53 protein-coding genes (2 of these 53 only partly in view) are annotated in these 57,671 nt (G+C 71.1%); 14 read left to right on the top strand and 39 right to left on the bottom strand.

The window, feature by feature from the left end; genetic code table 11:
- On the top strand, positions 1-284 hold the 3' portion of the coding sequence (locus tag ABD743_RS08920; protein WP_344720593.1) for a YciI family protein. It extends 82 nt beyond the left edge of the window; 284 of the gene's 366 nt are visible here — the last part of the coding sequence; its start codon lies beyond the left edge, outside the window; its stop codon occupies positions 282-284.
- A gap of 53 nt (positions 285-337) precedes the next feature.
- On the opposite strand, the gene ABD743_RS08915 is transcribed toward ABD743_RS08920, so the two are convergent.
- The 6 genes from ABD743_RS08915 to ABD743_RS08890 all read right to left on the bottom strand — a co-directional run bounded on the left by ABD743_RS08915 (position 338) and on the right by ABD743_RS08890 (position 7,824).
- A complete protein-coding gene (locus ABD743_RS08915) occupies positions 338-1,840 on the bottom strand; it encodes an acyltransferase family protein (protein WP_344720591.1) in 1,503 nt (500 codons plus the stop codon).
- A gap of 158 nt (positions 1,841-1,998) precedes the next feature.
- Positions 1,999-2,631: a nitroreductase family protein gene (locus ABD743_RS08910; RefSeq protein ID WP_379659031.1), complete on the bottom strand. Its 633-nt coding sequence runs from the start codon at positions 2,629-2,631 to the stop codon at positions 1,999-2,001.
- A gap of 49 nt (positions 2,632-2,680) precedes the next feature.
- Positions 2,681-4,453 (bottom strand): arabinofuranosyltransferase AftB family protein, encoded by a 1,773-nt coding sequence (locus tag ABD743_RS08905; RefSeq protein WP_344720587.1) that lies wholly within the window; start codon positions 4,451-4,453, stop codon positions 2,681-2,683.
- Between the two features lie 254 nt (positions 4,454-4,707).
- Entirely contained in the window at positions 4,708-5,433 is a 726-nt protein-coding gene (locus tag ABD743_RS08900; RefSeq protein WP_344720585.1) for a class I SAM-dependent methyltransferase, read from the bottom strand.
- The gene (locus ABD743_RS08895) at positions 5,430-6,560 is read right to left on the bottom strand and encodes a glycosyltransferase family 4 protein (protein WP_344720583.1); all 1,131 of its coding nucleotides are present in this window, start codon (positions 6,558-6,560) and stop codon (positions 5,430-5,432) included. Before ABD743_RS08895 ends, ABD743_RS08900 begins: the two co-directional genes overlap by 4 nt.
- A gap of 37 nt (positions 6,561-6,597) precedes the next feature.
- Entirely contained in the window at positions 6,598-7,824 is a 1,227-nt protein-coding gene (locus ABD743_RS08890; RefSeq protein ID WP_344720581.1) for a lipopolysaccharide biosynthesis protein, read from the bottom strand.
- A 514-nt stretch (positions 7,825-8,338) separates the two neighbouring features.
- Between ABD743_RS08890 and ABD743_RS08885 the strand changes: the two genes are divergently transcribed.
- From ABD743_RS08885 to ABD743_RS08875, 3 genes are all read left to right on the top strand, one after another.
- Positions 8,339-11,548, top strand: coding sequence for an arabinosyltransferase domain-containing protein (locus tag ABD743_RS08885; RefSeq protein WP_344720579.1), 3,210 nt, complete (start codon positions 8,339-8,341; stop codon positions 11,546-11,548).
- A gap of 135 nt (positions 11,549-11,683) precedes the next feature.
- Complete coding sequence (locus tag ABD743_RS08880) at positions 11,684-14,698, top strand: arabinosyltransferase domain-containing protein (protein WP_344720577.1); 3,015 nt, start codon at positions 11,684-11,686, stop codon at positions 14,696-14,698.
- A gap of 83 nt (positions 14,699-14,781) precedes the next feature.
- Positions 14,782-16,707 (top strand): glycosyltransferase, encoded by a 1,926-nt coding sequence (locus tag ABD743_RS08875; RefSeq protein ID WP_344720575.1) that lies wholly within the window; start codon positions 14,782-14,784, stop codon positions 16,705-16,707.
- Between the two features lie 105 nt (positions 16,708-16,812).
- Here the strand turns inward: ABD743_RS08875 and ABD743_RS08870 are convergent, their stop codons facing one another.
- From ABD743_RS08870 to ABD743_RS08840, 7 genes are all read right to left on the bottom strand, one after another.
- Positions 16,813-18,807 (bottom strand): glycosyltransferase, encoded by a 1,995-nt coding sequence (locus ABD743_RS08870; protein WP_344720573.1) that lies wholly within the window; start codon positions 18,805-18,807, stop codon positions 16,813-16,815.
- Positions 18,808-18,832: 25 nt separating this feature from the next.
- Positions 18,833-20,056, bottom strand: coding sequence for a UDP-galactopyranose mutase (gene glf / locus ABD743_RS08865; protein ID WP_344720571.1), 1,224 nt, complete (start codon positions 20,054-20,056; stop codon positions 18,833-18,835).
- Positions 20,057-20,218: 162 nt separating this feature from the next.
- Positions 20,219-21,142 (bottom strand): decaprenyl-phosphate phosphoribosyltransferase, encoded by a 924-nt coding sequence (locus ABD743_RS08860; protein ID WP_241041508.1) that lies wholly within the window; start codon positions 21,140-21,142, stop codon positions 20,219-20,221.
- Positions 21,139-21,744 (bottom strand): phosphatase PAP2 family protein, encoded by a 606-nt coding sequence (locus ABD743_RS08855; protein WP_379659017.1) that lies wholly within the window; start codon positions 21,742-21,744, stop codon positions 21,139-21,141. Before ABD743_RS08855 ends, ABD743_RS08860 begins: the two co-directional genes overlap by 4 nt.
- A gap of 186 nt (positions 21,745-21,930) precedes the next feature.
- Entirely contained in the window at positions 21,931-22,740 is an 810-nt protein-coding gene (locus ABD743_RS08850) for an HAD family hydrolase (protein ID WP_344720569.1), read from the bottom strand.
- A gap of 108 nt (positions 22,741-22,848) precedes the next feature.
- Positions 22,849-23,868, bottom strand: a complete 1,020-nt coding sequence (locus tag ABD743_RS08845; protein WP_344720567.1) for a DNA polymerase III subunit beta family protein — start codon at positions 23,866-23,868, stop codon at positions 22,849-22,851.
- Between the two features lie 88 nt (positions 23,869-23,956).
- Positions 23,957-24,223, bottom strand: coding sequence for a type II toxin-antitoxin system Phd/YefM family antitoxin (locus tag ABD743_RS08840; protein ID WP_344720565.1), 267 nt, complete (start codon positions 24,221-24,223; stop codon positions 23,957-23,959).
- A 58-nt stretch (positions 24,224-24,281) separates the two neighbouring features.
- On the opposite strand from ABD743_RS08840, the gene ABD743_RS08835 reads away from it, so the two are divergent.
- Positions 24,282-24,929, top strand: coding sequence for an endonuclease (locus ABD743_RS08835; RefSeq protein ID WP_379659030.1), 648 nt, complete (start codon positions 24,282-24,284; stop codon positions 24,927-24,929).
- An 11-nt stretch (positions 24,930-24,940) separates the two neighbouring features.
- On the opposite strand, the gene ABD743_RS08830 is transcribed toward ABD743_RS08835, so the two are convergent.
- Genes ABD743_RS08830 through ABD743_RS08820 form a run of 3 tightly spaced genes read right to left on the bottom strand, consistent with a single transcriptional unit; the run spans position 24,941 to position 27,225 of the window.
- Positions 24,941-25,390, bottom strand: a complete 450-nt coding sequence (locus ABD743_RS08830) for a DUF350 domain-containing protein (protein WP_344720563.1) — start codon at positions 25,388-25,390, stop codon at positions 24,941-24,943.
- Positions 25,391-25,409: 19 nt separating this feature from the next.
- On the bottom strand, positions 25,410-26,576 hold the full coding sequence (locus ABD743_RS08825; protein WP_344720562.1) for a glutathionylspermidine synthase family protein: 1,167 nt from the start codon (positions 26,574-26,576) through the stop codon (positions 25,410-25,412).
- A gap of 16 nt (positions 26,577-26,592) precedes the next feature.
- Positions 26,593-27,225, bottom strand: a complete 633-nt coding sequence (locus tag ABD743_RS08820; RefSeq protein ID WP_344720560.1) for a hypothetical protein — start codon at positions 27,223-27,225, stop codon at positions 26,593-26,595.
- Between the two features lie 160 nt (positions 27,226-27,385).
- Here ABD743_RS08820 and ABD743_RS08815 point away from each other — a divergent pair, with 160 nt between their 5' ends.
- Both ABD743_RS08815 and ABD743_RS08810 read left to right on the top strand, forming a co-directional pair.
- Positions 27,386-28,882 (top strand): septum formation family protein, encoded by a 1,497-nt coding sequence (locus ABD743_RS08815; protein ID WP_344720558.1) that lies wholly within the window; start codon positions 27,386-27,388, stop codon positions 28,880-28,882.
- 13 nt (positions 28,883-28,895) lie between these two features.
- The gene (locus ABD743_RS08810; RefSeq protein ID WP_344720556.1) at positions 28,896-29,240 is read left to right on the top strand and encodes a metallopeptidase family protein; all 345 of its coding nucleotides are present in this window, start codon (positions 28,896-28,898) and stop codon (positions 29,238-29,240) included.
- A gap of 113 nt (positions 29,241-29,353) precedes the next feature.
- Here ABD743_RS08810 and ABD743_RS08805 read toward each other — a convergent pair whose 3' ends face one another.
- The 3 genes from ABD743_RS08805 to ABD743_RS08795 are packed head-to-tail and all read right to left on the bottom strand — an operon-like array spanning position 29,354 to position 31,878.
- The gene (locus tag ABD743_RS08805; RefSeq protein ID WP_344720554.1) at positions 29,354-30,001 is read right to left on the bottom strand and encodes a histidine phosphatase family protein; all 648 of its coding nucleotides are present in this window, start codon (positions 29,999-30,001) and stop codon (positions 29,354-29,356) included.
- On the bottom strand, positions 29,998-30,942 hold the full coding sequence (pheA, locus tag ABD743_RS08800) for a prephenate dehydratase (RefSeq protein WP_344720552.1): 945 nt from the start codon (positions 30,940-30,942) through the stop codon (positions 29,998-30,000). The genes ABD743_RS08805 and pheA overlap by 4 nt, the downstream gene beginning before the upstream one ends.
- 54 nt (positions 30,943-30,996) lie before the next feature.
- Positions 30,997-31,878 carry a hypothetical protein gene (locus tag ABD743_RS08795; RefSeq protein WP_379659015.1) on the bottom strand — a complete coding sequence of 294 codons (882 nt, stop codon included), beginning with the start codon at positions 31,876-31,878 and terminating at the stop codon, positions 30,997-30,999.
- 104 nt (positions 31,879-31,982) lie between these two features.
- Here ABD743_RS08795 and ABD743_RS08790 point away from each other — a divergent pair, with 104 nt between their 5' ends.
- Entirely contained in the window at positions 31,983-32,795 is an 813-nt protein-coding gene (locus ABD743_RS08790) for a DUF2470 domain-containing protein (RefSeq protein WP_344720548.1), read from the top strand.
- Here ABD743_RS08790 and ABD743_RS08785 read toward each other — a convergent pair.
- Together ABD743_RS08785 and ABD743_RS08780 are read right to left on the bottom strand one after the other, a co-directional pair.
- Positions 32,788-33,105 carry a DUF3817 domain-containing protein gene (locus tag ABD743_RS08785; protein ID WP_241041525.1) on the bottom strand — a complete coding sequence of 106 codons (318 nt, stop codon included), beginning with the start codon at positions 33,103-33,105 and terminating at the stop codon, positions 32,788-32,790. The genes ABD743_RS08790 and ABD743_RS08785 overlap by 8 nt on opposite strands.
- Positions 33,106-33,129: 24 nt before the next feature.
- Positions 33,130-33,600, bottom strand: a complete 471-nt coding sequence (locus ABD743_RS08780; protein WP_344720547.1) for a hypothetical protein — start codon at positions 33,598-33,600, stop codon at positions 33,130-33,132.
- Between the two features lie 36 nt (positions 33,601-33,636).
- Here ABD743_RS08780 and ABD743_RS08775 point away from each other — a divergent pair, with 36 nt between their 5' ends.
- Entirely contained in the window at positions 33,637-34,458 is an 822-nt protein-coding gene (locus ABD743_RS08775) for a CPBP family intramembrane glutamic endopeptidase (protein ID WP_379659014.1), read from the top strand.
- A 3-nt stretch (positions 34,459-34,461) separates the two neighbouring features.
- Here ABD743_RS08775 and ABD743_RS08770 read toward each other — a convergent pair whose 3' ends face one another.
- The gene (locus ABD743_RS08770; RefSeq protein WP_344720545.1) at positions 34,462-35,433 is read right to left on the bottom strand and encodes a DUF5926 family protein; all 972 of its coding nucleotides are present in this window, start codon (positions 35,431-35,433) and stop codon (positions 34,462-34,464) included.
- Positions 35,434-35,660: 227 nt separating this feature from the next.
- Here ABD743_RS08770 and ABD743_RS08765 point away from each other — a divergent pair, with 227 nt between their 5' ends.
- Entirely contained in the window at positions 35,661-36,752 is a 1,092-nt protein-coding gene (locus ABD743_RS08765; protein WP_344720544.1) for a cytochrome P450, read from the top strand.
- Here the strand turns inward: ABD743_RS08765 and ABD743_RS08760 are convergent.
- Positions 36,715-37,362 carry a DUF4328 domain-containing protein gene (locus tag ABD743_RS08760; RefSeq protein WP_344720542.1) on the bottom strand — a complete coding sequence of 216 codons (648 nt, stop codon included), beginning with the start codon at positions 37,360-37,362 and terminating at the stop codon, positions 36,715-36,717. The two genes, ABD743_RS08765 and ABD743_RS08760, sit on opposite strands and share 38 nt — an antisense overlap.
- 316 nt (positions 37,363-37,678) lie before the next feature.
- Entirely contained in the window at positions 37,679-38,008 is a 330-nt protein-coding gene (locus ABD743_RS08755) for a rhodanese-like domain-containing protein (protein WP_344720540.1), read from the bottom strand.
- Between the two features lie 96 nt (positions 38,009-38,104).
- Between ABD743_RS08755 and ABD743_RS08750 the strand changes: the two genes are divergently transcribed.
- Positions 38,105-38,473: a hypothetical protein gene (locus tag ABD743_RS08750; protein ID WP_344720538.1), complete on the top strand. Its 369-nt coding sequence runs from the start codon at positions 38,105-38,107 to the stop codon at positions 38,471-38,473.
- 65 nt (positions 38,474-38,538) lie between these two features.
- Here ABD743_RS08750 and ABD743_RS08745 read toward each other — a convergent pair whose 3' ends face one another.
- The 14 genes from ABD743_RS08745 to ABD743_RS08680 all read right to left on the bottom strand — a co-directional run bounded on the left by ABD743_RS08745 (position 38,539) and on the right by ABD743_RS08680 (position 52,895).
- The gene (locus ABD743_RS08745) at positions 38,539-40,179 is read right to left on the bottom strand and encodes a solute symporter family protein (RefSeq protein WP_344720536.1); all 1,641 of its coding nucleotides are present in this window, start codon (positions 40,177-40,179) and stop codon (positions 38,539-38,541) included.
- Positions 40,176-40,508 (bottom strand): DUF485 domain-containing protein, encoded by a 333-nt coding sequence (locus ABD743_RS08740; protein WP_344720535.1) that lies wholly within the window; start codon positions 40,506-40,508, stop codon positions 40,176-40,178. The genes ABD743_RS08745 and ABD743_RS08740 overlap by 4 nt, the downstream gene beginning before the upstream one ends.
- A 265-nt stretch (positions 40,509-40,773) precedes the next feature.
- The gene (locus ABD743_RS08735) at positions 40,774-42,525 is read right to left on the bottom strand and encodes a sodium/solute symporter (RefSeq protein ID WP_344720533.1); all 1,752 of its coding nucleotides are present in this window, start codon (positions 42,523-42,525) and stop codon (positions 40,774-40,776) included.
- 117 nt (positions 42,526-42,642) lie between these two features.
- Positions 42,643-42,780: a hypothetical protein gene (locus ABD743_RS08730; protein WP_344720531.1), complete on the bottom strand. Its 138-nt coding sequence runs from the start codon at positions 42,778-42,780 to the stop codon at positions 42,643-42,645.
- A gap of 276 nt (positions 42,781-43,056) precedes the next feature.
- Positions 43,057-43,539 carry a MarR family winged helix-turn-helix transcriptional regulator gene (locus ABD743_RS08725; protein ID WP_344720530.1) on the bottom strand — a complete coding sequence of 161 codons (483 nt, stop codon included), beginning with the start codon at positions 43,537-43,539 and terminating at the stop codon, positions 43,057-43,059.
- 66 nt (positions 43,540-43,605) lie between these two features.
- Positions 43,606-45,336: a sodium/solute symporter gene (locus ABD743_RS08720; protein WP_344720528.1), complete on the bottom strand. Its 1,731-nt coding sequence runs from the start codon at positions 45,334-45,336 to the stop codon at positions 43,606-43,608.
- A 9-nt stretch (positions 45,337-45,345) separates the two neighbouring features.
- Positions 45,346-46,554, bottom strand: coding sequence for a DUF485 domain-containing protein (locus ABD743_RS08715; RefSeq protein WP_344720527.1), 1,209 nt, complete (start codon positions 46,552-46,554; stop codon positions 45,346-45,348).
- Positions 46,551-47,423, bottom strand: coding sequence for a LytR/AlgR family response regulator transcription factor (locus tag ABD743_RS08710; RefSeq protein WP_344720525.1), 873 nt, complete (start codon positions 47,421-47,423; stop codon positions 46,551-46,553). Before ABD743_RS08710 ends, ABD743_RS08715 begins: the two co-directional genes overlap by 4 nt.
- Before the next feature lie 136 nt (positions 47,424-47,559).
- Positions 47,560-48,432 (bottom strand): S49 family peptidase, encoded by an 873-nt coding sequence (locus tag ABD743_RS08705; RefSeq protein ID WP_344720763.1) that lies wholly within the window; start codon positions 48,430-48,432, stop codon positions 47,560-47,562.
- Between the two features lie 77 nt (positions 48,433-48,509).
- Positions 48,510-49,715 carry a sensor histidine kinase gene (locus ABD743_RS08700; protein WP_241041539.1) on the bottom strand — a complete coding sequence of 402 codons (1,206 nt, stop codon included), beginning with the start codon at positions 49,713-49,715 and terminating at the stop codon, positions 48,510-48,512.
- A 12-nt stretch (positions 49,716-49,727) separates the two neighbouring features.
- Positions 49,728-50,603 (bottom strand): Fpg/Nei family DNA glycosylase, encoded by an 876-nt coding sequence (locus ABD743_RS08695; RefSeq protein WP_344720523.1) that lies wholly within the window; start codon positions 50,601-50,603, stop codon positions 49,728-49,730.
- An 18-nt stretch (positions 50,604-50,621) separates the two neighbouring features.
- Entirely contained in the window at positions 50,622-51,062 is a 441-nt protein-coding gene (locus ABD743_RS08690; RefSeq protein WP_344720521.1) for a hypothetical protein, read from the bottom strand.
- Between the two features lie 71 nt (positions 51,063-51,133).
- Positions 51,134-51,637, bottom strand: a complete 504-nt coding sequence (locus ABD743_RS08685; protein ID WP_344720519.1) for a cupin domain-containing protein — start codon at positions 51,635-51,637, stop codon at positions 51,134-51,136.
- A 31-nt stretch (positions 51,638-51,668) separates the two neighbouring features.
- The gene (locus ABD743_RS08680) at positions 51,669-52,895 is read right to left on the bottom strand and encodes a cytochrome P450 (protein WP_344720517.1); all 1,227 of its coding nucleotides are present in this window, start codon (positions 52,893-52,895) and stop codon (positions 51,669-51,671) included.
- Between the two features lie 247 nt (positions 52,896-53,142).
- Here ABD743_RS08680 and ABD743_RS08675 point away from each other — a divergent pair, with 247 nt between their 5' ends.
- From ABD743_RS08675 to ABD743_RS08665, 3 genes are read left to right on the top strand one after another with little or no spacing between them, the layout of a single operon-like run.
- Positions 53,143-53,604 carry a MarR family winged helix-turn-helix transcriptional regulator gene (locus ABD743_RS08675; RefSeq protein WP_344720514.1) on the top strand — a complete coding sequence of 154 codons (462 nt, stop codon included), beginning with the start codon at positions 53,143-53,145 and terminating at the stop codon, positions 53,602-53,604.
- Positions 53,604-56,432, top strand: coding sequence for an MFS transporter (locus tag ABD743_RS08670; RefSeq protein ID WP_344720512.1), 2,829 nt, complete (start codon positions 53,604-53,606; stop codon positions 56,430-56,432). Before ABD743_RS08675 ends, ABD743_RS08670 begins: the two co-directional genes overlap by 1 nt.
- Positions 56,429-57,229 carry a YceI family protein gene (locus ABD743_RS08665; RefSeq protein ID WP_344720510.1) on the top strand — a complete coding sequence of 267 codons (801 nt, stop codon included), beginning with the start codon at positions 56,429-56,431 and terminating at the stop codon, positions 57,227-57,229. Before ABD743_RS08670 ends, ABD743_RS08665 begins: the two co-directional genes overlap by 4 nt.
- A 7-nt stretch (positions 57,230-57,236) precedes the next feature.
- Here ABD743_RS08665 and ABD743_RS08660 read toward each other — a convergent pair whose 3' ends face one another.
- Positions 57,237-57,671, bottom strand: partial view of a methylated-DNA--[protein]-cysteine S-methyltransferase gene (locus tag ABD743_RS08660; RefSeq protein WP_344720508.1) — the 3' portion only. 93 nt of this gene lie beyond the right edge of the window; only the last 435 of its 528 coding nucleotides appear in the window; its start codon lies beyond the right edge, outside the window — the gene reads right to left on this strand; its stop codon occupies positions 57,237-57,239.

Raw genomic sequence — 57,671 nt, 5'->3', positions numbered from 1 at the left:
GCCACGGCGCGTTCATGGAGACGATCAAGGCGTCCGGCGAGTTGGTGGAGACGCACGCCCTCGCCGAGCCCGCCCAGAGCGTCGTGGTGCGCGGGCAAGGCGGCGTGCCGGTCGTGACCGACGGCCCGTTCCTGGAGACCAAGGAGTTCATGGGCGGCTTCTACGTGGTGGAGTGCGCGACCCGCGAGCGGGCGATCGAGCTCGCCGGCCTGATTCCGGACTCCGCGATCGACGGACTGGGCGTCGAGGTGCGGCCGATCGTGTTCTCGGCCGGTCCGCAGTAGCTGCGGCGGTACCGGCCTCCTGCCCGCGGCACATCGGGCAGGAGGCCGGCTGCTCAGCCCCCCGCGTTCAGGTATCCCCCGCGCACGTAGAGGGCACGCTCGTAGTCGTCGACGTTCGCCGGCGCCCGCCGCTGGGCGTTGATCAACGCGGCGGCCAGCACCCCGTTCCGGGTGCCCAGGGCGGGTCGGCGCGGAACGGCGAACTCGGCTGACTCGGCCGCCTTCTGGGTGGGGCGGATCTCGCTGTTCGTGCGGGCGGCGAGTGTGCGGCGCGCGGCCGCGATGCGGGCGGCGGTAGCCGTCTGGTGGCCCACGCTGGGCCAGCCGGCGGCGGACCCACCGACGGCACGATGGCGAGGGGCCTTCGACGCCGATGCCACCTCAGCAGGCACCAGCTTGCGCATCCGCCGCCGCGCGGGCTCCTCCACCGCGTGGTAGGCGAGCGCCGCCACTCCGACGGTCGAGACGAACACGAGCACCCCGACGACGTAGGCGAGGACGGTGTCCGGTCCGAGCAACGAGAACTTCCGCAGTGCCAGCCAGTAGATCTCGAACATCGGAATGTGCACGAGGTAGAGGCTGTAGGAGATGCGGCCGCCGTAGACGGCCCACGGGGCCGACAGCACCAACGCCGGGCCCCGGTCCGCCAGGGCCATCGCGGCGACCAGCAGCGGGAACAGCAAGATCACCGCGCCGCCCCGGCCGGGACCGATCAGCTCACCGAGCAGTAGCCCTCCCACGATCATCAGCGGCAGTACCACCGCGAAGGTCGACGCGCTGCGCCGCGCCTTCGACGACGTCCGGCGCGTCCGTCGGACTGCCAGGTACATCAGCGCCCCCGCGCTGAACCCGCAGAGGATGCGCACCACCCAGCTCCACGGGTAGTACGGGCTGCCGGTGGAGAGGTACGCCCACGCGATCGGGGCCATCAGGGCCACGGCTGCGACGCCGAGCACCACGGCGGGGAGGTTGCGCAGCCGGAAGAGCACGAGCACGCCGATCGGGAAGAGCAGGTAGGCCAGCCACTCGGCGCTGATGGACCAGGTGGAACCCACCCAGGACGCCCCGTCGAAGAACGCGTTGTCCCAGAGCTGAACCATGAACAGCTGCTGGATGTACTGCCCGACGCCGAGCTCGGGCTGCACGGCCTGGAACGCGATCTCGGAGTCCGAGCCGAAGACCATGCGGGCCATCAGCCACAAGCCGAACAGGTGGAACACCACCGCGTACACGGGCCAGATGCGGCAGGCCCGCGCCCAGACGAACCGCGCGGTGGCGCCGATGCGCAGTGCCGGCCCCAACTTGTCCATATACGTGTAGGTGATCACGAACCCGCTGAGGACGAAGAACAGGTCGACACCGAGGGCGCCCGCTGTGACCAACGGCCCGAGCGTCGCCGCGACCTCGGCCACCCCCGGCAGCGGGGTGAAATGGAAGTGGAACAGCACGACCCAGACCGCTGCGACGATCCGCAGCCCCGTCAGGCCCTTGAGCTCGCCGGTGAGAACACCGCGACTACCGGACGGGGTGGTGACCCGCTGACCTGCTCTCGTCACGCACGGAAAACGAGGCCTTTCCCTACCGCGGTTCGCCTACCAGCCAGAACGTACCGGGATGGCCAGGGCTGTCACTGCGTGCTGGCGTGTCGTAGGGCCGACCGGGTGGCCGTGCGGCCCCTCGTTCAGCACACAGTGCAACCAGTGACCACTGTCCGCTACCACCGGTCCATGTGCAGAACGGTATCGAGCGGCTCGCGTGTCGCCGCCTTGAACGTGTCACCGGTGTAGTAGGCGGTGGGCAGGAGGACGCCCTGCCGCACGTTCGCCGGGATCCCCAACAGCTCGGAGATCTCCTTCTCGTAGCGCAGATGCAAGGTGGTCCAGGCGCTGCCGAGCCCACGGGCGCGGGCGGCGAGCTGGAAGCTCCAGGCGGCAGGGAGCAGCGAACCCCACAGGCCTGCTTGGTTGCTCGCCGGCAACTCCTGTCCCGCCTCGATGCAAGCGATCACATGCACCGGAACATCGCCCATCCGCTCTGCGAGGTACTCCGCGGAGCTCGTCACGCGGGACTGCACAGCACGCCGTTCCTCGCTGTGGTCAGAAGTGTTGCCGCCGTAGGTCGGGGAGTTGCGGTAGCGGTCGAACTCCTGCCGGTAGTACTTGCCGATCTCGGCCCGGAGCCCGGGGTCGGTGACGACCATCCAGTGCCAGCTCTGCCGGTTGCCTCCGGTGGGAGCCTGGACGGCGACCTCTAGGCACTCCCGGATGATCTCGATCGGCACCGGTCGGTCCAGATCGAGGCGCTTACGAACGGAGCGCGTGGTGCTGAGGAGCTCGTCGGGAGACAGCGGCAGAGTCATGCCCTGATCATGCCTCGCGCCGCCCCGACTGGCAGCGTCATTCGGCGGTGCGGCACTCCGCAGCCGCGCGCGGGTCGCGCGGGTACCGGTAGGACGTGCGCTCCCATGCCCCGGTCAGGTTGTCCCAGAACCGCTGCGCGGTGAGCGGAGCCCGCACCGAGTCGAGCAGCTCCTGCGTGCGCGGACACGCGAGCGCGGCGCGGGCCGCGGCGACACCGCCGGGGTCGACGAACCCGGTGTCGCCGGTGACGCCGCTGTCGGCGAGGAACCACTCGGGCGGCAGGTCCTTGTCGTGGCCGATGCGCCCGTCCGGCACGCCGGTGGCGTGCGCGGCGAGCGGGTTGGTGAGTCCGACGCCGTCGAGCACCGTGGTGGACAGTGGCGCGAGCTCGCCCGTGACGCCGAGGTTCAGCCAGACGATCGTGTCGCGGGCGTGGTCCGCCGGCTTCGGGAACAACCACCAGCGGAGCCCGTCGTCACCCGGCCCGGCCACTGCCAGCGATGGCGCAGGCGCATCGCGAAGGGCTGCCACCCCCTCGGGTGCCACGGGGTGGCCGAGGAAGTCCTCGCTGGTCACGGGGTTGGGCTTGCCGACCAGGACCACGTAGTAGAGGCGTTCGTTGGCGATCCAGTTGGGACCGAGCGTGTCGTAGGCGGGCCGCATGCCCAGCACACAGGCGAGCGCCCACACCGCCATCCCGACCGCGGGGAGCACTGTCCACCGGGTGAACGGCACCGCCATGACCGGCAGCACCAGGCAGAACAGGGCGGGGAGCAGCATCCGGCCGTGCATGAAGTCGCCACCCACCCTGGTGACGTAAAGGGCGAGCAGCGCAGCGCCCAGCACGGGCACGGCCAGCACCAGGACGGTGGCGAGGCGCATCCAGCCCGAGGGCCGCGGGGCGGCACCCCGGCGCCCGTACAGAACCGCCACCACACCGACGAGCAGCACCAGCAGCGGGATCCACAGGCGATACGGCTCGATCAGGTCGAGCAGGTAGTACACGCCCTGCTGCCAGCGCGCCACGCTCGCTTCCTTGGCCAGCGCCGTGGACGGCACCAGCAGCCCGTAGAAGCCGGCCCGGAACACCTCGTAGACCAACGGCACCGCGACAGCCACCGCACCGAGCCCGACGAGGCGACGCCACCCTCGCCGGATCTCCAGCGCCACCAGCGCGACCGCCACGAGCAGCCCGAACAACGCGAGGTCGGGGCGCACGAGCGGCGCGAGCCCGAGCACGAGAGCGAGCGGCCACGCCCGGCCCGCGTTTCCGGTGCGTGCGGCGACGAGGCGTCCGACGAGCAACCACCACGTGAAACCGAGCCACCCGACGATCAGGCCGGTCTCCAGCCCTGACGTGCCGAAGTCCCAGAACGGCGGCAGGGAGACCACGACGAGTGCCCCGAACGGGATCATCAGCCGTCGGCCTGCGAAGAGCCTCCGCGATGCGTCGAGTCCGAAGCCGACGCCGGCGACCGACAGCAGCAGCCCGAGGACCACCGCCGCCCAGTTGAGCGACAGCCAGGGCAGCAGCCCCGGGATCGCCAGGAGCGCGGTCCACAGCGTGGAGGTGTTCGCCTCGACACGCTCGCCGACGTTGAAGACCGGGCCCTCGCCCGCGACCAGCTGACGCACGGTCCGCAGGACGATCAGACCGTCGTCGCTCATCCAGCGGCGGTGCCAGATCAGCGTGGCGAAGACCAGCAACGTCAGCCCGAACAGCGCGATCGTCCACGGGGATCGGGAGGAGGGAATCGGCGTGGGGCGCGGTTCGGCCGCCGCTGGGCCTGCCTGCAGGACCGCGCTCATCGCTCGCCCTCGCTGCGCTCGGCCGGCGCTTCGCGAAGGCGCTGTGACACTGATTCGCTCGCAAGCTCGCTCATCGCTCGCCCTCGCTGCGCTCGGCCGGCCCAGGACATGCCGTTACAGCGCGCGGGCGCTGTGTCACTGATTCGCTCGCAAGCTCGCTCACCCGGACTCCCCCCACGCGCCCAGATGCCCGACGCTCGCCGAAAGCGGACATCATCATGGTGCCGGGCACCACTGGGAGGGGAACGTCCGGGTCAGGATGAAGCGGGAGCCTTCAGGACGAATACGGACGATTCGCCGGAGCCCGGGCGGAGGAACAGGCGTCCGGCCAGGAACTGTGCGAGCGCCGGAACGGCGTGCAGCCCCGCGTCGACGAGCTTCGGGAGCTTGCCGTACGGCACGTTCCACAGCCCGTCGCTGCCCTCGCGAACCACGGTGAAGCCCGCGTCGGCGAGTACCGTGCGCCACTCGCCGTGGGGCTTGAGGTTGACGTGCGTGGGGTCGCGGTAACCGTTCCAGCCGTCACCGGCCAGCGCACGGCCCTTGCCGGCAGGGTCCGGCATGACGACCAGCGCCCGCCCGCCCGGCACCAGCACCCGCCGCCAGCATGCGAGCACCGCCGCGACCGTCTCGTCGTCGAGGTGCTCCAGCACATGAACGGCCGTGAGGCCGCGGAAGGCGCCGCCCGGGATCGCGTCGAGCGTGGTGTGCACGTCGCAGCCCGGCGCGGTCTCCCTGGCCATGCGGGCCGAGTAGGGCGAGATCTCGAAGCCGGACGCCGGTCCGTGCGCGGCGAGCCTGCGCAGCAGGTGACCGGTGCCGCAGCCGAAGTCGAGGTAGGGGCCCTGGCCGACGTAGCGCCGGACCATCCGGACGTACCAACGCAGCGCAGGCCGGTCGCCTGCCTGGCCGTTGTTGTCGTAGTAGTCCGCGTCGTAGTGGTCGGGTGAGCCGGCGACTGGCTCGAACTCCGTGCTCATCGGGTGCTCCTGAGGTGGTGTGCCGCCTTGTCGATCAGGACCTCGTAGCCGTCGAGCACTGCGGAGACCGAGAACGCGCGGTGTGCCTGTGCCGCCCCTGACGCCCGGTCGGGCGGGTTGGCCTGGAAGGCACGCAGCGCGCGGGTGATCGCCGCGGCGTCTCCGGGCGGGACGACGGTACCGAAACCGGTCTGCGCCACCGGCTGCCGGACGCCGGGGATGTCGCTGGAGAGCACGGGGACACCGGCCAGCATCGCGACGGCCTGCACGATGCCGAACGCCTCGAAGGCGTTGACCGACGGCAGCGTGAAGACGTCCAGCGACGCGTAGAAGTCACCGATCCGCTGCTCGGGGACGAACCCCATCAGCCGGATCCGGTGGTCGTCGCCGATCGCCTCCCGCACCTGGTCGACGACGCTGCCACCCGCGACGTGGGTGAAGTCGCCACCGATCAGCAGGCGGGCGTCGGGATCGGGTAGCGCGCGGAAACCGCGGACCAGGTACTCGAGGCCCTTCTCCCGCACGATCCGGCCCAGGAAGCCGACGTGCAGCCCGTCGGTCTCGCGGTAGCTCGGCTCGCCCGTGGGCGGCGGTGAGCACGGTGGCGGGACGACGACCATCGACGGCTCGATCGACGGCCACATGCGGCTGTTCCGGGCGTAGTCCTCGCTGGTGACGGTCACGACGGCCGACCGGGACATCGCGAGCCGGTTCGACGCGTCGACGACGAGCCGCTGCGCGGTGTTGACGAGACCAGGCGGCAACGTCACGTCGCAGTGGTAGGTCGACACGATCGGGGTGCGCATCCCGGCGGCGATCGCCCCGGCCTCCAGCATGGGCAGCTGGAGCGAGCCCACCGCGGCTCTCCCCATCGCGGCACGGGCCAGGCGCACGAACTGCGGGCTGATCACTCCGCGGCCGAGCCGGGCGAGCACCGGGGCACGCAGCACGCGCACCCCGTTGATCTCCTCCTCGCGCGGCAGCGACGTGTCGTAGCGGCTGGTGACCACGGTGACCCGCTTGCCGCGGGCGGCGAGGCCCTCGGCGATGTCCCGCGCCATGTTCGTGAGGCCCGAGACGTACGGGGCGTAGTAGGTCAGCGCGATGACGAGGTCGTCGCGGCGCATGCCGACACGGCGACCTGGACGGTCTCGATGCTGCTCCTCAGGCGACACTCTGCAGCTCCCGTTCCCGTCGGCCGCTCAGCACCAGCGCGGTGGCCACGAGCCACCCCACGAGGGAACCGAGCAGGAAGGCCAGTTCGGCACGCAACAGCAGGTCCGGCACCAGTGCGAGCACCACCCCGGCGACGAGCAGCCCGGACAGCCAGCTCCACGCCACCAGCTTGTGTCGCACGGACGCGACGAGCACCTGCGTGACGAGAACCAGCCCGATGTAGGTCGCGACCCCCACGGCGAGCAGGGCGATGTGTGATCCGGGCAGGACGTACGAGGCACCGAAGATCAGCTGGACGAGCCACGGCCCGAGCAGGTACCCGAGCCCGAAAGCGGCTGCGGCCAGCACGAGCAACCCCAGCGAGAGCCGCCGGACCAGGCGGTGGAGCGCGGCGCGGTCGCCCGAGTGCAGGATCGAGGTGAACATCGGCAGCAACGCGGTCTGCAGCGGCACCACGAGGAACAACGGGATCCGGGCGAGCGTGAACGCCGCCAGGAACTGGCCGGCGCGCGTGACGTCAACCTGATTCTGTGCGAGCACCGGAACGAGCACCGGCGGCCCGTTGAGCAGCAGCTGCGCGCAGAGCGATCCCATCAGCAGCGGCGCGACCGCGGCCCAGATCGTCCGGGGGGTGAGCCAGCCGGCGGCAGGGTCGGGTTCGGTGGCGGCACGGGTACGGCGGCGCAGCAGGGAGAGCAGCTGCGGGGCGTGCGCCAGCCCGATGGCCACCACCAGCGTCCATGCGAAGGCAGGGCTGCCCGGGGTGGCGATCAGCGACGCGACGAGCGCGGCCAGGCCGACCCGCAGGGCGGAGTCGAGGAGCATGATCGCCGCGTGCCGGCCCATCCGGTCCATCCCGATGAGCGCGCCGCGCACCACGAACTGACCGGCCGACACCAGGCACAGCACGCCCATCGCCACAACGGTGACGGCCTGGCCGCCGAATGCCCTCGACAACACCGGCCAGCCGAGCGCGACCACCGCGAGCATGGCGACCGCCATGGTCGCTGCCGTGAGCAGGACGGCGCGGAGCACACCGAGCGGCCTGCCGGGCGTCTGCAGCAGGCGGGCGGTCTCCTGCTCGATGGACAGGAACATCCCGAACCCGGCCACCTGCGCGAGCGACCAGAAGGCGCCGAAGTACGCGTACTCGGCCGCTGTGAGACTGCGCGCGACGATCGCGAGATAGACGTTGAGGAGCAGGCCGGACGCCACGATCCCGAGGACGACGAGCCCGACAGACCGAAAACGGGTGCCGGGTGCGCTGGCCAGGACCGGAACCTTCCGCTCGAAGTCGTCAGGGGGCCCGATTATGCAACGTTCAGTGTCGTGTTGCGGGTTCAGGCTCGGGTCACCGGCAGCGGTCGAGGCGTCGGTTGGGCCGGTCAGGGGTGGCTGCGCCGGTGAGGCGGGCCGCTCACGTCCCCCTGGCCCGATCCGGTGACCGGAGGGGGCACCATCCGGGCGACGACGCGTGAACCGGGCACGCACCGCGTCCGGCAGGAGATCAACCACGCCGGAACTGTAGAGGCGTCAATCATCCAACCGGGCGGGGCCCGGTCGGTCCGTACAGATCGTCAGAACAGCAGCCATGGCCGTTCACCACCCGTTCGGGCGCCGTCCAATGCCCTGGATGCGCCACCTTCGTGTGCATCTTGTTGCCAGAACGTGGCTTCCCCGCAATCAGCCCCGTTCGTGTTCATGGGGGCGTCCCTGACAGCATGCGGCTGTGACTGACGTGTCCGGCGCCGTCCGGCAGGACGACACGGCGCCGGCCGGAGAGGCGGCCGACCACGCCGGCCCCTCCGGTCCCCCGCAGCCCGCCCCCCGCAGGGGACGGGGCACCGCCGTTCTCGCCGGCCTCGCCGCGCTCGTGGCCGTCGTGTGCGCGGCACTATTGCCGTTCGCTCCGGTCTCCGTCTCCGAGCCCATGGTGAGCTGGCCCATCGACCCGACGCACCCCGAGTCGACGCTGCTCTCGCTCACGGCGTACCGGCCGCTGACCCTCGACGTGCGGTTCAGCTGCGACGCCGTGCGCGCCGCTGAGGCAGGCGGCGGGGTCGTGCTGTCGACCGCTGCGCCGGAGTCACCGGTGGCCGGCACCACCGGGATGATCGTGACCGTTCGCGATGGCCGCGTGCGGGTGGGCGCGTTCGACCGGCTCCTGCTGGACGACCCGCTGCCTGCAGGCCCGTGCGAGTACCGGCTCGCCGGTGACAGCCGGGGGCTCCCCGCCTTCGTCCGGGACGACCCCGACCCCGCCGACCCGGACGCCCCGGACCTCTCGTCCTTCGCCCACAGGGACAACGCCGAGCTCACCATCAGCCGCGACGGCACCGAGCTCGTACGCACCCCCGCTGAGGAACTGCCCGACGTCGACGTGCTCGCCACCGACGCGACAGTCCTGCCCTCCGGCGGGCTCACCGTCTCGATGCGGGCGGACGACGAGTTCACCAGCAGCCCCACCGCCGTCAAGAGCGCGCTGATCTGGACACTGATCGCGGCCCTGCTCGTCACCGCCGTGCTGCTGCTGCGACTGGACCGGATGACTCCGCGGGTCCCGCGCGTGTGGCGGCTGGGATGGCCGCGGATCGTGGACTTCCTGGTGCCCGCGGTGATCGTCTTCTGGATGTTCGTGGCCCCGGCCACCGACGACGACGGCTACTACGCGGCGATGGCCCGCAACTCGGTGCTGTCCGGCGACGTCGGCAACTACTTCCAGCTCTACGACCAGAACTTCACCCCGTTCACCTGGTTCTACCAGTCGCTGGGCTGGTGGCAGCAGTTCGCGGGCAACGCGCCGGTGATGCAGCGCATCCCGGCCGCGGTGTTCGGGATCCTCACGTGGTTCGCGCTGCGGCGGTTCGTCATAGCCGCGATGAACGACTGGGCACCGCACCGGCGCGGGGTGCGGATGATCGCCCACGCGGTGCTCGCGGTGACGTTCCTGTCGTGGTGGGTGCCGCAGGACATGGGCGTGCGCCCTGAGACGGTCGTGGCGCTGTGCGGCGCGGCCACGATGCTCGCCGTGCTCGCCGCGAGCCGCAGGCGCCGGCTCTGGTTCGCCTGGCTCGCCTTCGCATTGGCCGGGCTCGGCTTCGCGACCCACCCCACCGGGTTCACCCTCCTCGCCCCGCTGATCGCGGGGCTGCCGCTGCTCTGGCCGGTCGTCCGGGTGGCGGGCGACCGCATCGGCACGGCCCTGCGTGTCCTGGCCGTGGCCGCGGGCGGCATGGTCGCCCCGTTGCTGGCCTTTGCCGACGGTGGGCTGCGGGACTTCATCCGCGGGCAGACGATCTTCCTGTCGCTGCAGGGACAGGAGAACTGGACCACCGAGATCCAGCGCTACACCTTCCTCTTCTCGCAGATCGCGATGGGCAACTACGCCAAGCGGGCCGCCGTGCTGGTGTGCATCGTCGCGCTCGCCTGGTTCGCGGTGCTCGCCGTCGCGGCCCGCGCCCGCCGGGTCACAGTGCCGACACCACTGTGGCTGTCCGCCTCCACCACCGCGCTCGCATTCGCCGCGCTGTGGCTCACCCCGTCGAAGTGGACCCACCACTTCGGTGCGCTCGCCGGCGTCGGTTCGGTGTTCCTGGCGCTGTTCCTGGTGATGGCGGTGCCGCTCACACGGCGGGTGTTGCAGGGTGCGAGGCTGTCGATCGGGGTGATGGTCGCGGCGGCCGCCACGTTCGTCGTCACGATCACGCTGGCCTGGCACGGCCCGAACCAGTGGGCGTACGCCTGGCTCGAGGGTGCCCACCGGCCGGAGCTGCCGCCCGCCGTGAAGAACATCTCGTTCGACCGTCCTCTGCTCTGGGCATCGGTCATGATCGTCGCGGCGCTGATCGGCGGGCTGGCCGCGCGCCTGCTCGGCAGAGGCGACGTCCGGCTCGGGGTGCTGCGCGCGGTACCTGCCGTCGTGCTGATCTCCCTGTTCGGCACCACCGTCTACACCGTCGGCACGTTCGGCGAGGCCGCCGTGATGGGCGTCCCCCGGGAGTCCATCTGGGCGCAGGGCCTCGCCGACCCCGCAGGCGAGCACTGCGGGGCGGCAGGCGCCGTGCGTGTGCTCGACCCCTCGACGGCGTCGACGCTGCCGGTCGCGGCCGGACTGCCGGCACCCCCACCCCCCAACGGCTTCGAGTCCGGCGGCGGCTTCTACATCGGGGACCCGCCACAAGGGCCCGCCGGCGCGGAGATCTGGGGCAGTCTCCTCTTCCGCAACGGCCACGGCGCCGAGCGCAACTTCGGAGACATGACCACCTCCTGGTACTCGCTCCCCTCCGGGCTCGAGGGCGGTGCCGCGACCACCGTGCTGGCGGCAGGGAGGCTCGAGGAGGGCAACAGCCTCACCGCGGTGTACGGCCGCAGCTCCGGAGCAGAGGTCACACGGGTCGGCGAGCAGGAGCTCACCGACACCGCGACCGAGTCCTCGTGGCGCACGTTCGTCTTGGCGCCGCCGCCGGAGGCCGACGTGGTGCGGCTCGAGGCGGTCGACGCGACCGGGATGGTCAACGGCTTCGTGGCCTTCAGCGCCCCGGCTGTCCAGCAGCCGACGGTGCTGTCGGACTACCTGCCGGCCGACGCACCGGTGGCCCTGGCGTGGCCGCTCGCGTTCGCGTATCCGTGCCAGCGCCAGCCCGCGATGGTCGACGGCATCACCGAGGCGCCCGAGTACGCCGTGCTGTGGGGCGACGGGGGCGCGCTCTCGGGCTTCGCGGACGGCACCTGGGTGCCGTCCCGCGGCGGCGCGTTCGCGCAGGTGCCACGCACCCAGGGCGTGCAACAGCTGGCCGTGGTGGGTGGGGCCGACCCGCACATCCAGGTCTACGCGTTCAGCACGCCGCTTGCCCGTTCCGCCTACACCGTGACGGAAACGACACGCACCGTTTCGGGCGCGTCCACGGCCACCGGGACCGGCCCTGCCCCGCAAGGGTGACCCGGCATCCCCCTGCCCGGGACGGTGACCGGCTGCCCATAGGCTGCCCGAGTGCTCACGCCCGCACGGTCGGTGACACCGCCCGAGCCGGACAGTCCTCGGAAACCGCAGCCCGGCGGTCGTGGCAGTCATGACGTGACCCCACCCTTGCGCACATCGCGCGGGCCGCGCCGCGCCGTGTTCATCCTGGGACTGATCACCGTGCTGGCCGCTGTGGCGTTCCCGTTCGCGCCGGTGCACCAACCCGACGTCCGCTACAGCTGGACGGCATCGGACGGGCCTGCCGCGATCCCGCTCATGCCGTACCAGCCGGTCGACCTCACCGCCACGGCGAGCTGCGCCGTGGCGCGCGTCGACGGTGGCCCCGGCGGCCCCCGGGTGAGCCGGGAGCTGCTCTCCACCGTGCCTCCGCGACCCGACTCCACGGCCGAGCCGCTGTACGGCCTGCGTCTCACCGCGTCCGGCGACGAGGTGCGGGTCATGAGCGCGGGCGTGGATCTCGGTGCGGTGCCGCTCCCACCGGGCGCGTGCACCCTCACCGTCCACTCCGACCCGGAGCGCACCGAGGTGCTGGTCGACGGCACCCCGGCGCTCACCCGCACCGGCGACGTGCGACCCGACGTGGCCGGCGCATTCAGCGACGTGCAGTCCGGCGTCACGCTGTCGCTGCGCACCGACACCCGCTTCCAGACCACCATCACCGCGATCAAGGCCGCGCTGGCCGTGGTGTGCGTGCTCGCACTGATCGGCATGCTCGTGGCGCTGCGCCGCGCCGACCGTGCGGTCACCCCGCCGGTGCGGTTGCTCCCCCGACGCTGGTGGCGACCGCGCCCGGTCGACGCCGTGGTCGTCGCGGTGTTCGGGGTGTGGTGGCTCGTGGGCGCGATCACCGTGGACGACGGCTACATCGCGGGCATCGTCCGCAGCATCGGGAGCAACGGGTTCATCGGCAACGTCTACCGCTGGCTGAACGCGCCGGAGGCCCCGTTCAGCTGGTTCTACGACGTCTATTACGGCTGGTCGCTCATCTCGCCCTCCACGTTGTGGATGCGGCTGCCGTCGGTCCTGCTCGGGCTGCTGTGCTGGTGGCTCCTCTCCCGGCTCGTGCTCCCTCGCCTGGGCCGCTTCGCCGCCGGCCGAGCCGCGCCGTGGCTCGCCGCGCTGGCCCTCGCCACCTGGTGGGTGCCGCTCAACCTCGGGCTGCGCCCGGAGCCCTGGGTCGCCGTCGGCTCGCTCGGAGCGTTCCTGGCCGTCGAACGTGCGGTGGCCTGCCGCAGGATCACGCCGCTCGTCGTCGGCCTCCTGCTCGCCGGCGTCACCACCGCGGTGACGCCCGCAGGGCTGATGGCGTTCACGCCGTTCCTCGCCGGCGCTCTGCCCGTGCTGCGGCTGCTGCGCGCCCGCCGCGACCTGCACGTCCTGCCTGTGCTCACCGCGATCGTGGCGGCTCCGGCCGCCGCGGTGCTGCTGATGGTGACCGACCAGAGCCTCGCCGGAATGCTCGAGGCCACGAGGGTCCGCACGCTGATCGGCGGCGGGATGCCGTGGTACCAGGAGTACGAGCGCTACTCCAACCTGCTGGCACCTGGCTCGTTCGAGGGCTCGATCGGGCGGCGCGCCGCGGTGCTCCTCACGCTGCTCGCAGCCGCGGGTGTGCTGTTGGCGCTGCGGGGAACGCGCACCGGCATCGCCGCCGGCCCGGCGCGGCGACTGGTACTCGGCTTCCTGCTCTCCCTGACCACGCTGACCGCCAGCCCGACGAAGTGGACCCAGCACTTCGGCGACCTGGCCGGCTACGGGGCCGCCGTGCTGGTGCTCGGGATGGTGGCGTGGTCGGCGGCAGCGCCGCGGCAAGCGAACGTGGAGCGCCCATCCGCTGCGCAGGCGTGGGTGCCGCGAGGACTGCTGGTGCAACGCCCGGTCGGCCTGCGTGAGCAGCCACACCGGATGCTCCCCGCGCTCGGTGCGGTGACGGTGGTCGGGGCGTTGGTGCTGGCCGGCTACAACATCTGGCCGTACGCGAGCAACTGGTTCACGCCGAGCTTCTCCACCACGCCCCCACAGATCGCGAACATCCCGGTGGCCACCATCGCCCTCATCGCAGGCGGAGTGGGTGTGGGCGTGCTGATCGTGCGGTCGGCGTGGCTGCGCGCCGGCGGGGCCGCCGCTGTCGCCGTGCCCCGCTGGGTGCCCGGTCCCACGCCGCTGGTCGCGGTCCTCCTCGTGGCCGTGCTGGCGCTGCAGGTGCTGAGCTTCGTCCGGGTGGCCGTGGCGCACCGCGACAGTTACACGCTCGCCTCCGACAGCCTCGCCACGCTGCGCGGCGAACCCTGCGGGCTGCAGCGGCTGCTGTCCGTCGAGACCGACCCCGTGGACGGGCTGCTGCCGATCGCCACCGGCTCACCGACCGGCCGCACCCTGCCCGTCGACGTCGGGGGGAGCACGATGCCGGGCGTCGCTGTCGCCGGCCGGATGACCACGGCCTGGTTCCGGCTCGATCCGCAACAGCGTTCCGGCGCCCTCCCCGTCGTCGTCACGACCTCGGGCGAGACCCAGCCGGGCGACGTGCTCACCGTCGAGTTCGGGGTGGGCGACCGGGTAATCGAGGGTCGCCCCGTCACCGCCGACAGCCTCGGCCCGACCGACCACCGCCAGATGGCGCCGCCCGCGGCCGACACGGTGCGACTCGCTGTGAACGCACCCAACGCGGGCCCGCGATCTCCTGCCGTCGCGTCGCTCCCGCGGGTGCCCCGGCTCACCCCGATGACCGACGTCCTGCCGCCGGGCACCAGCGCGATCCTCGACTGGCCGATCGCGTTCCTCTTCCCCTGCCTCACCCCCGAACCGTTGCCACTGGGCACTGCCGGGCTCGCGCAGTGGCGCGTCGGGCCGCCCGCGTCCGATCCGTCCGCCGGAATCACCTATTCGGCTGGTTTCGGCGGTCCTTTCGCGGCACCCCGGCTCAACGTCACCGAGCAGCGGATGCCCACCTACCTGCAAGGCGATCCCACCCGCGACGCCGCGCAGCTCTACCGGTGGAATATCGAGGAACCGCTGGCCAGGCCTGCTCCCGTCATCACCGACCGCACGGTGGCGGGATGGGAGCGCGACGGCCACGCTCGGGTGCCCGGACTCGATCCTGTGGGCTGACCCCCGTCGGGTCCGGCCCTCCGCTTGCTCCACAATGAGCCCACCAGCTACGCCCCCGACCGAGGACGAGGACGGCCGACTCCATGCTTCGGATACCGGAAATCACGGACACGGCGGTGCCACCGCGCCCCGACGCCGAGCACGCGGAACCGGAGTCGACGGCCAACGGTCTACGGTCACGCCTCGTCGCCCAGCGCGGACTGTTCTTCGGTCCCTCGGCCCGGGTCCCGGAGGACCTGTACTCGGTCGTCGAGAAGGGCGCCGCCCGTCGCGAGCGCACCCGCGTCACGCTCGAACCGAACACCCGGGTCAGCACCAACACCTACTTCGGCCGGCTCCACGCCACCTACTGGCAGCGGTGGACGGACGTCCGCGAGATCGAGGTCCAGGCCGTCGTCAGCGGCACGGGCCGGGTGCGCCTGATGGCCTCCGACACCAACAAGGTGTGGCGCATCGTCGAGGCCCAGGAGGTCCTGGACGCCGACGAGCACACGATCCGGCTGACGGGGCCCGTCGACCGGTTCATCGACGGCGGCGGCATGTGGCTGGAGCTCACCACCGAGACCGGTCAGCTGACGGTGTCGGACGTCCGGTGGACCGTTCCCGACACCCGTCCCGGTCTCCGCACCGACGTCGTGATCTGCACGTACAACCGGGTGGAGGACTGCCTCAACACGCTCACGGCCATGGCCTCCGACCCGCAGGCCCTGAGCTGCGTGGGCGCCGTGCAGGTCGTCGACCAGGGCAGTGACCCACTGGAGTCCCGCCCTCGGTTCGCCGAGATCGCCGAGGCGCTCGGCGAGCGGCTGCGCTACGTGCGCCAGCCCAACCTCGGCGGTGCGGGCGGGTTCACCCGCGGGCTGTTCGACGCCACGAAGGGCGACCCGGAGGACCACTCGGACGTCCTGCTCATGGACGACGACGTGCTGCTCGACCCCGAGATCATCGTCCGGCTCACCGCGTTCGCCGCCAACACCCGCCACCCCACGATCGTGGGCGGGCAGATGCTCAACCTCCTGCACCCCGCCCACCTGCACATCTCCGCCGAGTACGCCGATCCGGAGCTGCTGCAGGTCGGCATGCCCGTCCCCGGCGCGCTCCGCGAGGCGTACCTGCTGGGGATCGACGAGCGGCAGCTGCCGATCAACCAGGAGCGCCGCGTCGACACCGAGTACAACGGCTGGTGGTCGTGCCTGATCCCGGCCGAGATCGTGCGGACGATCGGCTACCCGCTCCCGTTGTTCTTCCAGTGGGACGACATCGAGTACGGCTACCGTGCTCGCTCCCACGGCTTCCCGACCGTCGCCCTGCCCGGAGCGGGTGTGTGGCACGCCGACTTCGGGTGGAAGGACTGGGACGAGTGGCACCGGTACTTCAACATGCGCAACGGCCTCATCACCGCGGCGCTGCACACCGACTTCTCGATACGGCGCATCACCAGGCGCCTCGGGCAGCTGCTGTCGCAGTACGTCATCAGCATGCAGTACGGGCTCTCGGCCACATTGCTGCAGGCCGTTGAGGACTTCCTCGACGGCCCCGAGATCCTGCGCGACGGGTCCGCAGCCGCGGCCGCAGAGATCCGGCGGATCCGGGCCCGGTACGAGGAGACCGCCATGCGCCCGGTCTCGGAGGTGCCTGACGACTTCCGCGAGCTGCAGGTCATACGCGCCGCCAACCCGCCCGGCAGCGAGCGCCTCACGTGGATCAAGCGCGCCGCGTACCTGCTCACCGACCGGTCGGTGCACCGCACCGGGTTCGTCCCTGCGGGCGACGCGCACTGGTGGCACGTCTCCACCTTCGAGCGCGCAGTGGTCACGGACATGTCCGAGCAGGGCATCCGGGTGCGCACCCGCGACAAGGAGCTGGCCCTGCAGCTCACGAAGCGTGCTGCACGCACCTTCCGCCGCTTCGTGAAGGAAGGCCCCACGGCCGCGCGACGCTACCGCGCGGAGATGGTCAACCTCACCAGCAGGGCGAACTGGGCACGGCTCTACGGCCTCGACGACTAGGAGCGCGCTGAACGACTCGGCCCTACTGGCGGAGTCGTTCAGCACCCTCCAGCGCCTGACCACCGTGGTCCGGACAGCCACCGGCTGTCCGGACCACGGTTGCGGTCAGCGGTCGAAGACCTCGCGCTTCCACGCATCGCGGCTGGTGAGCTCCGGCAACGCCGCCCGGTAGCGCCGGCGAAGCTCCGGCCACGCCTTGGCGATCTCGCGGTGCTGTGCCACCGCGTGCTTGATCATCGAGCGGAACAGCTCCGGGTTGCGGCGCCGGAACGTCACCCCGCGTCCGTCGGGCGTGGAGACGGTGGCCGAGTCGAGCTGGGACAACACGAACCACTGCGCCTGCCGGGACGGGATGTTGCGCTGGGGCACCATCTGGTGCTCCGGGTTCGGAGCCCGCAGGTTGTGCAGGACGCTCCGCGCAAGGCCCTTGGCGATCGGGATCTTGCGTGTGGGCGGTGGTGGGAACACCTGCGCCGCAAGCGCGTCGAGCTCCGACAGCGGCACCTGGGTGGCCGAGTCGAGCGGCCTGCCGTCGTCGTACCTGGCGCGCTCGGCACGCACCTCGCCCAGCACCGTCGACAGCGTCGGGAACAGCGCCTCCGGCCCGGCCAGGAAGTCGCGCAGGGCCATCGCCTGGAGCGCGACCGCCGAGTACTCCATCAGCAACAGGTGGCGCAGCGTGCGCTTGAGCGTGTCGCGCAGCAGCGCCTTGGGGCTGTCGGGCCCGTGCAGCGCGGCGGCGACCAAGCGGTTGCGGTAGTGGAAGTAGGCCTGCCAGTCGCTCGTGTCGTCCTTCTCGAGGAACGACATGTGCCAGATCGCGATACCCGGCACAGTGGCCGTGCGATAGCCGCGGCCGCGGGCCCGCAGGCCGTACTCGGCGTCGTCCCACTTGATGAACAGTGGGAGCGGCATCCCGAGGTCCTCGGCCACCACACGCGGGATCAGGCACATCCACCAGGCGTTGTAGTCGACGTCCGTGCGCCGGTGCAGCCACGGCGTCTGGCGGAGCGGGTACTCCGCCAGGTCGTGGTGCGGCTCGGTGCCGGGCGCGTTGCGCCAGAGGAAGGCGTTGCGGTCGACGACCTCGCCCATGGTGGACAGCTGCGAACGAGCCTGCAGCGACAGCATCTGCCCGCCGACGAGCATCGGCTCGCGGGAGAAGCGCGAGAACGCGATGGCCCGCAGCACCGAGTCGGGTTCGAGCAGGATGTCGTCGTCCATGAAGAGGATCTGCTCGCAGTCGGTGTCGAGCGCCTCGTACATCGCGCGCGCGTAACCGCCGGACCCACCGAGGTTGGGTTGGTCGATGATCCGCAGCTTCTCGCCGAGCACCGCCGCGGCAGCTTCGAAGCCGGGCTCGTCGCGCACCTTCTGCGTTCCCTGGTCGGCCAGGATCACCGCGGTGACGGCCTCGAGCACCAGGGGGTCCTCACCGATCGCGGTGAGGGTGGCGACGCAGTCGGCGGGCCTGTTGAACGTCGGCATGCCGATCGTGACCGCGGCCCGGCCGGCGGCCTTCTCCGCCGCGTACCACCCGCCCGAGTGCAGCGTGAGGTCGTCGGTGTCGGTTGTGAGGTCGAACCAGTACCACCCACCGTCCTCGAACGGACGCAGGTCCAGGTCGAGGTCCAACTCCTGGCGCCTCGGCCCGGTGATGACGATGCCGCGCACGAAGATCTGCGAGCCGTCGGCCTTCGTCCGGTAGACGTCGACCCGGCCACTGCCCTCGACCTCGAGGCGCAGGTGCACCTCGGTGAGCCGGCTCCAGCGCCGCCAGTAGCCGGCGGCGAAGGCGTTGAAGTAGGCCCCGAACGACACCTCGCTCTGCTCCGGCACCGTCAACGAGGTGCGCGAGACGACCCGTAGCCGCCGCGCGCTCACCGCCGATCCGGTGAGGTCCACCTTCCGGGCAGGCGGCGCTCCGACCGGCCCGGGCAGGGTGGTCAGGCGGATCCCGGTGCGCTCGTCCATGTAGAGCGAACGGACGCTCATCGGGTCACCGGAGCGCGGCATGATCACCCGCTGCAGCAGGCTGCTGGCGCTCGCCTCCCCGCTGGGCGTGGCGATCTCCTCGGCGGTCACGATCGTCTGGGTCATCGGTTCGGGCCCTGCATGCTCGTCGTCAGTCCTCAGTGCTCTCGGTGCCGGCAAGAGCCCGGCCGTCGGTGAAGTAAGGAGCGATGCGGTTGTCGAACATGGTGAGCGCCGACCCGATCGCCATGTGCATGTCGAGGTACTTGTACGTACCGAGCCGCCCACCGAACAGCACGTTCGCGTTGGCGGTCTCCTTACGGGCCAGGTCGCGGTAGCGCTGCAGCTTGAGCCGGTTGTCCGGCGTGTTGATCGGGTAGTACGGCTCGTCACCGGACTCGGCGGACCGGGAGTACTCCCGCACGATCACCGTCTTGTCCGTGGGGTAGTCCCGCTCCGGGTGGAAATGGCGGAACTCGTGGATCCGAGTGAACGGAACGTCCTCGTCGTTGTAGTTCATGACCGAGGTGCCTTGGAAATCGCCGGTGTCGTGGAGGACCTCCTGCTCGAAGTCCAGCGTGCGCCAGCCGAGCTCGCCCTCGGAGTAGTCGAAGTAACGGTCCAACGCTCCTGTGTAGACCACCGGGATGCCGGCCGGGAGCTGATCACGAACATCGAAGAAGTCGACGTCGAGGCGCACCTCGATGTTCGGGTGGTCGGCCATCTTCTCCAGCCATGCCGTGTATCCGTCGACCGGCAGGCCCTCGTAGGTGTCGTTGAAGTACCGGTTGTTGAACGTGTAGCGCACCGGTAGCCGAGTAATGATGGAGGGATCGAGCTGCGTGGGATCCGTCTGCCATTGCTTCGCCGTGTAGCCCTTGACGAAAGCCTCGTAGAGCGGCCGCCCGACCAGCGAGATTGCCTTCTCCTCGAGGTTCGTCACGTTCTTCGGGTCGATCTCACCGGCCTGCTCGGCGATGAGCGCGCGGGCCTCGTCCGGGGTGTGCGACTTGCCGAAGAACTGGTTGATCAGTGCCAGGTTCATCGGGAACGCGTAAACCTGATCACCCACACGTGCGAACACGCGGTGCTGGTAGCCGGTGAAGTCGGTGAAGCGGTTGACGTAATCCCAGACGCGCTCGTTCGACGTGTGGAACAGATGTGCACCGTAGCGGTGGATCTCAATGCCCGTCTCCGGCTCGGGTTCGGAGTAGGCGTTTCCACCGATGTGCGAACGCCGCTCGAGCATCAGGACGCGCTTGTCCAGCTCAGAGGCGACCCGCTCGGCCACGGTCAGGCCGAAAAAGCCCGATCCGACGATGACGAGGTCGTATCCCGCGTAACTCACGACTGCCGAGGGTAGCGGCGACCACATAAGCGACGGGCGCCACCCTGCCCGCTGTGGGCCTGCCGCAGACACGCTGCTCCCGGCCTCGCGCTCATGCGGACCCACGCCGGCCCGCCCCCTGACGGCCGAGCCGACTCGCCGTAACCACGTATGACGTCGGTCACTCACGACGAGTGCCTGGAAGGCGCCTCAGGCGTACACCGCGAGGACGAGGGTGCCCACCCAGAGCAGCGCCAGCACCTGCAGGACACGGTCGGCGAGCGCGATCTCCTCCGGCTCGCCGCCGTTGCCCGAGTCGACGTCCACCGAGTACCGCAGCACGGCGATCACGAACGGCACGATCGAGATCACCGACCAGACCGTGTTGTGCTGCTCCTCGCGGATCTCGAAGGCCCACAGGGAGTACGTCGTGATCAGCACGGTGGCCGACAGTGCCCAGACGAAGCGCAGGTACGACGAGGAGTAGCTCTCCAGCGACTTACGGATCTTGGCGCCGGTGCGCTCGGCCAGCATCATCTCCGCGTAGCGCTTGCCGGCCACCATGAACAGCGACCCGAACCCCGCCACCAGCAGGAACCACTGCGAGAGCGCGATGCCGGTGGCCGCACCGCCCGCGATCGCCCTGAGCAGGAAGCCCGACGCGACGATGCAGATGTCGAGCACCGGCTGGTGCTTGAGGTAATAGCAGTACGCCAGCTGCACCGCGATATAGACGGCGAGCACGATCACCAGCTGCACGCTGGCCAGGAAGCTCAACGCCAGCGCGCCCAGCAGCAGCACGACGGCCACCGACTGCGCGAGCCGGGGAGCCACGATCCCCGCGGCGATCGGCCGGTTGCGCTTGGTCGGGTGCGCCCGGTCGGCGGCCACATCGTTGGCATCGTTGACGAGGTAGATGCCCGATGCGGCGATCGAGAAGGCCACGAACGCGATCGCCAGGTGGATCGCGATGCCCGTGGTGAACAGGTCGCCGCCGACGAACGGCGCCGCGAGCACCAGGACGTTCTTCACCCACTGCCGCGGCCGCATCGTCTTGAGCACGCCGCGGGTGACGCTCACCGGCGTGCGCGGCGGCACGGCCTGCTGCTCGGTCGGCGCGTCGGTGCTCGTCATCGGTTTCCCTTCCGGGGACGCTGTGCGGTGAAACGGTTCGCCAGACGCCGGACGCCGACCGCCACCGCGGCGCCTAGCACGGACCCCGCCACGACGTCGGTGGGGTAATGCACGCCGAGCACCATCCGGGACAGTGCCATCGGTGGCACCAGCGCTGCCACGAGCGGCTTGCGTAGCAGTGCCCCGAACACCACGGCCGCCGCCGTGGTGGACGTGGCATGCGCCGACGGGAAGCTCAGCCTGCTTGGCGTGCCGACGAGCACCCTCACCCGAGGGTGCTGCGGGCGAGGCCTGCGCACCACCCGCTTCACCCCGACGGACGCGCCGTGCGCGAGCGCGACGGCGGCTGTGGCGGTGACCCAGTCGCGACGCCGACGGCGGTCGAGCATCGCGCCCACGGCGCCGAACAGGAGCCATCCAGCGGCGTGCTCGCCGAACAGCGACATGCCGCGCGCGACCCGCACGACCGGCGGAGTGGCGATGCTGTCCTGCACGGCCTCCAGCAGGCGCACCTCGAATGCGGTGGGTGGGACGTCGACAGTGCCCCCGGGGATGACGGCCGGGGGGCGCGTCGGGCCGGGGCGGTCGAGGAGCTCGGCCACGGGCGGGGGCCTCCAGTGCGGCGTGGCGGGGCCTGGCCCGCGCCGGGTCAGTGCGGTGTGACGGCGGCGCGGGGGTGGGCCGCCGATGCACAGGTGCGATGCGCTATCCGAGGCTGATGCTACGCCCGGTCACCTGGAGTAGCCGGGTGCGGTGTCCTCGGAATGTCCTCGCTGCCGTCCCTGTGCTCAGAACCAGCGCTCGAGCACCAGCGCCAGCCCGTCGTCGCGGTTGCTCGCGGTGATCTCGTCCGCCTCCTCCAGCAGTGCTGGATGGGCGTTTCCCATGGCCACGCCGTGGCCGGCCCAGCGCAGCATCTCCAGGTCGTTCGGCATGTCCCCGAACGCGATGACGTCAGCCGCATCCACTGCGTGACGCTGCGCCACCTCAGCGAGCCCGGTGGCCTTTGTGACGTTCGGTGACGAAATCTCGACCAGCCCTCGCGGATGCGAGAAGGTGAGATCAGCCGAATCGCCCACCACCGGGGCGAGCGCGGCCACCATGGCGTCGCTGGAGAGCCCCGGGCAGCGGACGAGCATCTTCACTGCCGGCTTCGAGATCACCTCCGACCGCGTGACCACCGCGGCGTCGGACTCCGGCCAGGCGTGGCGGTACTCGGGCTCGGCGACGAACGCCGAGGACTCGTCGAACCCGGTGGCCCCGACCCGCTCGACGGCCAGCCCGGACCCCGGCAGGGCCGCCGTGACCACCTCTGCGAGGTGCGCGAGCGCGTCCGGGCCGAGGGTGCGCGACCAGACCACACGGTCCTCGGCGGCGTCGTAGAGCACGCCGCCGTTGGCACATACCGCGAGACACGCGACCCCGAGCTCCGCCACGACCGGTGGGACCCAGCGCGGCGGCCGCCCGGTGACGAGTACGAAGCCGACCCCGTCCGCCACCAGCTTCCTGATCACGGCGGCAGAGCGCGGCGAGACCCGGTCATCGGGATCCAGCAGCGTGCCGTCGACATCGGTCGCGACCAGTCGGGGAGCCTGCACGACGTCCAGGGTACGGACACTGCGCCCACCCATCGCACAATTGGCTACGGGAGCGCGGAAGGCGCAGATGGAGTGCAGTAGGTCAGACCGGCCCGAGCTCCGCCGCGGTCAGGACCGCACAGGCATCAGCAGCGACACCGACCGGGGCGAGCGGACCACCAGCGGGCTGATCGGACCGTCCAGCAAAAGCAGGAGCTGGCCCTCGCCGCCCGCGTCGAGCGCCTCGAGCAGGAACTCGCGGTTCACGGCGACGCCCTCCCCTTCGGCGCCGACGGCGATCCCGTCCGGGCCGGGGCTGAGCACCGCGACCTCGTACTCCACGCCGTCCGCGTCGCGGCGCAGCGTCCGTGTCGGAGCGGCGGCGAGGGCGGCACGCAGAGAGGCGTCGACCGGCACGGCCCGGTCGTGCTCCGGGACGAGGCGGCGGTAGTCGGGGAACGCGTCGGGGATCAGGTGACCGGTCAGCTCCTCGGCACCGGCCCGCACATCGATCGTCGCGCCGTCCACGGTGATCACGACCGTCCCTGTCTGCGGGAACCGGTCGGAGAACGGAGCCGGAACGACGGCACCCACCGCAGGCCCGTCGAGCGCGATGACGGGCACGGAGGCGATGGCCAGCCGGTACCGGTCGGTCGCCACGAGGGTCACGGCGTCGGCGGCGACGTCCAGCAGCACACCACCCAGCACGGGAAGCTCGGGATCCGAGCCGACGGCGAACCGGACGGCGTGCAGCGCGGCCGCCAGCTCGGGGCCTGCGACGGTGACGGTGGTCGGGGGCATGGGTCGCTCCTCCTGCTCGATCAGTGACCGGACCGAGGAGAGCGCACGGCGGGCGTCGACGAGCCCTTGCTCCAGCTGGTGCAGGTGTGCAGCCAGCAGTTCGTCGACACCGGCTGGGTCGTGCCGGCGGGCCAGCAGCTCGCGGATCCCGGCGATCGGCATCCCCACCCGACGCAGCACGGCGACGAGCCGGGCGACGACCACCTGCTCGGATGCGTAGGAGCGGTAGCCGGTCCGCGGATCGACGTGGGCCGGCACCAGCACCCCGGCCCCGTCGTAGAACCGCAGGGCACTGACGCTGAGGCCGCTCTCCCGGGCCATCTGCCCGATCCCGCGCAAGCTCTCCACGATCAGTGACCCTCGTGTCTCGACATGGTCGAGAGTCAACCGCGCGCACTCTCCGCCGCGATGAACTCGCCGGTGCCCGGTAGCCGTCTCACCTGATCGGCCCGAGGTCGTCCGTCGTCTCCCCGGCGAGCCGCGCGAGATCGGCGCGTAATCCCGGATCGGCCTGGACACGGTGCAGCCTGGCCACCAGATCGTCACTCCTGATCCAGGATCGCCGGGCGCGCCGGAGCGGCACCTGCTCCGCCACGGCCCTGCCGTCGACCGTGATCGTCAGCCGCTCTCCGGCCTCGACCCGGCGCAGCAGGCCTGCCGTGTCGTTCCGCAGCTCGCGGGAGGCCACCACGTCGCCAGGCATGCGACGAGTGTTGCACTCGCGTAGCCGCATGTAGCCGCATGTCAAGGGGTATGCCCGGATCGTGAACGACGCCCGTGCCACCGTCCGCGCGCTGCTCGATCGCGCGGGCACCACCTACGCCGAGGAGGCCGGGATCCGGCTGCACGACACCCCGGCTCCGCTCTACCGGCTCCTGGTCCTCTCGGTGCTGCTCTCCACCCGGATCCGGGCGGACATCGCCATCAAGGCCGCCCGCGAGCTCGCCGACGCCGGGATGGGAACGCCGGAGAAGATGCTCGCCGCATCCTGGAAGCAACGGGTGGACACACTCGGGGGCGCGGGCTACAAGCGCTACGACGAGAGCACCGCCACGGCCCTCGGAAAGGGCGCGGAGCAGGTGCGGTCGGAGTACCGCGGCGACCTGCGCCGGCTGCGTGACGCAGCTGAGGGCGATCCCGCGCGCGTCCGCACGGCCCTCACGGCGTTCCCCAGGCTCGGACCGGTCGGCGCCGACATCTTCTGCCGCGAGGCGCAGGACGTCTGGCCGTCACTGCGGCCTGCCCTCGACGGAAAGGTGCTCGACGGGGCGCGCAGGCTCGGCCTGCCCACCGACCCGGATGAGCTCTCCCGGCTCGCACCGGGCGCGGAGCTCGCGCCGCTCGCCGCGGCGCTGGTGCGGGTGGCGCTCCACCGGGAGCTCGCCGAGGAGATCGCCCCGGCGACCTGACCACCGCCGGGTCAGAGGATCGCTACCGCCACCACCAGGCCCAGCGCCAGGTGCGCGGCACCCACCACGTACGCCTGGGGGCTGATGCGGTCGGCCGCCAGCACCCCACCGATGTCGATGCCCGTGATCCACTCCAGCAGCCGCACCCCGCCGACCTGGGCGATGATGCCCACCAGCCCGAAGATCAGCGATGCGAGCAGGCCCTCGACCAGCAGGCCGGAGGACGTGTAGATCGCGACCACCACGATGAACGCCATGCTCACCATGCCGGCGGAGGTGATGATCACCGCGTTCGGCTTGCCGTCGCGCACGAGGCGGTTGAGCTTGCCCGGCGTGGAGATGTCCACACCCCAGAAACCGATGAGCATGAGCAGCACGCCGATCACGGCATATAGCAGGATCGCGCCGATCCCCCGTCCGATCACCGAGAAGAACCCCGGATCGATCTGGGCCAGCGTCACGAGAACCTCCAGGGGAGCGTCAGGATTCGGGGATGCGGTGCGGGACGAACGCGGCCCCGTCGTCGGTCACCAGACCGACGGTCTCGCGGATGCCGAGCCCGGCCGCGGAATCGCCGACGATCCAGGCACCCAGCGCGGGCCGGAAACCGTCGAACTCGGGGAGCGGGTCGAAGAGCTGGTAGACGTACCCCTCCTCGCCGTACACGCCACCCGTCTGGTGTTCCATGCCCGGCGCGACGATCGAGATGTTGGCCCCCTCACGGCCGAGGCGGGGCTTGCGGACGTACTCGGTGAGAAGGCCCGGCTGGTCGAGGTATGCCGGCAACAGGTTGGGGTGCCCGGGGTACATCTCCCACAGCACGGCGAGTAGCGCCTTGTTCGACAACAACGTCTTCCACAGCGGCTCGACCCAGAGGGTCTCGGGGAGGCTGCGCAGCACGTGCTTGCCGAACTGGTCGGAGAGCACCCACTCCCAGGGGTAGAGCTTGAACACCGCCCCCATCGGCGATTCCTCGAGGTCGACGAAGCGGTCGAGCGCGACATCCCAGCCGATGTCCTCGATCGCGAGACCGACCGTGTTCAGACCCGCCTCCGCGGCCGTCTCCTGCAGGTAGCCGACCGTGACATGGTCCTCGCCCGTCGCGTCGCCGCTCGACCAGGTGAAGTACACCTCGTCGGCCGGCAGGCGGCTCTTGATCATGCCCCAGCGCTCCACGAGCTTCTCGTGCAGCGAGTTCCACTGGTCGTCGCCCTCGTGGGTGTCCTTCAGCCAGTTCCACTGCAGGATCGACGCCTCGAGCAGCGTGGTGGGCGTGTCGGCGTTGTACTCCAGCAGCTTGGCCGGGCCGCCGCCGTCGTAGCGCAGATCGAACCGGCCGTAGACGTGCGGGTCGCTGCGCTTCCACGACGCCGCGACGCCCTCCCACGCCCACTCGGGCAGCGCGAAGTCGCGGAACCGCTCCGTGGTGACGACGTGGTCGACGGCCTCGAGGCACATCGAGTGCATGACCTCGACGTCGGCCTCGAGGGAGAGGATCTCGTCCATCGAGAAGACGTAGTGCACCGACTCGTCCCAGTACGCCCGGGGTGCGCCGTCCTCACCGCGGCCGGGCGTGCCGTACACCATCCCCTGGTCGCGGACCGTGGTCTCCCAGTCGGGCCGCGGCTTCCCCCTGCGCCGTTCCATGTGCGTCCGTTTCCGCCTAGGAGCCGCTCGAGCCGCGGTTCGAGACACCGAAGCCGCCGCGTGACACCGAACCGCTCCCCGTGCCGGCAACGGTCTTCCCGGACGGCGTGGAGATCCGGGTGCCGGACTTCGGCACCGTCGCGGTGCCGCCGCTCACCGGTTGGCCGATGTTGCCGCTACCGCCGTAGTTGTAGCGGTACTGGCGACCGCCGCCGCCGATGAAGATCGGATACGGGATGATCCCGCCCCCGGCGTGGTAGTTGGTGCCGGAGCTCGCCGGCGTCGCGCAGTTGGCGTCGTCGACGACGACGTTCGTCTCCTCGTCGACGCAACGGGCCTGTACGTCCTCGTCCGGCTGTGCGACCTGATAGCCGATGGCGATCAGCGCGACGATCCCGACCGTGGCTCCCGCCCCGATGAGGATGCGTTTGCGCTTCTTGCGCGAGCGCTCCGCCTCCTCGGCCTTCTTGCGCTCGGCCTCCTCCTCGCGGCGCGCGGCCTGCTCGCGCGCGCGGCGCTCGGCCAGCGTGGGTTCGCGGGGAGTGGTCGACTCGTCCTGGAAGCGCATGCGCCCCGTGGGTCGCTCGGGTGACTCTTCCGAGCGGTCGTCGGGCTCATCGCCGCCGGGACTGTTGTCATTCGTCGACATGCGATCCCCCTCGGCTGCATTCGTCCGCCGTTCACAGTCTCCCCTGCGCGCGCACCGTACCGGGACCGCGCTCACCGGCAAACGTTGACGTTCGCAGCACGCCGACGACCGATGGTCGCGCAGTGCCTTACGAGCTCTTGGTGTCACCAGAGGTAACGGCATGATGACGCCCGACATGGACCGACTCCTCGCCGCTCCCCACCGGCCCACGAACCATGGCGCCGGCGCCGTGCGTCCCGCGCCTCCCCGCACCAACGGCGGGCCGCGCGTCGCACCTTCGTGGAATCCGGGCCGACCCGCTGTCCCCGCCCCGGGCGCAGGCGTTCCCCCGCGCGCTGTCCCCGCCCCGGGCATCGGCGCTCCCCCGCGCGCCGCGCGCCACGTCTTCCCCCCGCCGCCGCCCCCCGTGCCCGCCGACCGGCGGCCGCCCCCCACACCGGCCGATCGGCCGCCACCGCCCCCGACGAACGCCTCCCGGCCCTCGAAGCAGCTGCCGGCGCGCCGGATCGTGATGGGCGTCCTCATCGGCGCGCTCACCATGTTCGGAGTGGCCACGCTGGACACCTTCGCCGGCGCCACGGTGCCCGTCCTCGGCACGCTCGCGGCGTTGCCGGGCGTCGCGGGCGAGCGAGACGTCGTGGAGGTGCCGGCGCCGCCTGCCACCCCGGGCACCTGCCTGATGTGGACCCGCTCCGACGCCGCCGACACCAAGGTCGTCGACTGCGCCCAGCCGCACCTCTTCGAGCAGGCGGGCTCGGTCACTCTCGTCGACCAGGCCACGCTGCCCGACGATCGGCAATGGCGCCAGCTCGTCAACGAGCGGTGCACCCAGCTCGTGCTCGACTACATGGGCGGGAAGTTCGATCCCGACGGCCGTTACCGGGTGGGCGCTCTCAAGCCGTCTCCCGCGAAGTGGACCGAGGGCGACCGCGAGCTGCGTTGCGGGTTGCAGAGCTCCTCGCGCTCCGGTGCGCTCTATCCCCTGGCCGGCCGGGCAGCCACGTCGGACCAGTCCGCGGTGCACGACCCCGGCACCTGCCTGGCCATCGACGGCCGCACGATCGGTGACCCTGTCGACTGCGCCGGGCCGCACGCGGTGGAGACGGTCGGCATCGTCGACCTCTCCCAGAAGTTCCCCGAGGCGTTCCCCGCCGTGGGCGACCAGGACGCGTTCCTGCAGCCGGAGTGCGGGCGGATCGCCAACGAGTACGCCGGCAACGCCGACGTCATCGCGGCCAAGAAGCTCACCGTGTACTGGGACAACCTCACCGAGGACTCCTGGAAGGCGGGCACCCGCAAGGTCAACTGCAACCTGGCCGCCCTGCTGCCCGACCGCAGCGGTTTCGCACCCGTCACCGGTCCGGTCCGGGGCGAGGTGGTGGTCGGCGAGAACCCCGCCCCGCCGGCATCCCAGGCCCCTGGTCCCGGAGTTCCGGCGCCGAGCACCACGGCGCCCGCCGAGCCGCCCATCGACGGGCCGCCCAATGAGCAGCCGCCACCCAGTGGCGAGCCCAACGACGAGCAGCCGCCCGTCAGCCAGCCGCAGGTGCCATCCGAGCAGCCCGACGTGGATACGCCGGCCCCGCCGGACCCACCGAGGATCGATACGCCGACCCCGCCGCCGGTGCCGACCACTCGGCCCGGCACGGGGGCGTGAGGCCCGCACCCGGATGGAGATGACGCGCCGGCGGTTCGAGGAAGCGGTCGCCGACGCGCTGGACTCCATTCCGCCGCAGCTGACCGCCGCGATGGACAACGTCGTGGTGCTGGTGGAGGACCGCAACCCCGAGGAGCCCGATCTGCTGGGGCTCTACGAGGGTGTGGCGCTCACCGAGCGCACCTCGTCGTACGGCGGGGTGCTGCCGGACCGGATCACGATCTACCGCGACGCGATCCTCGACGTGTGCGACGACGTCGACGAGGTGGTGCACGAGGTGGCGGTCACCGTGGTGCACGAGGTCGCCCACCACTTCGGGATCGACGAGGAGACGCTGCGCGAACTCGGCTGGGGCTGACCTGCCCGGCCTGCGCGAAGAGCGAGCTTGCGAGCGATTCAGTGTCACAGCGCCCTCGCACGGTGACGTCTCCCGATGGGCCGACCGAGCGCAGCGAGGGCGAGCGAAGAGCGTCAGCGGGGGGCGCCGCCCGCGGTGACGTCGCCGGGCACGGGCGGGGCGCTGTCCCAGTGGTCCAGCGCCCAGCCCCCGGGCATCGCGGGGTCGGGGACCAGCACCACGAGGCCGGTGTTCGGGACGTACAACGTCTCCGCCGTGTCGCCGAGCAGCGCCGCGGCCGCCAGCCGGATCGCCGCACCATGGCTCACGAGCACGACGTCGCCGTGGGCGCCGTCGGTGATCCGCTCGACGACCGGCAGGTACCGGGCCCGCAGATCGTGGGCCGACTCGCCGCCAGGCAGGCGCGCGTCCAGGTCGCCCTTCCACCACGCGCCGTAGACGACGTCGAACTGCTCGCGGGCCTCCTGGTCCGACCGGCCCTCCAGGTCGCCGATGAATATTTCGTGCACACCGTCGTGGATCACGACGTCGAGACCGTGCGCGGCGGCAACCGGGGCGGCCGTCTGCTGGGCACGCGTGGCGCGCGAGGCGTGCACGGCGGTGACCGGATGCGTCGCGAGGCGCTCCCCCACCGCTCGGGCCTGGCTCAGGCCGAGATCGTTGAGCGGCGCACCCGGAGGCACGGAGTCGAGCTCGCGGCGGACGTTGGCGTCGGTCTGCCCGTGCCGGACGAGCACGAGGCGTAGGGGGCCGGGGTTCACCCGAAGCTCCCGGCGCGTAGCCCGGCGAGCCAGCTCTCGGCGGCGGCGAAGGCCGCGGGGTCCGCCTCCCCCACGGGTCCGGGTGGGGAGGTGGTGGCCGGTGTGGAGTTGCCGTTGGCCGCCCTCGGGTAGGAGCCGAGGAAGCGGACCTGGTCGCACCGGCGATGCAGCGCGGCGAGCGCCTCGCCCATGGCCGGCTCGGCGACGTGTCCGGAACAGTCGAGGTGAAACCAGTACTCGGCGTGCCGGTGCTTGATCGGCCGCGACTCGATCCTGGTCAGGTCGATGCCCCGGACGGCCAGCTCGGTGAGCAGGCCGAGCAGCGCACCGGGCCGGTTCTGGGTGGTGGCGGCCAGCGTGGTGCGGTCGCGACCGGTGGGGGCGGGCGGTGGGCCAGGGGGCGCGACCAGCGCGAACCTGGTGACGGCACCGGGATTGTCGGCGATGTCGTCGGCGAGTACCTCGAGCCCGTGCTGCTCCGCTGCGATCGGGGCGGCTACGGCCGCATCGAACTCTCCGCGAGCCACCTGAGCTGCAGCCTCGGCGGTGGAGGTGGACAGGAGCACCTCGGCGTCGGGCAGGTTCGCGGCGATCCACCCGCGTGTCTGAGCGATGCCATGAGTGTGGGAGGCCACGGTGCGGATGTCGCCTGCCTTCGTGCCCGAACGCGCCATCAGCGCGAACCGGACCTCGACCAGCGCCTCCCTGACGATCACGAGCGGCGGGTCGGCGACCAGGCCGTCCAGCACTGCGGGCACAGCGCCTTCGACGGTGTTCTCGATCGGGACGCAGCCGGCGTCGACGGAGCCGTCGCGGACGGCCGCGAGCACGGCCGGACTTCCGGCACAGGGCACCAGCTCGGCGCCGACGGACTCAGGAAGTGACCGCAATGCCTGCTCGGTGAAGGTGGCGTGCGGTCCGAGGAATGCGAGTCGGGGCACGAGAGACCACCCTACTGTCACCACGTGGGTGGGATCACGCCCACCTGGTGCCGATCAGGCCAACAGGCCGAGTCCGGCAAGCTGCACTCCCGGCACCGGTTCCGGGTCGGCCCCACAGCGCCACAACAGGCCACGCACCGCCGAGACGGACTCCTCGGACAAACCCCCGACCTCACCCGCCAGCGCGTCACCGTCGGTGCTCTCCAGCGCCGCACGGACGTCGCCACCGGTCAGCGCCCTGGCGACGGCGGCGACGAGGTTGAGCAGTCCGTGCTCAGCGGGGGTGGTCTCACTGCGGACGACGTGCCGCACCCCGAGAGCGGTGAACCCGCGCCCGGTCTCGACCACGACGCGCACGAACTCCTCGATATCGGACACGGACGGGATGTCGGAGGCGCGCGGTCCGCCGCAGCGCAGCTTCGGCGCGCAGCCGTGGGTGGCCACCCGGCGCACGGCGGTCAGCCACGCCCCGGTGCCCACCGGCTCGGCGACCGATGGCCGGCGCGGCTCGACGACCGCGACGACGTCCTCGGGCACGAACTCGGCCACCCGCTCCAGCCAGATCGCGTCGACGTCGGGCGGCGCGGCCGTCTCGACGGTGCGCGGGGTGAGCAGACTCGACCGGGAGAAGACCGTGGACAGGGCCTTCGGAACCGCGCCGAGCCCGGTGTCCACCACCAGCGACAGCTCGACGGGCCGGGAGGGGGCCGATCGCGCCAGCTCGGCGACGAGCGCAGACAGTCGGGAAACCGGGCAGACCAGCTGCCCGACGAGCCCTCCGTAGCGACCATCCCTGGCACTCAGATACCGCGACACCACCTCGTCGACACCGGGAGCAACCGACCGTGGCTGCAGCAGACTGGTGTCGTCGACGAGCTGGGCGAAGAGCGGTGGGATGGCCCATGGGGTAACACCAGCCGCCGTCGTCACGGGCACAGACGCTAACGGGTCGCCTCTCACGGCTTCACAACGGCTGCCGGTTCGCGCCTGCTGGACATCCACAACTCGCGGACGCTAGCTTAGGCTCACCTAACTCGGAGGTGACTTCGTTGGTATCCACCCGGCTGCGACGCCCACCGGCCCCCACTGATGCCGAGCGCGCTCGCAGCGTGGTCGCCCGCGGTGGTGTGGCCTTCCTGGTCGGCACCGGTGCACCGGAGACGGCACCCCTCGTGCACCACGTGCGCGCCGACGGATCCGCGGTTCTGCTGCTGCGCGACGACGACCCGGTGCTCGACCGGATCCGGGAGGCGCCCAGCGGGGAGAGCCCGGCGATGCTCGAACTCGCCGACCATGCGCCGGTCGACCTCCGGGAACCGGTACGCGCACTGCTCTGGATCACCGGACGGCTCCGGCTGCTGGATCCCTACTCCGCCCGCCGGATCGCGCTGCAGGTCGCCGACACCCGCCCGCATCCCGACCTCTTGCTCCTCGGCCACGGCGCAACACTGGTGCGGCTCGATCCCGGCTCCGCCGTCCTGTCCGACGCCGAGGGCAGCGCCGCGCTCGCGCCCGTCGAGCTGGCCGGGGCCCGTCCCGACCCGTTCTGTCGCTACGAGCGGCACTGGCTCGTCCACCTCGAGGAAGCGCACCCCGAGGTGCTCGCGATGCTCGCCCGCCACCTGCCGCCCTGGCTGCGCGACCTGCGCAGCTCGCGGCTGCGCCCGCTCGGGGTGGATCGCTGTGGCCTGCGGCTGCGGGTGGAGACCTCCGAGGACAACAGCCGCAGAGCCGACCACGACGTCCGGCTGGCGTGGCGGGAAGAGGCCAAGACGGTGGACGACCTGCGCGTGCAGATGGGGTTGCTGATCAGCTGCCCGTTGCACGGCGACACGGACGCCGGCTCTAGCTGACCGGCGAGCGACCCACCCGCACACGCTGGGTGACCCGGTGCTCCGCAACGAACGAGGCGAACGGGATGGTGCCGGCGACGAGGATCAGAAGCGCGTCGAGCGGCTTCCACCGGCACCGCTCCGCGAGCAGCAGCGTGAGGACGATGTAGGCCATGTAGAAGAAGCCGTGCATCATGCCGACCACCGCGACGAGCTGCGGCTGACCGAAGAAGTACTTGAGCGGCATCGCGATGAGCACGAGCACGAGCAGTCCGACGCCCGTGACCCACGCGGCCACCCGGTAGTTCCGTAGAGCGGTCTCGATCGACACGAACGTCCTTCGGCAGTCGGGGGGTCAGTCGCCCGCGTCGCGGGCGGCCAGCTGGGCCAGCATCTGGTTGTACTCGACCAACGCGCGGTCGTCCCGCTCGTCGTCCTCCGTGACCACGGGCGGAGGCACCGACGCGGGTCGTGGCGTGAACGGCGAAGGGCCGTCGGCGACGACGGGCCGGGGCTCGGAGCTGCGGAGAGCGGCGGCATCGTCGAGCACGACGGCGCGCTGCTCCTCGGGAGTCGCGGGGGCGGTGGGGGCTTCGTCGGCCTCCTGCAGCCTCGTGGCCTCCATCTTGAGCATCCGCCACCACATGGCCCCGAAGAAGAGGGCGAACACCGGCCACTGCAGCCCGTAGCCGACGTTGAGCGCCGAGCCCATCGCCGAACCGGCGCGATGCCACTGCCAGGCCGACAGGAACCCGCACGTGATCATGGCGCCCAGGGTGAGCACGTGCCACAGCATCCAGCGGGGGGAGAGGGCCAGCTGTCGCACGCAGGTCAGCTTACTCGCCGGGTACCGTCCGCCATCGTGTCCAGCCTCAGCTCGACGGCAGCCGGGCGGTGGTTCTCGCCGCCGTCGCCGGTGACCGCTCCGATCACCGACCCGCGGCTGCGCCGCCTCGTCGGCACCGAGGTGCTCGTCGTCCTCACGGTGACGCTCGGGCTGTCCGCACTACGCAGTGCATTGAGCCTGATCGACGCGGTGCTGCAGCCGGTGCCACTCAACCAGCAAGAGGTGGCGCTGAACGCGCCGCAGGCCCAGGCCGGGCTCGTCGACCTCGCGCTGCAGCTCACGCGCGTGCTGCAGCTCGTGGGCTGGGGAGCGCTGGGGGCCTACCTGCTGATCCGGGCCGGTGTCGCACTCCGCGACGTCGGGCTGGACCGCCGTCGACCCGGACGGGACGCGCTCGGCGCTGCCGGGCTGGCCGCTCTGATCGGCGTGCCCGGCCTGGGCCTGTACCTCGTGGCGCGCGCGATCGGGGTGAGCCTCACCGTCGAGCCGTCCACACTCGGCGACACGTGGTGGCGGCTGCCCGTGCTGATCCTCTCAGCCGCTGCGAACGCCTGGGCCGAGGAAGTGGTCATGCTCGGCTACCTCATCACACGGCTGCGCCAGCTCGGCTGGTCGGAGAACCGCTCGCTCGTGGCCCAGGCGCTGCTGCGCGGCAGCTACCACCTCTACCAGGGGCTCGGCGGCTTCATCGGCAACATCGTCATGGGCCTGGTGTTCGGCCGGGTCTGGCAGCGCACCAATCGACTCTGGATGCAGATCGGCGCGCACACCCTGATCGACGTCGTCGCCTTCATCGGCTACGCCGCTCTGGCCGGCAAAGTGGGCTGGCTGCCGTGACGACTAGCGCAGGGTGACCTGCTTGCCGGCCAGCGCGTCGCGGGCCCGGCGCTCGGCGTCGGTCAGCGGAGTCTCGTCGGCGAGCGCCTCGTCGAGCCGGGCCGCGAACGCGGCAGTGGGTGCCGCCCACTCCTTGGGGTGCAGCTCCCGATCGAGGTCCCACACCGGCACGAGGATGCCGTGGGCGCGGAAGACGCCGGCGAAGCGCGCGTCCTCGGTGAGGGCGAGCTCGCCGCGGGCGTGCAACCTGGCCATGGCCGCGAGCAGCTTCTCCTCGGGTTCCGGACGCACCCAGCGCAGGTGGGACTTCGACCCGGTGTCCACCCAGTAGGCGGAGCGCACGCCGTCGGCGACCACCGCCTCCGTCGGCATGATCACCGAGTTGGCCCGCTCGAGGGCGGCCGTCACGTCGGCTGCCGGCTCCGTACCGTCCTCGGAGGGGACGACCCACCACCCGAAGTCGGTGTGCAGCGTGAGGTCCAGGGTGGCCTCGGGGTCGAGCAGATCCTGGAGCCGGACGAGCTCGCCGTCGCCGATCCCGGGACCGACGACCGGAAGCGCGCTGCCCGGTTCGGCAGTCTGCGCCCAGCGCAGCGCCTTGGCGAGGTCGGCCGACAGGTCGCCCGAGCGGGTCTGAACCTGCATGCCCAGCATGATCGTGCCGTCCGGACGGACCAGCGCGGCCGATGCACCTGGCAGCACCGTCGTCAGCGTCACGGGCACGTCGGGGGTTTCCCGCAGCGGCAGCGGCGCTGTGGCCGATGGCAGGAACTCCCGCATCGCCACCAGGTCGCACTCCGCAGCCAGGCCGTCGAACGGTCGCAGGACGATGACGTCGTCCCCGGCGCCGTGACATGCCTTGTAGCGCTTCCCGGAGCCGCAGGGGCAGGGACGGCGCGGGTTCTCGCCGGCCGGCGCGTCGGTGTTGTGCTGCGTGGTGCCCTCGCGAGAACGGGCACGTGTCTTCTTGGCCATGGTCCCCCTGACGCTAGCGAATGCGCCCCGCGCTGTCCGTTCGCCGTGCCGACGCCGACGCTGCCACGGGAGGGCGGTCATCGGCCACGCGATAGCTTCTCGCGCGGCGGCGGGATGTCGGCCGCCGGGGCCACTGGGAGGTTCTGCTGCATCCGTTCGATCCGGGCGACCCGCTCTTCCTCGCCGACCCGTACCCGGCTTTCGCGGCGCTGCGCGCGCTCGGTCCCGTGCACGCCCATCCGCTGCTCGGCATGCCCGTCGCCGTGTCGCACGCTGCGTGCTCGGAGCTGCTACGCAGTCGCAACCTCGGCCGCATCTGGGTAGACGCCGAGCCCGCCGCCGATTTCCCGGCCTTCAACCTGCTCCACCGCAACTCGCTGCTCGAGCGGGAAGGCCCGGCCCACGACCGGCTCCGCACCCTCGTGGCAGGTGCGTTCAACCGAGGCCACACAGCCCGGCTCGAGCCGTGGGTGCGTGGGCTGGCCCACCGGCTGGTGGGTGAGCTCGCGGAGCGCATCGCGGCCGACGGCAGCGCGGACCTCATGTCGGGTGTGGCCGCCGCGCTCCCGGTCGAGGTGATCGCCGAGCTGCTCGGGGTGCCGGAGCCGGAACGCGGAGCGCTGCGTGGCTGGTCGAACGCGATCGTCACGATGTACGAGCCGGATCCGGGACAGCAGCGCAGGATGGCCGCGGAGCAGGCCGCCGCCGACTTCGTCGACGCTTTGCGCGGGCTCGTGGCGTACCGCAGGACACATCCGGGTGACGACCTCGTGACCGACCTCGTCGAGGCGGACGCCCACGCGGACGAGCTGGTGGGCACCGCGGCGTTGCTGCTCATGGCGGGCCACGAGGCAACGGTCAACGTCATCGGCAACGGGGTGTTGGCCCTGCTGCGCCACCCGGCCCAGTGGCAGCGGCTGCGGGAGGACCCGGGGCTCGACGCGACGGCCGTGGAGGAGCTGATCCGCTACGACCCGCCGCTGCAGCTGTTCGAGCGCACGGCGGTGGTCGACACGACCGTGGCCGGGCACCCCGTGCCGGCCGGCACCAAGATCGCCGCCCTGCTGGGGGCGGCGGCACATGATCCGCAGGCGTTCGACCGGCCCGACGAGCTGGACGTGGGCAGGCGGCGCAACCCGCACCTGGGCTTCGGCGCCGGGGTGCACTACTGCCTCGGTGCCCCACTGGCCAGGTTGGAGGTGATCGCCGCGCTCGACGCGCTCCGCGCGGCGCTTCCCGGTATGCAACTCGCGAGCGAACCGGTGCGCCGCCCGGACTTCGTCATGCGCGGGCTGCGTGAGCTGCGGCTGGCGGCCTGACGCTCAGCACGAGCTCCCGGCGCCGGGGCCGGACCGGCGCCAGCAGCCGCGTCAGCCTGGTGACGAGACGGGCCGTGACGGCGGCGGTGACCGCGGCCAGCACGTCGAGCACGGCATGCAGCACGACGCCGTCGGCGCGGGCCTGAACACCGCTGCGCAGCGACCACAGCAGCACCACGGCGGAGAGCACGACGCTGCCCACCCAGAGGGCCCACCAGGCCAGCAGGAGCCGCGACGGGCGAGGACGCAGGTCGGCGGGCAGCTCCAGTGCGCTGTGCTCGATCTCGCTGAGCACCGAGCCCGGTACCGAGAGATTGATCCCGGGGACGAGCCAGCCGAGCACGATCGCCCGAGCCGAACGGGACGGGCGCACGCCGGCTCGTTCGGCGGCCGCCTGCGAGGCCCGCACGGACCAGAGGACGAGCAGGGCGCCTGCCACCACGGTGAGGATCGGCGCAACGGTGCCCGCGGACCCGACGAACGCGTCGGAGGCGGCCACGGCATCCGCGGAGAGCGCCTCGTTCCGGCTGGCCAGCAACAGGATGTAGCGCCACACCTCGGCACCCGCCGCGAGCAGCGCCACCGCGACGGTGGCCCACAGCAGAGGCACGAGGGTGCCGTACGCCGAGCGGGCGCGCTGCAAGGGGCCGGGCCGGGGCGGCGTGGCCGGCGCCGGCGGTTCCCACCTTCGCGGCGGGAAACCCCAGCGCGGCAGCGACCGGTAGCGCGGTGGCCCGGAGTACCGCGTGGGGATGCGCGCGGGCGGAGGAGGCGTCGCAGAAGCCGGTGGCTCGGCCACCCACCGCAGAGCGGCGAGATAACGACCGCAGTACGGACAGAACGGACCGTCCCCCGCCGGCGCCCGGCGGCCGCACCGCGGGCACGGCGGCCCGAGTGCCTGTGGGGGCGCGGACGGAGCCACGGGACTAGATGATCTCGGGGTTGCCGTTGTCGGAGACGATCGTGCGACCCTGCGCCGCCCAGGACTGCATGCCGCCGTCGACGTTGACCACGGGGTAGCCCTGCCCCGCCAGGTAGGCGACCACGCGGGCGGAGCGGCCGCCCGAGCGGCACACGACGTAGAGCGGATCGTCGTCGGGCAACTCGTTGATGCGGGCCGTGAGCTCGGACATCGGCAGGTGCCGCGCGCCGGGCGCGTGCCCGGCAGCCCATTCGTCGTTCTCCCGGACGTCGAGCAGCGCGGCGTCGACGGGGAGATCCGCCACCGAGACCGCCGGGACGGCTGGACCAGTCATGACCCTCATCCTGCCACGCGCCGCGTGACGATCCGGTCAGGCGAACGGGACGAGGATGGCCCGATCGGGTGCGCACACCCACTACGGTCGGATCTCGTGGAATACGCCGGTGTAACCGGGCAATGGGCGGTGTCCGTGGCGCGTCGCGTCCACCGTCGTGGCACCGGGGCATCCCCGCTGATCATCGAGGAGACCTGGGTCGGCACGGACCTCGCGCTCTATCTCCGGTACCGGGTGGACACCCACAAACTCGGGGCACGGTTCCGCCTGGATGTCGATCCGGCCACGGGCACCCACCCCACCGACGCCGATCACCTGGCGTCCGCGGTGTTCGAGGCGCTTCCCGGTGAACCTCGGGCGGAGGCGTTCGTCGACGAACTGGGCTATCGCTGGTGGAGCGCGGCCGTCCCGCACAGCGGGTGGAGGGCCGCGGTGCGCTCGCTGAGGATCGTCACGATCTGCTGACGCGCGGACGGGGCGGGCCCGAAGGCCCGCCCCGTCCGGTACTGCTGGGAGGGACGCCCGGCGGGCTAGTGCGAGATCGCCTTCTCGGAGCCGGCGCCGGTGAGCGACCGGACCTCCATCTCCGCGAACTTGCCTTCTTCCACGGGCCGCCGGCCACCCACGTAGGTGCCGATGATGCCCAGGAGGAACGACGCCGGGATCGAGACCAGACCCGGGTTGTCCAGCGGGAACCAGTGGAAGTCCACGCCCTGGAGCATCGACGCGCTCCGGCCGGTGGCCGCGTTGACCGGCTTGCCGGACACGGCGGGTGAGAACACGATCAGAATGATGCAGATCGCCAGACCGCCGTAGATGCTGAACAGCGCACCGGTGGTGTTGAACTTCTTCCAGAACAGCGAGTACAGGATCGTCGGCAGGTTCGCCGACGCCGCCACCGCGAATGCCAGCGCCACCAGGAAGGCGATGTTCTGCCCGTTGGCGATGATGCCGCCTGCGATGGCCACGACGCCGATCACCAGTGCGGTGATGCGGGCGACCCGCACCTCGGAGTCCGGACTGGCCTGCCCGCGCTTGATCACGTTGGCGTACACGTCGTGTGCGAACGACGCCGACGCGGTGATCGTCAGGCCGGCCACCACCGCAAGAATCGTCGCGAACGCGATCGCCGAGATGATGCCGAGCAGAGCCTCGCCGCCGAGCTGGTAGGCCAGGAGCGGCGCTGCGTTGTTCTGGTTGGCGCTGGTGATGGTGCCCGGGGGCAGCAGCGCCGCGGCGCCGTACCCCAGCACCAGCGTGAACAGGTAGAACAGCCCGATCAGCCAGATCGCCCACACCACGGAGCGGCGGGCCTCCTTGGCCGTGGGCACCGTGTAGAAGCGCATCAGGATGTGCGGCAGGCCCGCGGTGCCGAGCACCAGCGCCAGGCCGAGCGACACGAAGTCGATCGGGTTGGTGTACTGCAGGCCCGGGGCCAGCACGGCCTCGCCCTTGGGGCTGGCTGCGGCGGCGTCACCGAGCAGCGCCGACAGGTTGAAGCCCGCGATCCCGAGCACCCACACCGTCATCACCGCGGCGCCGATGATCAGCAGCACCGCCTTGATGATCTGGACGTACGTGGTGCCCTTCATGCCGCCGACCAGCACGTAGATGACCATCAGGATGCCGACGACCGCGATCACGGCGCCCTGGCCGAACGTGTTGCTCGGGGGAATCTGCAGCAGCAGCGCGATCAGGCCACCGGCGCCCGCCATCTGCGCGAGCAGGTAGAAGAACGAGACGACGAGCGTGGACGTGGCCGCCGCCGCACGCACGGGACGCTGCCGCATCCGGAACGCGAGGACGTCACCCATCGTGAACTTGCCGGTGTTACGGAGCAGCTCGGCCACGAGCAGCAGCGCGACGAGCCACGCCACCAGGAAGCCGATGGAGTAGAGGAAGCCGTCGTAGCCGTTGAGCGCGATGGCACCGGCGATCCCGAGGAACGATGCGGCGGACAGGTAGTCGCCCGCGATCGCCACACCGTTCTGAGGACCGGTGAAAGCACGGCCCGCGGCGTAGTAGTCGGACGCGGTCCGGTTGGTGCGGCTCGCCCGGTAGACGAACACGAGCGTCACGGCCACGAACGCCAGGAAGATCCCGATGTTCAGCCCGACGTCACCGACGGCGGTCGCGGCGGGCGGCGTAGGCGCCTGGGCGAGGACGTTCATTCAGCACCCTCGATCTGGTGACGGAGCTTCTCGGCCGCCGGGTCGAGGTGCTTGTTGGCGTACCGAACATAGATGGTGGTGATAGCGAAGGTGCTGACGAACTGCAGCAGGCCGATGATCAGCCCGACGTTGATGTTGCCGAACACCTTGATCGCCATGAATCCCGGCGCGTACGAGGCCAGCACCACATAGAGCAGGTACCACGCCAAGAACAACACGCTCATCGGGAACACGAATCGCCGTAGTCTTGAACGTAGGTCGGCGAACTCGGGACTTGCCTGCACCTGTTCGTATATGGTGCCTGTAGATCGCTCGCCTGTCGTGCTCACGGCGTCCTCCCCGCTCGTTTCCGGTTGCGCACCGCGTACCGTCGCGCCACCCGGTTCCACAACGCAGCGAACGATAGATCAGTCACACTCGTCCGTCGGAATACTCCGGTGGGGTGAACGCGAGCGTCGCTCAACCCGCGCGACGAGGCCTCGATCAGCGGTCATTTCACCAAGACGAGCGGTCTACGAACGGTCGGCCAGCGACCGAGAGTCACCAACGTGACCTTGGGGAGACATCGCCGTTAGAGCTTTGGTATGTGTGTCGTCAACCACTTGCGCGCTTCACGCGCTCCTCGAGGCGGTCGCGGGTGAGCCCGAGCCGCTCCGGGGCATGCAGCCGGAGCAGCAACTGGTCGACATCGGCGGGCCGGTGCTTCTCGGTCAGCTTGCTCACCACGACCATCGTGAGGAACGCGGCCGGCACGGTGACCAGCGCAGGCCGGTAGAGGAGCACGCCGAGCGCGCCCGCACCGCCATAGCCGGACAGGCTCACGGCCACCGCGCCGGCCGACGACAACCCGCCCACGAGCACACCCGAGATCGCGCCGATGTCGGTCAGCCCGCGCCACCAGACGCCCAGCACGAGCAGCGGGCAGAACGTCGACGCTGCCACCGCGAACACCAGCGCGACGGCCTCGGAGAAGTCGAGGCGCGTGACGGCGACGGAGAGTGCCAGCGGTACCGCCCCCGCCACCACGGCGGACATCCGGAAGTCGCGCACCCTGCTGCTGCCCAGGATGTCGGTGGAGAGCACGCCGGCCACGCTGACCACGAGCCCGGACGACGTGGACAGGAAGGCGGCCCACGCTCCCGCCGCCACCAGACCGCCGAGCAGGGCACCCGCCCAGCCGCTGCCCAGCACCGCCGTGGGCAGGAGCAGGACCGCGGCGTCGGTGTCACCGCTCACCAGTAGCTGCGGGGTGTACAGCCGGGACAGCGCCCCGAGCAACGTCACGACCCCGTAGAACCCACCGAGCAGGGCCAGCACGACCACCGCGCTGCGCCGCGCCGCGCGGCCGTCGGGGTTGGTGTAGAAGCGCACGAGCACGTGCGGCAGGCCCATCGTGCCCAGGAACAGCGCGATGATCAGCGAGTAGGTGCCCAGCAACCCGTCGTCGCGGCCCTCCGGGAACGGGGTGAGCCAGCTCGCGTCGGACGCGGGGGCGCCCGACGTCACCGGTACCGGCGACCCGGCCGGGAACTCGAGTTGCGTGCCCGCTTCCACGGTGTGGGTGCCGACTTCCCATCGGACGGGGACGTCCCGCACGACCACCCCGTCGACCTCGCCATCGGCGGTGAAGGTGACCGGCGAGGCGACGGTCAGCACGACATCGGTACGGATGTCGACCGTGGTGCGGTCGGGGAACTGGGGCGGAGCGGGGCGGTCGAAGGTGTGATCGTCGCTGAGGAAGAAGATCAGGGCGATGATGGCCGGCAACGCCAGCGCGGTGAGCTTGAGCCAGTACTGGAACGCCTGAACGAACGTGATCGACCGCATCCCGCCCAGCACCACCGTGGCGACGACGACCACCGCCGCGGCGACGACACCGATCCAGGAGGGCAGCCCGGTGACCGTGGTGACGGTCAGCCCGGCGCCCTGTAGCTGAGGCAGCAGGTAGAGCCAGCCGATGACGACCACGAAGATCGTGCAGACCTTGCGCAGAGCCGGGGAGCGCAGCCTGGCCTCCGCGAAGTCCGGCACCGTGTAGGCGCCCGACCTGCGTAGCGGCGCCGACACGAACAGCACCAGTGCGAGGTATCCCGCGGTGAAGCCGACCGGGTACCACAGCGCGTCCACGCCGTCGCGCAGGATCAGCCCCGCGATACCCAGGAACGACGCTGCGGACAGGTACTCACCCGAGATCGCGCCGGCGTTCGCGGCGGCACCGACCGTGCGGGAAGCCACGAGGAAGTCGGAGGTGCTGCGGACGACCCGGACGCCGAGCGAACCGATCACGGCCGACGCCACTGCCACGAGGCCCATTGCGAAGAGCGCGATCAGGCCGGTGGTTGTCACGTGCACCACTATGTCAACGGGTCGACTGCACTACCACATCGGCCGCGGCGCGCCGTGCACGGCGTCGCGTGGCGCGTCGAAAGATCGCCCGGCTGCGAATCCCGTACGTCCCGACGGTCACATATCGGACCCGGCCTGCACCTCTCGGGATGCCTCGAGATCCACCGCAGCGGCCACGGTCGCGATGTCCCCCCGGCGCTCCGCGAACTCCGTGAGCGCCGCGCGCGGAGCAGGCCGGGGGAACACCACCTCCACGACCACCTTCGTCGTGGTCCGACGCCGTGGTGGTCACCCCTCGAAAAGGACTCGGTCGCCGGCACCGAACGCCGATCGCCCGAGCCCTCGATCACCACGGACTCATCGAGCAGGGCAGTGAGCAGGCATTGCTCGGCGGTGAGGTCGGCGTGCGCCAGGCTGCATCGAGCTCGCTCGCCGGTAGGGCGAACGTCACTGACTTCACCGGACCTAAAGTAATCCGAACACTGATGATCGCTGTCCGAACGCGACGACGGTCACATGCGGCATCAGGGCTCAGTCGTCGATCAGGCTCTCCCAGTGCTCGGTCAACCTCAAGAGGCGCCTCAGCATGGCGTCGATCTCCGGGGGGTCGTAGCCCTCCATGAGCAGGACATGGAGCTCGCGGGCCTTACGGCTGGCCTCCTGGCGCGCCGCCTCGCCCGCCGTGGTGAGGCGAAGGAGCCGCTTGCGGCCGTCCTCCGGCGGCGTCTCGCGGGTGATGAGTCCCCTGTCCTCCAGGCGGCGGGCGATGCTCGCCATCGTGGAGCGGTCGAGCGAGACGGCGCGGGCCAGCGAGCCCTGATCGACGCCGGGATAGGTGTGGATCGCGACGAGCACGGCGCTCTGCGGCCCGGTCAGCACCGGGTCGACGCGCCGGACCCACGCGGCGACGTAAGCCTGGTGGAGCCGGCGGATCACGTAGCCGGGCGCCGCGAAGAGCTCGGGTGGTGCGGGTAGCTGGGGTGGCGTGCCCGGTGACCCTGCCGCCTGACCCATGGCCTCAATTTGACCACACCAGCGCCCCGGCAGAGGTGTCAGCCGCGCTGCCATTTCCGGCCCGCGTCAAGGCCCCCGTTGGAGCCGGTCGCGGGTGAGCCCGAGCCGTTCCGGAGCGTGCAGGCGTAGCAACGCGGCGTCCACACCCGTCGGGATCTCCGCGCGGGTCAGCTTGCTCACCAGCACCATCGTGAGGAACGCGGCGGGCACCGTGGCCGCGGCGGGCCGATACAGCAACACTTCCAGCCACCCGCCCGGCGCCGCCCCGATCATCGTGAAGCCGACGGCGACGCCGGAGAGCCCGCCGCCGACCAGCACACCGGCGACGGCGCCGCGGGCCGTGAGCCCACGCCACCAGATCCCGAGCACGAGCAAAGGGCAGAACGTCGACGCGGCCACCGCGAACACCAGCGGCACCGTCAGCGCGAAGTCCAGGCGGGTCACGAACAGGGCGAACGGTAACGGCACCACGGCAGCCAGCAGCGCGGCCAACCGGAAGTCGCTGAACCGCCCGCGGAGCAGGTCGGTGAAGAGCACGCCGGCCAGGCTCACCACGAGCCCGGACGAAGTGGAGAGGAACGCCGCGGCCGCCCCCGCCGCCACCAGGCCGCCCAGCAGCCACCCCGTCCACCCGTTGCCGAGCGCCGCCGTCGGCACCAGAAGCACCGCGGCGTCGGTCTGCCCGTTCACCAACAGCTGCGGCGTGTACAGCCGGGACACCACCCCGACGAACGTCACCAGCACGTAGAACGATCCGATCATCGCGAGCACGACGACGGTGGTGCGCCGGGCGGCCCGGCCGTCCGCGTTGGTGTAGAAGCGCGCGAGCACGTGCGGCAGGCCCATCGTGCCGAGGAACCCGGCGAGAAGGATCGAGTAGATCTCCAGAAGCTGATCGGAGGCGTCACCCGACATCGGCTCCAGCCAGGCGCGGTCGGTGGCCGGGGTGCCGACCGCGGTCGGCACCGGCGAGCCTGCCGTGAAGGTCAGCGTGCTGTCCGCGGCGACCTCGTGTCGACCCGGTTCCCAGGTGATGCGGCCCTGTACCGCCTGGCCGTCCACCTCACCGTCGGCCTCGAGACGGACCCGCGTCGAGACCTCCAGCACCACGCCCGTGCGCACCTGGACCGTGGTGGCGTCCGCGAAGTTCGGCGGGGCGGGCCGGTCGAACGAGCGGGCGTCGGACAGGAACAGCCCCAGCACGACGAACGCGGGAACGGCCACGGCGGTGACCTTGAGCCAGTACTGGAACGCCTGCACGAAGGTGATCGACCGCATGCCGCCGCCGAGCACCGTGACCAGCACGATCACCCCGGCTCCGGCCACCCCGGCCCACGCGGGCAGCGACGTGAGCGTGGTGAGCGCCAGGCCCGCTCCCTGCAACTGCGGGAGCAGATACAACCAGCCGATCACCAGCACGAACACGGTGCAGATGCGGCGCAGCACCGGTGAGAAGAGCCGAGCCTCGGCGAAGTCCGGCACGGTGTACGCCCCGGACCTGCGCAGCGGCGCGGCGACGAACAGCACCAGCGCGAGGTATCCCGCCGCGAACGCGATCGGGTACCAGAGCGCGTCTGCCCCCTCCCGCAGGATCAGGCCCGCGATGCCGAGGAAGGACGCCGCGCACAGGTACTCCCCCGAGATCGCGCTGGCGTTGGCGACCGAACCGACGGTGCGCGACGCGACGAGGAAGTCCGACGTGCTGCGCGCGATCCGGACACCGATCGAGCCGATCACGGCGGACGCGATGCCGACGAGCGCGATCGCGACGAGCGCGACTAGCGCAGGCGTGTCCAACGTTCGTGCTCAGTCCTGCACGTGGTCGGCGAAGTTCTGTTCCACCCGCTCGGCCGTGCGCGTGTGCCACAGGCCGATCCCGAACAGGAACGGGTAGACGAGCACACCGAGGAGCAACCACGGCAGGCGAACCCCGAACACCTCGATCCGACCGATCTCGGGGAACATGGCGAACAACAGTGGGAGCACCCCGAGCGTGATGCCGGCCACCACGGCAAAGCGGAGCGCAACGGCCAGCTGGGAGCCGATGAGGTTGCTGCGCAACAGCTCACCGACGCCCGTGCCCTCCTGGATGTCCACGACCGTGCGCACCGGCCGGGCCACACCCTTGCGCTCCGCGAGCACGACCCGGACCCGCCTGCTCTCGACGTCGTCCAGGACGCCCGTGGCCGCCTCCAGGTCCGCATCGCGGGCGTCGGACGGAGATGTGGCAGAACGGGTGCGGGATCCGGGCGCCGGGGTGCGCGCGGTGAACAGCGGGTCGCCCGACAGCGAGGGATCGGGTTCGAGCACCGGGGACGTGGACTCCGTGGGGGACGTGGGCTCCGTGGGGGGTGCTGGCTCCGTGGGGGCCGCGGGAGACTCGATCACGGCGGGTGCCACGATAGGGGTGGTGGCAGTTGTCGTTGCAACGACGGACGGCGCAGACGGTGTGTCGGCGCGCAGCTCCACCCTGGCCGGAAGTTCAGGCAGCGCCGCTGGAACGGCTGCGTCGGCATCCGCCGCGAGCGGTTCGGGTTCCGGATCGGCCGGCTCCGCCTGCTGTGGTCGTGACCAGGCCAGCGGCGCGAACGGCTCGGCACCGGTGCGCTCCTGCCGGAGCAGGCCGCTGGGCCGCGGCCCCACCGCACCGATCGGGGGGCCCGGGCGTGGCGCCCCAGGACCGGGCGTGGCCACGGAATGTCGCGGCACGTACCCCCAGGAGATGGTGGAGTCCACGCTCTCCCGGCGCGCGTGCCGCCCGCCGCTGGTGGAGTTGCCCTCTGCGATCCGGCGCTGGATCTCATCACGCAGCCAGCCGGGCCCGGTGTCCGTCCCGTCGTCCGCGTCGTCCGCGTCGTCTTCTTCGCCGTGCTCCGCGGGCTCGTTCACGCCGTGGTCGGGAGCGTCGTCCTCGACGGACGCGTCCTCCTCGATCTGCGCAGCCTCCGGTGCGGGGGAACCGGTCCCGTTCCCCGGGTTCACCGACGGCTGGACGCCGTCGGTGAATGTGGTCACCGCTGGCTCCACGCCTGCTTCGTCGCGCGGACGAGCCGGTCCTTCAGCTCACGGGTGTGGCGGCGGCTGACCGGTAGCTCCGCGCAGTCGGGCCCGTTGCCGACGCGGACGACATATCCCGACCCGGACAGCCGCAGCTCGGTGACGAGCGGGAGCGACACCAGGAACGAGCGGTGGATGCGCACGAAGCCGGCGTCGCGCCAACGGTCCTCGAGCACCGACAGCGGGATCCGGACGAGGTGGCTGCCCTCGTGGGTGTGCAGACGGGCGTAGTCGCCCTGCGCCTCGACGTAGCGCACGGCCGAGCGCGGCACGAGCTTCGTGGTGCCGGCGAGCTCGACGGGGATCACCTCGTCCTCGCCGCCCTCCTCGCGCACCGGCTCGGGGACCCCGGCGGCGCGGTTGGCGAGGATGCGGTCGATCGACGCGGCGAGCCGCTCGGCGCGCAGCGGCTTGAGCAGGTAGTCCACCGCGCCCACCTCGTAGGCGTCGACGGCGCGGTCGTCGTGGGCGGTGACGAACACAACCGACGGCGGCACCGCCATCGACGAGAACACGCGCGCCAACTCCAGACCGTCGAGGCCCGGCATGCGGATGTCGAGGAAGACGACCTCGACGTCGGTGCGCTCCGCCACACGCGTGCCGGTCATCGGGTTGGAGAGCCCGCGGTTCATCTGACCGGCCGCGGCTGCCTCACGCACGCCTTGTCTGCTGTTGAGGATCCGCAATGCGTCGGTGGCGTCGGAGGCCTTGAGCACGATCCCGACGCGTGAGTCTTCGCTCAGCAGGTAGGCGAGTTCTTCGAGAGCCGGCTCCTCGTCGTCCACCGCGAGAACGACCAGGCCGCCGGAGCTGTCGTTGCTGTCCACGATCTCCTCATCCTGCGTGTCCGGGACTCGCGCCGGGGCCGGGACGACCACGCCCCGGCTCCGCCGACCATGGTGACGGCGATTCCGTGTGAGTGCCAGGGGCCAGCACCAATCGGGATCGACCGGTCACACCGTGCTACAAACCGTACCGTGCCCATGTGGCCCGAATCTCGGCCGCCTGTGTGATGCCCAGCAGCTGATCAGCACCGAGCATCGACGCGGCCGCCGGCGCGGGTCCGATGCCCAGCCGTGCGAGCAGGGGTCTGCGCCCTTCCACCGCCACCAACTCGGCGTCGGGGAAGCGCTTGCCGAGAACCCCACGCGCCGTACCGAGGCCGTCGACGAGACCGATCTCGACCGCTCGCGCACCTGTCCACACCTCGCCCGTGAACGGTTCCGCCTCGACCTTGAGGCGGTCGCCACGCCGCTCGGTTACCCACTTCTTGAACATCTCGTGCAACTCACCCTGAAGATCGTGCAACCAGTCGACGTCCTCCTGCTTCTCCGGGAGGAACGGATCGAGCCGGGCCTTCGAGGTGCCCGCGGTGTAGAGCCTGCGCTGCACGCCGAACCGCTCGATCAGGCCATCCAGCCCGAAGCCCTGGCTGATCACCCCGATCGACCCGACGATCGACGTGGCATGGGCGTAGATCTCGTCGGCAGCGCACGCCAGCCAGTACCCACCGGACGCGGCGACGTCCTCGCAGAAGGCGAAGACCGGCACGCCCTTCTCCTCCGCGAGCCCGCGGATCCGGTCGGCCACCAGCGCCGACTGGGTGGGTGCGCCGCCCGGCGAGTTGACCAGCAGCGCGACCGCAGCCAGCCGCTCCGGCGCGAACGCCCGCTCGAGAGTCTTCTCGATGGCGTTCGCGTTGATCACCGATCGGGGCACGGGGCCGACGGTGGCCGTGATGACGCCGTGGAGCCGGACCATCGAGACCACGGGCTGGTCAGTGCGCTCACCGAGCCGCCCGGGGAGGCGGGAGGCGAACCGGTCGGGAAGGCGCAGCGCGTCCATACCGTCACGTTACGCGGTGGCCGCAACCCCGGGCGAACAAGATCCACAACTCGCGGTGCGGCGCTGCGTCAGACGCGGATACCGGCGCGGAACTTCGGCACGCGCAGCGTGATCTTCATCCCGGCGCCCGGCGCGGTGTCCACGACCAGCCCGAAGTCGTCGCCGAAGGTGGAGCGCATCCGGTCGTCGACGTTGCCGAGCCCCACGTGCGCGCCGGACTGGTGGGCGTCGTCGAGGTCGTCGGTGAGCCGCGCGGGGTCCATGCCGATGCCGTCGTCCTCGACGATGATCACGCACTCGGCTCCGGCGTTCTCCGCCGTGATCGTGATGGTGCCGCCGTTGGGCTTGCTCGCCAGCCCGTGCCGCACGGCGTTCTCGACGAGCGGCTGGAGCGCGAGGAACGGCAGCACGACGGTGAGCACCTCGGGGGCGATCTGCAGCTTGATGTTGAGCCGGTTGCCGAAGCGGGCCTTCTCCAGCCGGATGTAGCGCTCGATGTTGGTGAGCTCGTCCGACAGGGTCGTGTACTCCCCCGCCGTACGGAACGAGTACCGGGTGAAGTCGGCGAACTCGATGAGCAGCTCGCGAGCGCGCACGGGGTCGGTGCGGATGAACGACGCGATCGTGGTGAGCGCGTTGTAGACGAAGTGCGGGGAGATCTGCGCCCGCAACGCGCGGACCTCGGCGCGGTTGAGCCGGGCCCGCGACTCGTCGAGCTCGGCGAGCTCCAACTGGCTCGAGACGTAGCGCGCGACCTCGGCGGTGGCGCGCAGGAGCACCGGCCCCGCCGTGGACGTGGTGAGCGCGGCCAGGGTGCCGACGATCGCGCCGTCGGTCTCCAGCGGGACGACGACGATGCCGCGGACCACACAGTCGGGGTGGTCACAGATGATCGCCGTGTGCGACAGCACCTGCTGACGCCCGGTGGAGATCACCTGGTCGGCGAGCGAGCGGACGTCGGGTTCGTGCTGGTCGGCATCGCCGTCCCAGGCGAGGGTCTGACCGCGGTTGTCGGTCATCGTCAGCGCGCAGGTGTCGAGCAGCTGGCGCAGGTAGGGCAGCGCGAACGCCGCCGAGTTGTGCGACAGGCCCTCTCGCAGAGCCGGCGCGGCCAGCGCGACGGTGTGCAGGGTGGCGAAGGTGGCCCGCTCCAGCGGGGTGGCGAACGTGTTGCGGCGGTTGCGCAGGATCAGCACGACGACCAGCACGATCATCACCACGATGACGCCACCGGCGATGAGCAGCGCCGTGGAGCTGCCGAGCAGCTCGGTCACGTCCAAATTTTCCTACCTCACCAGCCGCGACAGCCGCCGGTCGGCGAGGGGCTTGCCGCCGGTCTGGCAGCCGGGACAGTACTGGAACGACTTGTTGGCGAACGACACTTCCCGCACGGTGTCGCCGCAGACGGGGCACGGCAGGCCGGTGCGGGCGTGCACGCGCAGGCCAGAGCGCTTCTCTCCCTTGAGCTGTGCCGCACCCTGGCCCACCGAACGGTCGACGGCGTCGGTGAGCACGGAGCGCATCGCCGCGTACAGCTCGTCGATCTGCTCGGCCTTCAGCCGGCCCGAGGCGGCGTAGGGCGAGAGCTTCGCGGTGTGCAGGATCTCGTCGCTGTAGGCGTTGCCGATGCCGGCGATCGCCTGCTGTTCCACGAGCAGCGTCTTGAGCCGCTCGCTGCGCCCGGTGAGCACCGCCGCGAACTCGTCGCGCGTGAGCGCGAGCGCGTCCGGGCCGAGCCGCACGATACCGGGGACCTCCTGGGGGTCGTGCACGAGGTACACCGAGAGCCGCTTCTGGGTGCCGGCCTCGGTGAGGTCGAAGCCCGGGCCGCCCACGGCGTCGAGGTGCACGCGCAGCTCGAGCGGCCCGCGGCCCGGCTTGGGCGGGGTGGTGGACGCGGAGTCGTGCCAGCGCATCCAGCCGGCCCGGGACAGGTGCACCACGAGGTGCAGAGGGTCGTCCGGCCGGTCCTGGAACTCGACGGCGAGGAACTTCCCGTACCGGGCCGCACCCGTGACCACGCGTCCGACCAGCGCGGACACCGGTGGGTCGAAGGTCTTGACCGCGCTCATGCTCGCCACGTCCACGCGGGCGACGGGCCGGTAGAGCGCGTGCTCGCGCAGATGGTGAGCCAGTGCCTCGACCTCGGGCAGCTCGGGCATCCGCTGGCTCCCGGACGCCTAGTTCACCGGCTGCAGAGGGCTGTCGGCGTGCGCGGGCGTGCCCTGCATGCGCAGCCTGCGCACCACGATCCGCAGCTCCTCCTTGGCCTTCGACCCGCCCCGCACGAGCCCCGTCCACTTCTCGGCAGGGAGGTCGTAGTTGCCGGCCGTCTCGGCGACGACCGTCCACGGCCTGCGGAGATACCACCGCACCGGGAAGAAACCCACCACGACGAGGCCGACCGCCCACAGGAACCAGGGGATGTGCACCTGTGCGGGAGCCCACACGATGACGACCACCCAGAAGAAGAACAATGCCGACAAGATGAGGACCGCAGCACCCCGGCCGCCGTCGACGTCGTGCTCGAAGTCGTCACCTGTGGCCGGAAGCGACCACTCGATGTTGCGGCGTACGGACCACATTCGCCCGTCGACACCCGCCACCGTCCTGCTCCCCATGTTCCCCGCCGTCGTGAGTCGGGCCCGTGCAACGTCCACTTTCCCACAACTTGGGGCCCCGGTGTTGTCCCTCAGCAGGCGGGTGCGACGGGGGTTTGCGAGGGCGCGCCCGGGGCGAGCAGGCTGGTGACCATCAGCTCCGCGGGTACGCGCCCGTCGTTGCGGATGAGATGCGGCTGGCCGTCGGGGAAGAAGACGGCCTCGCCGGGTGAGTAGCGGGCCGGCTGGCAGTCGTCCTCACGCAGCACCGTGATCTCCCCCGAGCGCACGGCCGTCAGCTCCGGGCCGTCATGACGGTGCCATCCCGTGGACTCGCCGGGACGCAGGACGATGGTCTCGACGGCGTACTCGGCCGGTGCGGTGGTCCGGATGTTCACCCGCTCCTCGACGCGCCCGCTGCCGATCAGGACCGGGCCCGTGGGCGGCGGGGGCGCAGCCGGAGCGGACGGGGCCGAGAGCACGGTCGCAACGGGCTCTGGGTCCGGGTGGCCCAGCTGGCCCGGTTGAGCGCAGCCGGTCAGCACCACGGCGGCCAGCCCCACCACCGCCGCGAGACGGGGCCCAGTTCTGCTCACCCACAGAGGGTATCTGCGGGATGAAAGGGACCTACCAGCGCAGTGGGAGGCTGGTGAGCCCGTTGATGAAGTTCGAGACCAGCCTGCGAGGCTCCCCGTCGAGCTCGACCTGCGGCAATCGCAGGAACTCGCTGAAGAACTCACGCATCTGCAACCGGGCGAACGCCGCACCGAGGCACTGGTGCGGACCTTGTCCGAACGCAAGGTGATCGTTGTCGTCACGCTCGATGTCGAACCGGAACGGATCCGGGAACCGACGCTCGTCGAAGTTCGCCGAGACGTGATAGACGACCACCTTGTCGCCCGCCGCGATCCGGCGGCCTGACAGCTCCTGGTCACGACTGGCCGTACGCCGGAACGTCAGCACCGGCGGATGCACCCTCAACATCTCCTCGATCGCCGAGGGCAACAACGAGGGATCGGCCCGCAACCGCCGGTACGCCTCCGGATTGCGCACCAGCGCGAGCACCCCACCGGGAAGCGCGCTGCGGACCGTGTCGTTTCCCGCGATCACCAGGAGGAAGAAGAACATCTTCAGCTCGGCGTCGGTCAGCCGCTCGCCGTCGACCTCGGCCTGCACCAGTGCCGTCATCACATCGTCGGCCGGCTCCCGGCGCTTGCGCTCGGCGAGCTCCTCCGCATAGCCGAACATGTCGGCGAGCATCGCCGGTGAGCGCGGGTTGATCGGGCGCCCCTCCTCATCCGTGACCAGGTGCCCGTGCTCCGGATCCTGGTAGCCGATCACGCGGTTGGTCCATTTCAGCAGCAGCTCCCGATCCTCGGCCGGCACGCCGAGCAGATCTGCGAGGTTCTGCAGCGGCAGGTCGTCGGTGACCTCCCGGGGCAGGTCGCAGCGGCCCCTCTCGGCCACTGCACCCAGCAGCGCCCCGGCGCGCGCCCGGACCACCTCGGCCTGCTGCTCCAACCTGCGGCGGGTGAACGCACCGGTGACCAACCGGCGCAGGCGCAGCTGCTCGGGCGGGTCCATGTTGAGGATCATCTGGCGGATGAACGGCAGGTCCGCGGGGTCGGGGTCGCGGATCTGGGTGGCGCCCAGCGACGAGGAGAAGTCCGCGGGAGAGCGCAGAACGCGCCGCACGTCCGCGTAACGGGTGACGGCCCAGAACCCCGGACCCGACGGCCATACGCCGACCTCCGGCTCGTCCTGCCAGCTCACCGGATCGGTGTCCCGTAACAGCTGCAGATCCTTGTGGGGAACCCCACGCGCGAACGTCCGAGGGTCGAACACGTCGGCCATGGGTATCTGGATACACCGGTCGGGCATGGTGTGACCCACCAGAGCAGCAGGGCCTGGACGGGTCGGGCGATCCTGCATACCCGCGCCGCCGTCCACACCGTGGCCGTGGTGGGCGGAATCACGGCAGCAGGCCCGATATCGACTTGCCGATCTCGATCCACACGCGCATGCTTGGCCCAAGCAAGTTGTTGCTTGTTACAAACAACGCTTGGTAAAGCCAAGTCAAACAGAAGGTCGAGGGCGCGTGATGGGCGAGGAGGACCTCCTTGTCGCCGACCGCATCGCCCAGGAGGTCGGCGAGTTGAGCCGGATCGTCACCGCGCTGCGCAGGCACCGCGGTGACATCGCGGTGACTCACGTCCTCGTCCACCTGATCGAGCAGGGCCCGCAACGAGTGAGCGCCATCGCCGACGCCGTGGGCACGGATCAGTCGACGGTGAGCCGCAAGGTCGCCGAGCTCGTGGCCGCAGGCCTCGTCGAACGACGACCCGATCCCCTCGACGGCCGCGCCCACCTGCTGGCAGTGACGCCGGCAGGGGCCCAGCTCTGTGAGCACGGACGACGCAAGCGCGTCGAGCTCGTCGCGTCGGTGCTGGCCGGCTGGCCGGTGGAGTCCCGCCGACGCCTCGCTGAACTACTCGGCCGCTTCGCCGACGACGTATTGGATGCGGGACGGCGGGTCAGCCGCCGCCCAGGAGGAGAGAACTGATGTCCACCCAAGTTGCCGCGGAGCCCGTCCCCAGGGCCGCACCGGCACCATCGGGCGAGCTGAGTCACCGCCAGGTGCTGACGATCCTCACGGGCCTCGCCCTAGGGATGTTCCTGGCCGCCCTGGACCAGACGGTCGTCTCGACCGCGATCCGCACCATCGCCGACGACCTCGGCGGGCTGAGCCTCCAGGCGTGGGCAACCACCGCGTTCCTGATCACCAGCACGATCACCACGCCGCTGTACGGGAAGCTGTCGGACATCTACGGCCGCAAGCCGTTGTTCCTGACCGCCATCACGATCTTCATCGTCGGCTCGGTGATGTGCACCTTCGCCGGGACGATGTACCAGCTCGCGGCCTTCCGCGCGGTGCAGGGCCTCGGCGCGGGCGGTCTCTTCTCGCTGGCGCTGACGATCCTCGGCGACATCGTGCCGCCCCGGGCGCGGGCCCGCTACCAGGGCTACATCCTCGCCGTGTTCGGCACGTCCAGCGTGCTCGGACCGGTGATCGGCGGCCTGTTCTCGGGCCAGGACACGATTGCCGGAATCGACGGCTGGCGCTGGATCTTCCTGGTGAACGTGCCGATCGGTGCCATCGCGCTGATCGTCGTGGCGCGGGTGCTGACCATGCCGCACACGCCGCGCCCGCACCGGATCGACTGGCCGGGCGCCGTGCTGCTCGCGGTCTTCCTCGTGCCGCTGCTCATCGTCGCCGAGCAGGGCCGCGAGTGGGGCTGGGGCTCCACCGACGCGCTCGTCTGCTACCTGATCGGCATCGTCGGTCTCGTCCTGCTCATCGCGGCCGAGCGGCACTACGGCGACGACGCGCTCCTGCCGCTGCGGCTGTTCCGCAACAACGTCTTCGCGTTGTCGAACATCGCCGGTGTCGTGATCGGCGCCGGCATGTTCGGCGGCATCTCGCTGCTGCCGCAGTTCCTGCAGATCGTGCGCGGGGCCAGCCCCACGGAGGCAGGCTTCCTCATGCTCCCGCTCGTGGGCGGGATCATGGTCTCGTCGATCGTCTCCGGCCAGATCACCTCGCGCACCGGGCGCTACAAGATCTTCCCGATCATCGGCACCGCGCTGATGGTCGGCGCCACGGTGCTCCTGCACTTCCGCATCAGCGTCGACATCCCGCTGTGGGAGTTCGACCTCTACATGTTGATGTTCGGCCTCGGGCTGGGACTGTCGATGCAGACCCTGGTGCTCGCGGTGCAGAACGCGGTGCCCCCGCGGGACATGGGCGTCGCCACCGCCTCCACCACGTTCTTCCGCCAGATGGGCGGCACGGTCGGCGTGGCGGTCTTCCTGTCGGTCGTGTTCAGCACGGTCACCGGCAACATCGCCGACCAGTTCCGCAAGGCCGCCGGCACGCCGGAGTTCCAGCAGGCGCTCGCCGACCCCGCTGTGCGCGCCAACCCGGCCAACGGCCCGGTGATCGCCTCGCTGTCCGGCGGCGGTGACGGAGGGGCGTCGAACGTCCTTGCCGACTCCTCGTTCCTGCAGACCATCGACCCACGGCTCGCCCGGCCGTTCCTCGCCGGTTTCGCCGACTCGATGGCCTTCACCTTCATCATCGTCGCGATCGTGCTGGCCATCGCCTTCTTCATCGTGTTGTTCGTCAAGGAGCTTCCGTTGCGCACGATGTCCGGTGCACAGGCCAGGGCGATGGAGGACGCGGCGCTGGCAGAGGCGGGGCCGGCCGCGGCTCCCCTGACCACCGAGGCCGCGGAGGAGCTGAACGAGAACCTCACCGTCACCGCCACCAACCGGAACGGGAGCGGCGGGCGACACGCCCTGCTCACGCAGGAGACCACTCCGCTCGCCGCCATCGTCGCCGCGAACGGCAACGGCAACGGTCACGCGCAGCCCAACGGACACCACTCCGCGGACCCGCTGCCGCGCCGCGAGCCCGCACCCTCCGCCTACCCCGCTGCCTACCCGGCCGCGGCTCCCGCCGAGCCTCCGACCTACACCGCCGACAACGGCCCCGCCGTGTACGGCACGGTCGCCCGCGCCGACGGGATGGGTCTGCCGCAGGTCGTCGTCACCGTCGCCGACCCCGCAGGCCGTCAGGAGGCGCGCACCACGACGGGCCAGGACGGGTACTACCGCGTGGACCTGCGCACCGGCGGCACCTTCCTCGTGGTCGCCGCGGGCGGCACCTACCAGCCGCACGCGGCCATGGTCGCCGTCGGCGGCACGCCGACCCGCCACGACGTGGCGCTCAGCGGTGCGAGTGCCGTGGTCGGCACCGTGAGCACCCCCGACCCGTCCACGGGCAGCCGCATGGTGGCCGGAGCGGCGGTCACGCTGATCGACGTGCGCGGCGACGTGGCCGCGGCGCGGGTCACCGACGCCGATGGCCGGTTCCAGTTGATCGGGGTCCCCGACGGCAGCTACACGCTGACGGCGGCGAGCCCCGGCCACCAGCCGGTCGCCGTGAGCCTGCGTCTCGACGTGGGCGCGACGGTGGAGTGCGACCTAGAACTACCGCGACGTTCACGCCTACTCGGCACCGTCACCGCGGCGAGCAACGGGCGCGGGGTCCCCGAGGCGATCGCCACGCTCGTGGACAGCTCCGGCATGGTCGTCGGCTCGACGGTGACCGGTCCTGACGGCTCGTTCGCGTTCGAGGACCTCGCCGAGGGCGTCTACACCCTCACCGCGAGCGGTTACGCGCCGGTCGCACAGATGGTGCAGGTCACGGCGGGCACGCAGGCTTCCACAGTGGTGGAGCTCGGTGCTCCGAACCCGGCCGCCACCACACCGGCGACCCCGCCCGCCGAGCCGCTCTTCGAGCCCTTCGACGCGGGAGGTGTCCGGTGAGCACGGTGACGGGTCAGCTGACCACCCTCGACGGCTGGCCGGTGGCGGGCGGCACGCTCACAGCGGTCGACGCGGGCGGTGTGCAGCGTGCTCGGGGCACGAGCGGTCCTGACGGGCGGATCGTGCTCGACGGGGTCCCCGCCGGGCCGTACACGTTGATCGTCGCCGCGCCGGGGCACGACCCGCTGGCCCGCACCGTCTCCGTCGGGGCCGAGCCGGTCACCGCGCTCGGTGTCCTGGAGCTCAACCGGGCGGGGCTGGCGGTCCTCCCCGCCCCGGGCACGTGGGTGATCGACCCGGTGCACTCGAGCATCCAGGCCACCGCGCTGCACATCGGAATGAGCCGGATCCACGGTCGGCTGCGCCGCTTCAGCGGTCAGGTGCAGATCGCCGACCCGCTGGAGAACAGCTCGGTCGAGGTGCTCATCGACCCCACGGGCGTGGACACCGCCGACGAGATGCGCGACGAGCACCTGCGCAGCGCCGACTTCCTCGACGCGCTGCGCTACCCCGAGATCCGCTACAAGAGCGACGGTCTGCGGCGGGTCGACCACACGCACTGGATCGTCGACGGTCTGCTCACGATCAAGGGCGTGAGCGCGCCGGTGCCACTGCAGGTCGAGTTCCACGGCACGGGGCCCGACCTCATGGGCGGATTGCGGGCGGCGTTCTCGGCGACCGCCGAGGTGTCGCGCGACGACTTCGCCATCGACTGGAACCAGTCGGTGCTCGCCGGGCTGCTGGCCGTGGGCCGCACGCTGCGCATCGACATCGACATCCAGGCAGTACGCAGCTGAGCGGTGCTCACCCCGGTCCGAAGTCGAGGGCCGGGGTGAGCACCCCCTCCAGTGCGAGCAGCCATTCCTTGGTGGCCCGGCCGCCGCCGAAGCCACCCAGTGAGTCCGACCCGAGCACGCGGTGGCACGGCACCACCACCGGCAGCGGGTTCGACCCCATGATCGACCCGACACCCCGAGCGGCCGTGTATCCCTGCCCGCCGCTGCGCGAGGCCAGCTCCCCGTAGGTCACCGTGCTGCCGAACCGCACGGTCTCGTACAACGTCTGCAACACCTGCCGCTGCCACCCGCGGGTGAGGCTCCAGTCCAGCGGCATGTCGAACGTCTGCCGGCTCCCGCCGAGGTACTCGGTGAGCTGCTCGCCGGCCAAGCCCGCCTCGCCGTCCACCACCGGCTCCCCGAGCCGGGCAGCCATCCGTTCCACCGTCTCCGGATGATCGCC

Source organism: Pseudonocardia yunnanensis (assembly GCF_039534065.1).
Lineage (GTDB): Bacteria > Actinomycetota > Actinomycetes > Mycobacteriales > Pseudonocardiaceae > Pseudonocardia > Pseudonocardia yunnanensis.
Note: the sequence above shows the minus strand (reverse complement) of the source record. Positions and strands in the feature narration are given on the sequence as shown.

Bases quoted from the DNA above. Each gene is read 5' to 3' on its own strand.
- ABD743_RS08905 (WP_344720587.1), bottom strand. From the start codon at position 4,453: ATGAGCGCGGTCCTGCAGGCAGGCCCAGCGGCGGCCGAACCGCGCCCC.
- ABD743_RS08900 (WP_344720585.1), bottom strand. From the start codon at position 5,433: ATGAGCACGGAGTTCGAGCCAGTCGCCGGCTCACCCGACCACTACGAC.
- ABD743_RS08895 (WP_344720583.1), bottom strand. From the start codon at position 6,560: ATGCGCCGCGACGACCTCGTCATCGCGCTGACCTACTACGCCCCGTAC.
- ABD743_RS08875 (WP_344720575.1), top strand. From the start codon at position 14,782: ATGCTTCGGATACCGGAAATCACGGACACGGCGGTGCCACCGCGCCCC.
- ABD743_RS08870 (WP_344720573.1), bottom strand. From the start codon at position 18,807: ATGACCCAGACGATCGTGACCGCCGAGGAGATCGCCACGCCCAGCGGG.
- glf (WP_344720571.1), bottom strand. From the start codon at position 20,056: ATGTGGTCGCCGCTACCCTCGGCAGTCGTGAGTTACGCGGGATACGAC.
- ABD743_RS08860 (WP_241041508.1), bottom strand. From the start codon at position 21,142: ATGACGAGCACCGACGCGCCGACCGAGCAGCAGGCCGTGCCGCCGCGC.
- ABD743_RS08840 (WP_344720565.1), bottom strand. From the start codon at position 24,223: ATGCCTGGCGACGTGGTGGCCTCCCGCGAGCTGCGGAACGACACGGCA.
- ABD743_RS08825 (WP_344720562.1), bottom strand. From the start codon at position 26,576: ATGGAACGGCGCAGGGGGAAGCCGCGGCCCGACTGGGAGACCACGGTC.
- ABD743_RS08820 (WP_344720560.1), bottom strand. From the start codon at position 27,225: ATGTCGACGAATGACAACAGTCCCGGCGGCGATGAGCCCGACGACCGC.
- ABD743_RS08815 (WP_344720558.1), top strand. From the start codon at position 27,386: ATGATGACGCCCGACATGGACCGACTCCTCGCCGCTCCCCACCGGCCC.
- ABD743_RS08810 (WP_344720556.1), top strand. From the start codon at position 28,896: ATGGAGATGACGCGCCGGCGGTTCGAGGAAGCGGTCGCCGACGCGCTG.
- ABD743_RS08770 (WP_344720545.1), bottom strand. From the start codon at position 35,433: ATGGCCAAGAAGACACGTGCCCGTTCTCGCGAGGGCACCACGCAGCAC.
- ABD743_RS08755 (WP_344720540.1), bottom strand. From the start codon at position 38,008: ATGACTGGTCCAGCCGTCCCGGCGGTCTCGGTGGCGGATCTCCCCGTC.
- ABD743_RS08745 (WP_344720536.1), bottom strand. From the start codon at position 40,179: ATGAACGTCCTCGCCCAGGCGCCTACGCCGCCCGCCGCGACCGCCGTC.
- ABD743_RS08725 (WP_344720530.1), bottom strand. From the start codon at position 43,539: ATGGGTCAGGCGGCAGGGTCACCGGGCACGCCACCCCAGCTACCCGCA.
- ABD743_RS08695 (WP_344720523.1), bottom strand. From the start codon at position 50,603: ATGCCCGAGCTGCCCGAGGTCGAGGCACTGGCTCACCATCTGCGCGAG.
- ABD743_RS08690 (WP_344720521.1), bottom strand. From the start codon at position 51,062: ATGGGGAGCAGGACGGTGGCGGGTGTCGACGGGCGAATGTGGTCCGTA.
- ABD743_RS08680 (WP_344720517.1), bottom strand. From the start codon at position 52,895: ATGGCCGACGTGTTCGACCCTCGGACGTTCGCGCGTGGGGTTCCCCAC.
- ABD743_RS08675 (WP_344720514.1), top strand. From the start codon at position 53,143: ATGGGCGAGGAGGACCTCCTTGTCGCCGACCGCATCGCCCAGGAGGTC.
- ABD743_RS08670 (WP_344720512.1), top strand. From the start codon at position 53,604: ATGTCCACCCAAGTTGCCGCGGAGCCCGTCCCCAGGGCCGCACCGGCA.